This is a genomic window from Rhodococcus tukisamuensis NBRC 100609 (assembly GCF_001894985.1).
Classification (GTDB): domain Bacteria; phylum Actinomycetota; class Actinomycetes; order Mycobacteriales; family Mycobacteriaceae; genus Rhodococcus_G; species Rhodococcus_G tukisamuensis.
Genome location: NZ_BCXG01000025.1, coordinates 1 through 57671, shown reverse-complemented (window position 1 = coordinate 57671; position 57671 = coordinate 1). Strand labels below are relative to the sequence as shown.

The 57671-nt window shown below is 70.0% G+C and carries 46 protein-coding genes (1 of these 46 running past the window's edge); 27 read left to right on the top strand and 19 right to left on the bottom strand.

Annotated elements, in window-relative coordinates; translation table 11 throughout:
• Positions 1-32, top strand: partial view of an SHOCT domain-containing protein gene (locus RT2_RS20525; protein WP_072846656.1) — the final stretch only. Its footprint begins 319 nt before the window's first position; the window shows 32 of its 351 coding nt (coding positions 320-351); its start codon lies off the left edge, out of view; it ends in the stop codon at positions 30-32.
• Between the two features lie 54 nt (positions 33-86).
• The gene (locus RT2_RS20520; RefSeq protein WP_072846655.1) at positions 87-1994 is read left to right on the top strand and encodes an alkyl/aryl-sulfatase; all 1908 of its coding nucleotides are present in this window, start codon (positions 87-89) and stop codon (positions 1992-1994) included.
• Positions 1995-2043: 49 nt separating this feature from the next.
• Here the strand turns inward: RT2_RS20520 and RT2_RS20515 are convergent, their stop codons facing one another.
• Together RT2_RS20515 and leuA are read right to left on the bottom strand one after the other, a co-directional pair.
• Positions 2044-4170 carry an oxidoreductase gene (locus RT2_RS20515; RefSeq protein ID WP_072846654.1) on the bottom strand — a complete coding sequence of 709 codons (2127 nt, stop codon included), beginning with the start codon at positions 4168-4170 and terminating at the stop codon, positions 2044-2046.
• 120 nt (positions 4171-4290) lie between these two features.
• Complete coding sequence (gene leuA / locus RT2_RS20510; protein ID WP_072846653.1) at positions 4291-6099, bottom strand: 2-isopropylmalate synthase; 1809 nt, start codon at positions 6097-6099, stop codon at positions 4291-4293.
• A 214-nt stretch (positions 6100-6313) separates the two neighbouring features.
• Between leuA and RT2_RS20505 the strand changes: the two genes are divergently transcribed.
• Entirely contained in the window at positions 6314-8020 is a 1707-nt protein-coding gene (locus RT2_RS20505; RefSeq protein ID WP_072846652.1) for a SulP family inorganic anion transporter, read from the top strand.
• 121 nt (positions 8021-8141) lie between these two features.
• The gene (locus RT2_RS20500; RefSeq protein ID WP_169888470.1) at positions 8142-8888 is read left to right on the top strand and encodes a pentapeptide repeat-containing protein; all 747 of its coding nucleotides are present in this window, start codon (positions 8142-8144) and stop codon (positions 8886-8888) included.
• Between the two features lie 73 nt (positions 8889-8961).
• Here the strand turns inward: RT2_RS20500 and RT2_RS20495 are convergent, their stop codons facing one another.
• Complete coding sequence (locus RT2_RS20495; protein WP_072846650.1) at positions 8962-9186, bottom strand: DUF8691 family protein; 225 nt, start codon at positions 9184-9186, stop codon at positions 8962-8964.
• A 153-nt stretch (positions 9187-9339) separates the two neighbouring features.
• Positions 9340-11829: a winged helix-turn-helix domain-containing protein gene (locus RT2_RS20490; protein WP_072846649.1), complete on the bottom strand. Its 2490-nt coding sequence runs from the start codon at positions 11827-11829 to the stop codon at positions 9340-9342.
• A 520-nt stretch (positions 11830-12349) separates the two neighbouring features.
• On the opposite strand from RT2_RS20490, the gene RT2_RS20485 reads away from it, so the two are divergent.
• The 5 genes from RT2_RS20485 to RT2_RS20465 all read left to right on the top strand — a co-directional run bounded on the left by RT2_RS20485 (position 12350) and on the right by RT2_RS20465 (position 16855).
• A complete protein-coding gene (locus tag RT2_RS20485) occupies positions 12350-13861 on the top strand; it encodes an MFS transporter (RefSeq protein WP_072846648.1) in 1512 nt (503 codons plus the stop codon).
• An 82-nt stretch (positions 13862-13943) separates the two neighbouring features.
• Positions 13944-14543 carry a TetR/AcrR family transcriptional regulator gene (locus RT2_RS20480; RefSeq protein ID WP_072846647.1) on the top strand — a complete coding sequence of 200 codons (600 nt, stop codon included), beginning with the start codon at positions 13944-13946 and terminating at the stop codon, positions 14541-14543.
• Complete coding sequence (locus RT2_RS20475) at positions 14540-15073, top strand: GtrA family protein (RefSeq protein WP_083577520.1); 534 nt, start codon at positions 14540-14542, stop codon at positions 15071-15073. Before RT2_RS20480 ends, RT2_RS20475 begins: the two co-directional genes overlap by 4 nt.
• A gap of 76 nt (positions 15074-15149) precedes the next feature.
• Positions 15150-16241: an LLM class flavin-dependent oxidoreductase gene (locus RT2_RS20470; protein ID WP_072846646.1), complete on the top strand. Its 1092-nt coding sequence runs from the start codon at positions 15150-15152 to the stop codon at positions 16239-16241.
• Positions 16238-16855 (top strand): FMN reductase, encoded by a 618-nt coding sequence (locus RT2_RS20465; protein ID WP_072846645.1) that lies wholly within the window; start codon positions 16238-16240, stop codon positions 16853-16855. The genes RT2_RS20470 and RT2_RS20465 overlap by 4 nt, the downstream gene beginning before the upstream one ends.
• Before the next feature lie 52 nt (positions 16856-16907).
• On the opposite strand, the gene RT2_RS20460 is transcribed toward RT2_RS20465, so the two are convergent.
• Positions 16908-19253 carry an arylsulfatase gene (locus tag RT2_RS20460; RefSeq protein ID WP_072846644.1) on the bottom strand — a complete coding sequence of 782 codons (2346 nt, stop codon included), beginning with the start codon at positions 19251-19253 and terminating at the stop codon, positions 16908-16910.
• A gap of 117 nt (positions 19254-19370) precedes the next feature.
• Here RT2_RS20460 and RT2_RS20455 point away from each other — a divergent pair, with 117 nt between their 5' ends.
• Complete coding sequence (locus RT2_RS20455; RefSeq protein ID WP_245709103.1) at positions 19371-21056, top strand: SulP family inorganic anion transporter; 1686 nt, start codon at positions 19371-19373, stop codon at positions 21054-21056.
• Positions 21057-21160: 104 nt separating this feature from the next.
• Here RT2_RS20455 and RT2_RS20450 read toward each other — a convergent pair whose 3' ends face one another.
• From RT2_RS20450 to RT2_RS20440, 3 genes are read right to left on the bottom strand one after another with little or no spacing between them, the layout of a single operon-like run.
• On the bottom strand, positions 21161-21589 hold the full coding sequence (locus RT2_RS20450) for a nitroreductase/quinone reductase family protein (RefSeq protein ID WP_072846642.1): 429 nt from the start codon (positions 21587-21589) through the stop codon (positions 21161-21163).
• A 57-nt stretch (positions 21590-21646) separates the two neighbouring features.
• Positions 21647-22456: a trimeric intracellular cation channel family protein gene (locus RT2_RS20445; protein WP_217635567.1), complete on the bottom strand. Its 810-nt coding sequence runs from the start codon at positions 22454-22456 to the stop codon at positions 21647-21649.
• Positions 22453-23760: an ion channel protein gene (locus RT2_RS20440; RefSeq protein ID WP_072846641.1), complete on the bottom strand. Its 1308-nt coding sequence runs from the start codon at positions 23758-23760 to the stop codon at positions 22453-22455. The genes RT2_RS20445 and RT2_RS20440 overlap by 4 nt, the downstream gene beginning before the upstream one ends.
• A gap of 146 nt (positions 23761-23906) precedes the next feature.
• Between RT2_RS20440 and RT2_RS20435 the strand changes: the two genes are divergently transcribed.
• The 3 genes from RT2_RS20435 to RT2_RS20425 are packed head-to-tail and all read left to right on the top strand — an operon-like array spanning position 23907 to position 27351.
• Positions 23907-24812: an HAD family hydrolase gene (locus RT2_RS20435; protein WP_072846640.1), complete on the top strand. Its 906-nt coding sequence runs from the start codon at positions 23907-23909 to the stop codon at positions 24810-24812.
• Positions 24813-24823: 11 nt separating this feature from the next.
• Positions 24824-26479 carry a SulP family inorganic anion transporter gene (locus RT2_RS20430; RefSeq protein ID WP_072846639.1) on the top strand — a complete coding sequence of 552 codons (1656 nt, stop codon included), beginning with the start codon at positions 24824-24826 and terminating at the stop codon, positions 26477-26479.
• Positions 26480-26490: 11 nt separating this feature from the next.
• Positions 26491-27351, top strand: coding sequence for an LLM class F420-dependent oxidoreductase (locus tag RT2_RS20425; RefSeq protein ID WP_072846638.1), 861 nt, complete (start codon positions 26491-26493; stop codon positions 27349-27351).
• A gap of 62 nt (positions 27352-27413) precedes the next feature.
• On the opposite strand, the gene RT2_RS20420 is transcribed toward RT2_RS20425, so the two are convergent.
• Both RT2_RS20420 and RT2_RS20415 read right to left on the bottom strand, forming a co-directional pair.
• Positions 27414-29765 carry an arylsulfatase gene (locus RT2_RS20420; protein WP_072846637.1) on the bottom strand — a complete coding sequence of 784 codons (2352 nt, stop codon included), beginning with the start codon at positions 29763-29765 and terminating at the stop codon, positions 27414-27416.
• A 66-nt stretch (positions 29766-29831) separates the two neighbouring features.
• Entirely contained in the window at positions 29832-31508 is a 1677-nt protein-coding gene (locus RT2_RS20415) for an FUSC family protein (RefSeq protein ID WP_072846636.1), read from the bottom strand.
• 137 nt (positions 31509-31645) lie between these two features.
• Here RT2_RS20415 and RT2_RS20410 point away from each other — a divergent pair, with 137 nt between their 5' ends.
• Complete coding sequence (locus RT2_RS20410) at positions 31646-32980, top strand: DUF1254 domain-containing protein (RefSeq protein WP_083577517.1); 1335 nt, start codon at positions 31646-31648, stop codon at positions 32978-32980.
• Positions 32981-33010: 30 nt separating this feature from the next.
• Complete coding sequence (locus tag RT2_RS20405) at positions 33011-33664, top strand: GAP family protein (protein ID WP_072846634.1); 654 nt, start codon at positions 33011-33013, stop codon at positions 33662-33664.
• 15 nt (positions 33665-33679) lie between these two features.
• Here the strand turns inward: RT2_RS20405 and RT2_RS20400 are convergent, their stop codons facing one another.
• Together RT2_RS20400 and RT2_RS20395 are read right to left on the bottom strand one after the other, a co-directional pair.
• Positions 33680-35215 (bottom strand): bifunctional 3'-5' exonuclease/DNA polymerase, encoded by a 1536-nt coding sequence (locus tag RT2_RS20400; RefSeq protein WP_072846633.1) that lies wholly within the window; start codon positions 35213-35215, stop codon positions 33680-33682.
• Positions 35216-35263: 48 nt separating this feature from the next.
• Complete coding sequence (locus RT2_RS20395; protein ID WP_072846632.1) at positions 35264-36487, bottom strand: low temperature requirement protein A; 1224 nt, start codon at positions 36485-36487, stop codon at positions 35264-35266.
• A 97-nt stretch (positions 36488-36584) separates the two neighbouring features.
• On the opposite strand from RT2_RS20395, the gene RT2_RS20390 reads away from it, so the two are divergent.
• Together RT2_RS20390 and RT2_RS20385 are read left to right on the top strand one after the other, a co-directional pair.
• Positions 36585-37850 (top strand): aspartate kinase, encoded by a 1266-nt coding sequence (locus RT2_RS20390; protein ID WP_072846631.1) that lies wholly within the window; start codon positions 36585-36587, stop codon positions 37848-37850.
• Positions 37851-37852: 2 nt separating this feature from the next.
• On the top strand, positions 37853-38893 hold the full coding sequence (locus tag RT2_RS20385; RefSeq protein WP_072846630.1) for an aspartate-semialdehyde dehydrogenase: 1041 nt from the start codon (positions 37853-37855) through the stop codon (positions 38891-38893).
• Between the two features lie 102 nt (positions 38894-38995).
• On the opposite strand, the gene RT2_RS20380 is transcribed toward RT2_RS20385, so the two are convergent.
• Positions 38996-39970, bottom strand: a complete 975-nt coding sequence (locus RT2_RS20380) for a hypothetical protein (RefSeq protein WP_245709106.1) — start codon at positions 39968-39970, stop codon at positions 38996-38998.
• Positions 39971-40031: 61 nt separating this feature from the next.
• Complete coding sequence (locus tag RT2_RS20375) at positions 40032-40436, bottom strand: DUF7144 family membrane protein (RefSeq protein ID WP_072846629.1); 405 nt, start codon at positions 40434-40436, stop codon at positions 40032-40034.
• A 304-nt stretch (positions 40437-40740) separates the two neighbouring features.
• Between RT2_RS20375 and RT2_RS20370 the strand changes: the two genes are divergently transcribed.
• Both RT2_RS20370 and RT2_RS20365 read left to right on the top strand, forming a co-directional pair.
• Positions 40741-41964 carry a CaiB/BaiF CoA transferase family protein gene (locus tag RT2_RS20370; RefSeq protein WP_072846628.1) on the top strand — a complete coding sequence of 408 codons (1224 nt, stop codon included), beginning with the start codon at positions 40741-40743 and terminating at the stop codon, positions 41962-41964.
• A gap of 1 nt (position 41965) precedes the next feature.
• A complete protein-coding gene (locus tag RT2_RS20365) occupies positions 41966-42880 on the top strand; it encodes a hydroxymethylglutaryl-CoA lyase (RefSeq protein WP_072846627.1) in 915 nt (304 codons plus the stop codon).
• 18 nt (positions 42881-42898) lie between these two features.
• Here the strand turns inward: RT2_RS20365 and RT2_RS20360 are convergent, their stop codons facing one another.
• Positions 42899-43660 carry an IclR family transcriptional regulator gene (locus RT2_RS20360; protein WP_072846626.1) on the bottom strand — a complete coding sequence of 254 codons (762 nt, stop codon included), beginning with the start codon at positions 43658-43660 and terminating at the stop codon, positions 42899-42901.
• Positions 43661-43728: 68 nt separating this feature from the next.
• Between RT2_RS20360 and RT2_RS20355 the strand changes: the two genes are divergently transcribed.
• The 6 genes from RT2_RS20355 to RT2_RS20330 all read left to right on the top strand — a co-directional run bounded on the left by RT2_RS20355 (position 43729) and on the right by RT2_RS20330 (position 50643).
• A complete protein-coding gene (locus tag RT2_RS20355) occupies positions 43729-44547 on the top strand; it encodes a 2-keto-4-pentenoate hydratase (protein WP_072846677.1) in 819 nt (272 codons plus the stop codon).
• Positions 44544-45488, top strand: a complete 945-nt coding sequence (locus RT2_RS20350) for an acetaldehyde dehydrogenase (acetylating) (protein WP_072846625.1) — start codon at positions 44544-44546, stop codon at positions 45486-45488. The genes RT2_RS20355 and RT2_RS20350 overlap by 4 nt, the downstream gene beginning before the upstream one ends.
• Positions 45485-46513 carry a 4-hydroxy-2-oxovalerate aldolase gene (dmpG, locus tag RT2_RS20345; protein WP_072846624.1) on the top strand — a complete coding sequence of 343 codons (1029 nt, stop codon included), beginning with the start codon at positions 45485-45487 and terminating at the stop codon, positions 46511-46513. Before RT2_RS20350 ends, dmpG begins: the two co-directional genes overlap by 4 nt.
• A gap of 170 nt (positions 46514-46683) precedes the next feature.
• Complete coding sequence (locus RT2_RS20340; protein ID WP_072846623.1) at positions 46684-48024, top strand: hypothetical protein; 1341 nt, start codon at positions 46684-46686, stop codon at positions 48022-48024.
• A gap of 209 nt (positions 48025-48233) precedes the next feature.
• Complete coding sequence (locus tag RT2_RS20335) at positions 48234-50039, top strand: hypothetical protein (protein ID WP_072846622.1); 1806 nt, start codon at positions 48234-48236, stop codon at positions 50037-50039.
• A complete protein-coding gene (locus RT2_RS20330; RefSeq protein WP_083577522.1) occupies positions 50017-50643 on the top strand; it encodes a class F sortase in 627 nt (208 codons plus the stop codon). Before RT2_RS20335 ends, RT2_RS20330 begins: the two co-directional genes overlap by 23 nt.
• Before the next feature lie 12 nt (positions 50644-50655).
• Here the strand turns inward: RT2_RS20330 and RT2_RS20325 are convergent, their stop codons facing one another.
• Complete coding sequence (locus RT2_RS20325; protein ID WP_072846621.1) at positions 50656-51015, bottom strand: Rv2640c family ArsR-like transcriptional regulator; 360 nt, start codon at positions 51013-51015, stop codon at positions 50656-50658.
• A gap of 562 nt (positions 51016-51577) precedes the next feature.
• Between RT2_RS20325 and RT2_RS20320 the strand changes: the two genes are divergently transcribed.
• Both RT2_RS20320 and RT2_RS20315 read left to right on the top strand, forming a co-directional pair.
• Entirely contained in the window at positions 51578-53053 is a 1476-nt protein-coding gene (locus RT2_RS20320) for a catalase (RefSeq protein WP_072846620.1), read from the top strand.
• Positions 53054-53372: 319 nt separating this feature from the next.
• The gene (locus RT2_RS20315) at positions 53373-53837 is read left to right on the top strand and encodes a Fur family transcriptional regulator (protein ID WP_072846619.1); all 465 of its coding nucleotides are present in this window, start codon (positions 53373-53375) and stop codon (positions 53835-53837) included.
• A 166-nt stretch (positions 53838-54003) separates the two neighbouring features.
• On the opposite strand, the gene RT2_RS20310 is transcribed toward RT2_RS20315, so the two are convergent.
• From RT2_RS20310 to RT2_RS20300, 3 genes are all read right to left on the bottom strand, one after another.
• Complete coding sequence (locus tag RT2_RS20310; protein ID WP_072846618.1) at positions 54004-55470, bottom strand: pyridoxal phosphate-dependent decarboxylase family protein; 1467 nt, start codon at positions 55468-55470, stop codon at positions 54004-54006.
• On the bottom strand, positions 55470-56813 hold the full coding sequence (locus RT2_RS20305; protein WP_072846617.1) for an MFS transporter: 1344 nt from the start codon (positions 56811-56813) through the stop codon (positions 55470-55472). Before RT2_RS20305 ends, RT2_RS20310 begins: the two co-directional genes overlap by 1 nt.
• A 157-nt stretch (positions 56814-56970) precedes the next feature.
• Positions 56971-57671 (bottom strand): Ig-like domain-containing protein (locus RT2_RS20300; RefSeq protein ID WP_139280378.1); only part of this gene is annotated, 701 nt, incomplete at its 5' end.

Sequence of the window (57671 nt, the reverse complement as noted above, 5' to 3'; positions counted from 1 at the left end):
TCGCGGCCGCGAAGGCCAAGCTGCTCGGCTGACGCCGAAGCCGAGTTCGACCGGTTCGCATCGACACCTCACCGAGAGGCAACCGCATGTCAGAGCCCGACGGAGCAACGCCCGAGATCGCGACGGCCAACGCGGGTGTCGCGGAGGGCCTGCCGTTTTCCGATGATTCGGACTTCCTGGATGCGGAGCGCGGTTTCGTGGCCGCGCTGACTCCGGGTGTCGTGACGGGAGATGCCGGAACGGTGGTGTGGGACAACGACTCCTACGCGTTCCTCGAGGAGCCGTGCCCACCCACCGCGAACCCGAGCCTGTGGCGTCAGTCCAGGCTGGTGGCCAAGCAGGGCCTGTTCGAGGTGGCCGAACGGATCTACCAGGTCCGAGGCCTCGACCTGTCGAACATGACCCTGGTCGAGGGCGAGGCCGGCGTCATCGTCATCGACCCGCTGATCTCGGCCGAGACGGCGGCCGCCGCGCTCGCGCTCTACCGCGCGCACCGCGGCGACCGCCCCGTCACCGCGGTGATCTACACGCACTCGCACATCGACCACTTCGGCGGCGTCAAGGGCGTCACCACCGCAGAGGAGGTGGCCGCGGGCCGCTGCGCGATCCTCGCCCCGGTAGGGCTCGTCGAGCACGCGGTGGCGGAGAACGTCTACGCCGGCACCGCGATGGGCCGCCGGGCAGCGTACATGTACGGCGCCGCGCTGCCCCGCGGACCGCGGGGTGCGATCGGCGCCGGGCTGGGGCAGACCACCTCGACCGGTACCCCGACCCTCCTCGCCCCGACCGTCGACGTGTCCCGGACCGGCCAGGTCGAGACGGTCGACGGGGTTCGCATCGAGTTCCAGATGACGCCGGGCACCGAGGCGCCGTCGGAGATGAACTTCTACTTCCCGGACCTGCGCGCGCTCTGCATGGCGGAGAACGCGACCCACACCCTGCACAACCTGCTCACCCTGCGCGGCGCGCTGGTTCGGGACCCGCACGTGTGGTCCAAGTACCTGACCGAGTCGATCAACCGCTATGCCGCACGGTCCGACGTCCTGTTCGCCTCGCACCACTGGCCGACCTGGGGCACCGAACGGCTCACCGAGTTCCTGTCCCTGCAGCGCGACCTCTACGGATACCTGCACGACCAGACGTTGCGACGGATCAACCAGGGGCGCACCGGGATCGAGATCGCCGAGGAGTTCGAACTGCCGCCCGCCGTGGCGCGGGCCTGGCACACCCGCGGCTACTACGGGTCGGTCAGCCACAACGTCAAGGCCGTCTACCAGCGCTACATGGGCTGGTTCGACGGCAATCCCGCCCACCTGTGGGAACACCCGCCCACCGAGTCGGCGAAACGGCACGTCGAGTTCATGGGCGGTGCCGCCGAGGTGCTGCGCAAGGCCCGTGAGTCCTTCGCCGCCGGGGACTTCCGCTGGGTCGCACAGGTGGTGAACTACGTGATCTTCGCCGACCCGGACAACGCGGAGGCGAGGGCGTTGCAGGCCGACACGTACGAGCAGCTCGGCTTCGGCGCCGAGAACGGGACCTGGCGGAACTTCTATCTCACCGGGGCGTACGAGCTGCGACACGGCTCGGTCGGGACGCCGACCAGTCCGTCCGCGCCGGACATCGCGGCGGCGCTGTCGGTGGAGCAGGTGTTCGACGCACTATCCCTGCGGGTCGACGGTCCGCGGGCGTGGGCGGCGCAGGTGGTCGTCGACTGGCACGTCACCGACGAGAACCTCGTGCACCGGACCCAGCTGCGCAACGGCCTGCTGGTGCACTTCGACCTCGACGGAGACCTCGGCGCCGAGTTCCCGGCGGCCGACGCTACTTTCACGTTGGCGCGACCGCTGCTGCTCGGGGTACTGCTCGGCGGGGTGGACCTCGGAGCCGCGATCGCCGACGGCCGGATCGTGGCGGAGGGCGACCTCGGCAAGCTGGCCGAGCTCGCCGGCTACCTCGACGCGCCCGACCCGGACTTCTCGATCGTCACCCCTTAGCCGCGTAGTCGCGGTGAGATCCCTTGGCCGCGGCTGAGTTACGACGTGCTCAGATCTCGGTGGCCACCCTCCACGCCGAGTGCATCGCGCCTTCGATGTAGTCGACCTCGCCGGCGTCGCCGACGACGCGCACGTCGACGCCGTCGCGGGCCAGCGCGTCGGCCAGCGGTGCCGCCGCCGAGACACCCGACGCGACGACGACCATGTTCGCCGGCGCGGACAGGGTCTTGCCCCCGACCGTGAACTCGACGGACTTGCGGTTGATGCGCTCGACCGTCGCGTTGCGCTGGATGTCCACGCCCAGCTCGCCGGCGTGCCTGACCGCGGTCCAGCGGCGCGGCATCGCCATCGGCACACCGAGCTGCTGGCCCTCCTCGATCAGGGTCACCCGGCTGCCCCGCTCCGCCAGGAACTCCGCCAGTTCGAGGCCGACGAGCGATCCGCCGATGACGACGACGTTCTTGCTCATCGGCAGGAACTTGAGGAACTTGCGGCTCAGGACGCGGATCCTCTCGGGGCTCTTGGTGATGCCGACGAGCCCGCCGAGCTTGCCCATGGTCCGCAGGAACAGCGACTGGTCCGAGACGTCGCCGGCGCCGGTCATCAGGGCACGGAGGCTGTCTCCGGTGTGCACGTGGGGCAGGTTGCCGCCCGGCACGCTCGGCCGCGCCCGAACCGCACCGGTGGCGACCACGACGACGTCGGGCGCGAGGGCCTTGACCGTGGCGGCGGTGGCGTCGGTCTTCAGTCGGAATTCGACACCGAGACGCGTCGCCTCGTGGGTGAGCCAGTTCAGCAGTCGCTCGTTGTCGGGCGTGGTCAACGTGGAGAACCACAGGGTGCCGCCGAGGCGGTCGGTCTTGTCCAGCACGGTGACGCGGTGGCCGCGCTCGCTCGCGACGCGCGCGGTCTCGAGGCCGCCCGGGCCGGCGCCGACCACCACGATGTGCTTGCGGGCCGTCGTGGTCGGGAACGGGAGCAGCGTCTCGTTGCCCAGCGCCGGGTTGACCGCACACAGCGGGGTGTCGTCCCAGAAGTTCTCCTGCACGCACACGTAGCAGTTGATGCAGGGACGGACCTGCGCGGTGCGCCCCGTCTCGAGCTTGTTGACCAGTTCCGGGTCGGCCAGCAGCTGACGGCCCATCGCGACGAAGTCGGTGCGGCCTTCGGAGATCATCTTCTCGCCGACCTCGGGAAGCATGCGGCCGACGGTGATGACCGGGATCGACACCGCGCGCTTCACCGCAGTCGCATTGTCGGTGTAGTAGCCGACCTTGTCGGGCAGCGGGCCGTCGGTGAAGTTCGCGAACGCATTCAGCGCGGTGCCCGTGACGTGGATGGCATCCGCGCCGGCCGCCTCGAACATGGCGGCCGCGCCGGCGGCCTCCTCGGGGGTCAGGCCGTCGGACTCGCCGTACTCCTGCCCGGCCAGACGAACGATGACGGCGAGGCTGTCGCCGGCCTCGTTCTTGACCGCGCGGATCACCTCGCACGTCAGCCGGGCCCGGTTCTCCAGGGATCCGCCGTACTCGTCGGTGCGCTGGTTCGAGTAGCGGCTCAGGAAGCCGCCGAGCACGTAGTTGTGGGCGCAGTGGATCTCGACCGCGTCTCCGCCGGCGGCCTTCACCCGGCCGGCCGCCTCCGCGAACATCCGGACCAGCCATTCCAGATCGTCCTTGGTGGCCTCCCGGTAGGTGGCCTTCTTGCCCTCCTGGATGGCGGCCATCTTCCCGAGCTCCTCGGGGGTGCAGTCGGCCATCGCGCTCATGTCACCGGGCGGCTTCGGAATGGACGGCACCAGCTGCGGGCGGCCGTCGAGGGTGTCGATCCGGGCGACCTTGCCGTGGTGCGTCATCTGCACGCAGAGCTTGCTGCCGGTCTCGTGGACCGCGTCGGCGAGGGCCTTCAGTCCGGGAATGAACCGGTCCTCGGACAGGCCCGGCTCCTTGCGGCTGGTGCAGCCCGCCGGGTACGCGACGGCGCAGCAGCCCGTGATGATCATCCCGGTGCCGCCCTCGGCGCGGGCGGCGAAGTGGTCGATGTCGCCCTGATGGATCTCGCCGTCCTCGCAGAGGTTCATGTCCATGGCAGGGAGGACGACCCTGTTGCTCAGCGTCATCGGCCCGATGGCGCCGGGAGCGAGCAGGTGCGGGAACGTCTGGTGTCGGGTCGTCACGACCGGTAGTCAATGCGAAACGGGCGCCGGGGTGGTGCTCGTTTCCGATCAGCGGGACTGGGTCCACCGCGCAGAAAGGGGCCGCACCCCGACGGGTGCGGCCCCTTTGCGGAGTCTCGCTCAGTGCGCCCGGTTGACCGCCGAGACGACGGCCCGCAGCGAGGCGGTGGTGATCGAGGTGGCGACGCCGACGCCCCACACCACCTTGCTGGTGCCGTCCGGGGTGGTGACCGCGGCCTCCACGTACGCGGCGGCCTTGGCGTCGTCGCCCGCCGACATGGCGTGCTCGCTGTAGTCCAGGACCCGAACGTCGAAGCCGACCGTGGCGATCGCGTCGACGAACGCGGCCAGCGGGCCGTTGCCGCTGCCCGAGATCTCCTGTTCCTTGCCACCCACCTTCACCACGGCGGTGATGGAGTCGGTGCCGCCGTCGACCTCGGACGCGGTCACCTTCTGGCGCATCCGCTCGAGCGGGGTGATCGGGGCGAGGTACTCCTCGTTGAAGACGTCCCACATCTCCTTGGGCGAGACCTCGCCGCCCTCGCCGTCGGTCAGCTTCTGCACCGACTGCGAGAACTCCATCTGCAGTCGCCGCGGCAGCACCAGGCCGTGGTCGGCCTTCATGATGTACGCGACGCCGCCCTTGCCGGACTGGGAGTTCACGCGGATGACGGCCTCGTACGTGCGGCCGACGTCCTTCGGGTCGATGGGCAGGTAGGGGACCTGCCACAGGATGTCGGCCACGTCCGCGTCCTGCGAGTCGGCGGTGACCTTCATGTCGTCGAGGCCCTTGTTGATCGCGTCCTGGTGGCTGCCGGAGAACGCGGTGTAGACCAGGTCGCCGCCGTAGGGGTGGCGCTCGGCCACGGGCAGCTGGTTGCAGTACTCGACGGTGCGACGGATCTCGTCGATGTTGGAGAAGTCGATCTGGGGATCGACCCCGCGGGTGAACATGTTCAGGCCGAGCGTGACCAGGCAGACGTTGCCGGTGCGCTCGCCGTTGCCGAACAGGCAGCCCTCGATGCGGTCCGCGCCGGCCTGGTAGCCCAGTTCGGCGGCCGCGACGCCGGTGCCACGGTCGTTGTGCGGGTGCAGCGAGAGGATGACCGAGTCGCGACGCGCCAGGTTCCGGTGCATCCACTCGATCGAGTCGGCGTACACGTTCGGGGTGGCCATCTCGACCGTCGCGGGCAGGTTCAGGATCACCGGGTTGGCCGGGGTGGCGCCGAGGGTCTCGGTGACAGCGTCACAGACCTCCTTGGCGTAGGAGAGCTCGGTGCCGGTGTAGGACTCGGGGGAGTACTCCCAGCGCCAGTTGGTGTCCGGGTACTTCTTGGACTCCGTGAGCACCAGCTCGGCGGCGTCGGTGGCGATCTTCTTGATGACCACGCGGTCCGCGCGGAAGACCACCCGCCGCTGCAGGATCGAGGTGGAGTTGTAGAAGTGCACGATGACGTTCTCGGCGCCCTCGCACGCCTCGAAGGTGCGGGTGATCAGCTCGGGGCGCGACTGCGTCAGCACCTGGATGGTCACGTCGCTGGGGATCGCGCCGTCCTCGATGATCTCGCGGACGAAATCGAAGTCGGTCTGGCTCGCGGACGGGAAGCCGACCTCGATCTCCTTGTAGCCCATCCGCACCAGCAGGTCGAACATGCGGCGCTTGCGGGCCGGGCTCATCGGGTCGACGAGCGCCTGGTTGCCGTCACGCAGGTCCACCGCGCACCACATCGGGGCACGGTCGATGACCTTGTCCGGCCAGGTGCGGTCGGGGAGGGTGACCGGCTCGACCTCGTCGGCGAACGGCCGGTACCGGTAGGTCGGCATGGAGGAGTTCTTCTGCGGGTTCCAGGCGGGCTGGTCGGCAGGGGCGGGCTTGGACGGCGGCGTGATGGTGCGCGATCCAGAAGTAAAAGCGTCGGCGGGTGACATTGACGAATCTCCGAATTGAGGGGACGGGTAGTCCGATGGGTCGACCGGCGCGACTGAACCCCGCGACGGGAAGCCAGTCTGAATCAGACCCCGTCGCGGCGATTAAGAAGGAGCGCCCGCTGCATGTACGGCAGTCTACGCGCCGCCGCGTCGGGGCGGGTGTTCACCCGCCGGGAATGATGACCGGCCGACCGCCGTGCCCCACGCTCGGACGATGGTGTCGATTCCGTCGTGGGTGGGCCGGTGGTCCCGGGAACTGCTACCCGAACGCGGGTCCCTCAAGTCCGACCTCGTAGCCGGAATCCCCGGCGCGATCAGCAGCGTTCCCGACGGCATGGCCGCCGGTGTGCTCGCCGGCGTGAACCCGGTGCACGGTCTGTACGCGAGCTTTGCCGGGCCGGTGTTCGGCGGCCTGCAGACCAGCACCAAGCTGATGGTGATCACCACGACCAGCGCCGCCGCACTGGCCGCGGGGTCCGTGTTGGCCGAGGTTCCGGAGCCGGACCGGGCCGGGGCGGTGATGTTGTTGACCCTGGTCGCGGGTGCGGTGATGGTGGCGGCCGCTCTGCTCCGGCTCGGCCGGTACACCCGGTTCGTCTCGCACTCCGTGATGACCGGGTTCCTGACCGGGGTGGCGGTCAACATCGTGCTCGGCCAGATCGGTGACCTCGCCGGGGTGAGCGCCACCGGGTCGGTCGCGATCGCGAAGGCACTCGACGTGCTCACCCACCCGTCGGCCGTCGACCTGGCGTCGTTGCTGACGGGGCTGCTGGCCCTGCTCCTGCTGGTGGTCCTCTCCCGTACCCGCCTCGCCCTGTTCAGCGCCCTGATCGCGTTGGTGGTGCCCTGCCTGGTGGTGATCGTGCTCGGGCTGGACAGCGTCGCGCGGGTGGCCGACGTCGGGGCCATCCCGACCGGGATCCCGCTCCCGCAACTACCCGACTTCGGCCTGCTCTCGCCGTCGCTGGTCGGCGGCGGGTTCGCCGTCGCCGCGATCGTGCTGGTGCAGGGCGTGGGTGTGGCGGAAGCGTCGCCGAACCGGGACGGGTCCCGGTCGCGCCCCAACCGGGACTTCTCCGCGCAGGGAGTTGGCAACATCGCTTCCGGCCTGTTCGGCGGGATGCCGGTCGGCGGTTCGGTGGGGCAGACGGCGCTCAACGACTCGGCGGGCGCGAAGAGCCGCTGGGGCGCGATCTTCTCCGGCCTCTGGATGCTCGTCATCCTGGTCGCCTTCTCCGGGCTGGTCGGCAAGGTCCCGATGCCCACACTGGCCGCGGTGCTGGTCTTCGCGGCGGTCGGCTCGATCCGGCCCGCCCAGATCCTCTCCATCCTGCGTAGCGGGCCGAGTTCGATTCTCGCGCTTGTCATCACCTTCATGGCGACTCTGATCCTCCCGGTGACCGCGGCGGTGGGGATCGGCGTGGTCCTGTCGATCCTGTTGCAGCTGAACCAGGAGGCGGTGGACCTGCGGGTGGTCCGGCTGGTGCCGCAGCCGGACGGGACCCTGGTCGAACACGTCGCACCGAACACGCTGAAGGACCGGGAGGTGGTGGTCCTGGACGTGTACGGCAGCCTCTTCTACGCGGGCGCGCGGACGCTCCAGGTCCGGTTGCCGGACCCGGCGAACGCGGAGTCACCCGAGGTGGTCCTGCGCCTGCGCGGGCGCACCACGCTCGGGGCGACGTTCTTCAAGGTGGTCGCCGACTACGCGGCACGGCTGGATGGGCTCGGTGGCCGGTTGTATCTGAGCGGACTGACTCCGGAGGCCCTCGAGCAGTGGAACCCCGGGCGGCTGGCCACCCAGGGTGTGGTGCTCGAGACCTTCGCCGCGACCAGCACACTCGGCGAGTCCACCCTCGACGCGGTCGAGGCGGCCGAGCGCCGGTTGGTGCGCGCGGTGCGCGCCGAATACACCGTTTGAACGGACCTGGACGCTTGTTTCGTAAAACCGGGACCGTCGCTGACGCTGGTTGGCTACTGTATGGCCGTCGGATCAGGATTTACGCCTCGCTTGTAGCTGGTTTCTGGGAAGAGAGATGTGCATGTCGGCATTCGTGAACGGCCCCGCCCGGGCCGCAGTCGATCTTCGACGAGCTTCCGTCCGGGGCGGTCTGGTGCGCCGAGGTGCTGCAGTCCTCGCCGGTACCGGGATCGCGCTCGCGGGACTGGCCGTGCTGGCCCCCGTCGCGAGCGCGGACACCACGATCAACGGCTGTGTCATCGTCTCGAAGCCCACCGTCGACAAGTTCACCGACTGCGCGGCCGCGAATCTCGCCGGCGCGGCACTGGAGAAGATGGACCTGTCCTTCGCGAAGCTGGCCGGTGCGAACCTGACCGGGACGAACCTCGCGGATTCGAACCTCTCCGGGGCCGACCTCACCGCGGCCAACATGTCGCTCGCCCTGTTCACCAACGCAAATCTGGCCAAGGCGAACCTGACCAACGCCTATGCGCCCGACGCGAACTTCGACCACGCGGACCTGCGTGAGGCGAATCTCAAGGGCGCCCGGTTCTCCGGCGCCAGCCTGATCGGCGCGAACCTGGCGGGGGCACTCGATCAGAATCTGGCCGGCGCCGTGACCAAGGAGGGGGAGGCACCCGCCGACAACGGCAGCGCAGGCAGCGCCACGCTGCCGGCCGTCACCCCGGACACCCCCCTGTTCGGCTCGGCGTTCGCCGGCTCGACCAACATCAGTGGCGAAGGAACCGGCGGCGAGTACGTGCCGCCGCCCGCGCCCATGATCGGTTCGGCCGTCACCGGTTCCACCAACATCAGCGGTGTCGGCTAGGAACCACCAGATCCAGGACTGCGCGCGATCGACACCCAACTTCGGTGTCGTTCGCGCACAGTCGTTTTCGGGGTCAGTCCGGCAGTCGTCGCATCTCGACGACGGTGATGCCCAGCGCATCGAAGCGGGCGAGCATGCCGCGCAGCTGGGTGTCGTTGTCGATCGGGCCGTACAACGTCGTGTAGGCATGCGGTGTGGCGGACACCTCGAGCTCGGGGAAGGCGGCGAGGGCACGTTCGGACAGCTCGCCCCGCAGGAGGAACTCGTAGCGAACCCGGGAGTACGGGGGATGTGCCACCGACGCGACCTCCTCGGTGTGGTGTTCGGCGGGCCGACCGGGACGCGCTGGCCGACGCAATCCAGTGTTGCCGGGCCGGGCGTGATCCGCCTCACCCTCGGGTGGTGAGACCGCCCGATACGTGGCCGGAACCGCCCGCCTGCGACGCCGTGCTCACAGCAGGCCGCGGTTCCGGGCCGCGGTGATGGCGTCCCGGCGGGTCCGCACTCCCAGCTTGCGGTACACCCCCCGCAGGTGGGTCTTGACGGTGTTGACCGACACGAACAGGTCGGCCGCGATCTCCTCGGCCGTGCGCCAGGACGGCAGCTCTCGGAGCAGTTCCATCTCGCGGGGGGTCAGCAGGTCGGACCGGGAGCCGGCGGCCTTCGGGATGGCCGACCGGGCGGCCGCGGCGAACTCGTCGTAGACCCCGAAGCGCCCGTGGTGGCGGTCGAGCAGGTCCCGGATCTGGTCGCCGGAGTCGAAGAACGGTCGCAGGATCCCGCTCGGCTCCGCGAGCGTCAGGGCTTCGAGCAGCGCCGCGTGGGCCGCGATCGGGTCGTTGCGGTCGTCGGCGAGCGTCGCCTCCATCAGCCAGGCCCGGACCAGGGTGGTGTCGGCGGTGCACGGGACACTGCCGCTCAGTACCGGGGCGAGATCACGGCGGGCCGCGTCGCCGCGACGGTGGTGCACCGCCATCGACGCGGCCAGGACCGCCAGTTCGCCGCAGTCGCCGAGTTCGCGCGCGGCGAGGTCGGCGACCTGGCCGGCCCAGCCGATCTCGCCGACGTTCAGGAACGCGCGTTGCAGGGACGGCGCGAGCAGCGCGGTGACACCGGGCGGCAGCGGCCGGCCGGGTTCTGGAGCGGCGTTCTCGTGGATGACCCGGGCCAACGCGTGCGGGTTCTCGGAGTCCTCGAAGTCGAACAGCGCCGCCAGGCACGCGGCGGCGCGCGCGATCGCCGGGTCGCCGCAGCCCGCCAGGCCCAGCGCCGACTCGGCGCCGAGCCGACGCATCGGCTCGTCCTCCACTCGCAGGTAGTGGGCCCAGGCGGTCAGCAGTTGCGCCACGTGGAAGTACAGGGTTCCGGTCAGGCCGTTTGCCCGGCCGAAGTTCTCGGCCTGCCGGGCCAGCTCGGTCATCTCGGTGAGCCGGCACCGGTAGGCTGCCGCGGCGGCGCGGGCGGCGAGGGCCTGCAGGACGACGGCGGACAGGTCGGCGGCGCGGGCGTCGGCCAGTGCATCGGCGAGGTGTCGGTCGGCGGGACCGATCCGTCCGAGGTACAGCTCGGCCATTCCTTCCTGGACCCGGGAGAACGCATCGAGCTCGGGATTGCCGGTGGCACCGACCGGTGCCGCCTGCAGGGTCTCGAGGGCGTCCGCGATGCCCCCGCTCTGGACGGCCAACTGCACGCGCAGAGCGTCCTCGAGGACCGCGAGTTCGGAGGCGTCGTCGGTGTGGCGATCCGCCACCCCGAGGTGCGAGGTGGCGGCGGCGTCGTTGCCGCGGTCGAGTTCGGCTGCGGCGCGGAGCAATCGGATGGACGGGGCGGAGCGCACCGACCGCGGCGCGCGGTCGAGCACCCCGATCACCGCCTCGCCGCGTCCCGCGAGGACCAGGTGCAGGCCGCGTTCTTCGAGCAGCGCCAACAGCGCCTCGTCCTGGCCGGCATGCAACGCGTGCTCGAGCGCGGGCAGGTAGTCGCCGCTGCGGCCGAACCACGCCGCCGCGGTCTGTTCGAGGTCGGTGACCGCGCGGTGACCCTGTCGGCCCACCTCGGCGCGCAGGTATTCCCGCAGCAGCGGGTGGTACCGGTACCAGCCCGGGGACCCGGTGACCCGTTCGACGAGGAAGTTGCTGCGCTCGAGGTGGTCGAGAATGGTTCGGGCGTCGGTGTTTCCGGTCAGCGCCTCGGCCAGTTCGACGGTGAACAGTTCGGGGACCGACGTCTCCACCACGAAGTGGCGGCACGGGTCGGGAAGGCCGTCGAGGATTTCGTTGACCAGATAGTCGGCCACAATCCGGTTGTCCCCGTTGAAGTCTGCGATCATCGCCGCGGGATCGCGCTGGCAGGCAAGGGAAATCGCGGCCAGACGTAGGCCCGCTGCCCAACCCTCGGTGCGGTCGCGGATCATCGCGAGTTCGGGTTCGTCCAGGCTGACCCCGTGCTCGGCCAACATGGTGGTGGTCTCTTCTGCGGTGAATGCCAGTTCGTTGGACGAGAAGTCGTGGACCCGGCCGTCGAGTCGCATCCGGTGCACGGCCAGCGGCGGTGCGAACCGCCCAGCGACGACGGTGCAGAGCGATGGCGGGGCCCACTGAAGAATCTCGTTCATCGCATCGAGGGCCGCCGGTTCGTGCAACAGGTGCGCGTCGTCGAGGACCATCACGATCGGGTCGCCGAGCGTGCCGAGCGCGCGCGTCAGTTCACCGGGGTAGTCGCCGTCGGTGACGGGTGGCAGCGGCCGAACCGCGTCCGCCAATGTGGCGTCGCCCGAATTCTCCAGTGCGACATGCATAGACGTGCGCAGGGCAATCGGGTCGTTGTCCGATTCCTCCACGGTGAGCCAGGCGAGCGCCGGGCCTCCCGGGCGGTCGGCCACCTCGGCGGCCCAGTCGGAGAGCAGCATGGTCTTTCCGGAACCCACTGGGGCGCTGAGCATCACGACCGTGCCGGCAGATCGCTCTGTCGGAAGTGTCAGGTCGGAGAGTGTGTCGAGTAGTCGTTGTCGGCGAATCGCCGGATTGGTGTATGACGGTGGGCAAGTTCGTATTCGGCGCGTATCCCAGCTCGTAACGGACATCTGGCCTCTTCCCCCACGGACGACGACGCCGGTGCGCACGCACCAACGCACCCCCATGCGGCAAGCCGCATCGGGGCCAGTTGATAGGGAGCGTAACCCTGGTCACGGATTTTTGCGTGTCGTTCGAGTGCCTATGGGGTGTCGTCAGCGGCCGGTCCACTGCGGCGGACGGTGTTCGCCCCTCGCCGCGGGCCGCGGCGACGTGGCGGCGTTTGGCCTCGGGGATCGGCGAACGAGGCGTCGCGCGCTGCGATCGCGAGGTCGGTTCCGGACGCCGGGCCGTCGCGTGCGGAATAAAATACGATACCGTTCCGTATCTATATTGCGGGTCGGACGGCAGGACGCCGGCGACCGTCATCACAACTTCGGAAGGCCAGCCATGACCACCACCTCGTCGGCACGCGCGTCCGCCGCGCCCGGCACCGGCGCGCCCAGGCACCTGGGCCTCGCCCTCGTCGTCATCGCCACCGCGCAGCTGATGGTGATCCTCGACAGCACCATCACCAACATCGCACTGCCCAGTATCCAGGCCGATCTCGGCATCTCCGCGTCCGGACTGGCCTGGGTGGTGAACTCCTACGTGCTGGCCTTCGGCGGCCTGCTGCTGCTGGGCGGCCGGTCGGGTGACCTGTTCGGCCGACGCCGGATGTTCCGGATCGGCATCGCCGTGTTCACCCTCGCGTCGCTGCTCGGCGGCCTGGCGCCCAATGTCGAACTGCTGATCGCGGCCCGTGTGTTGCAGGGCGTCGGGGCGGCGATCGCCGCGCCCACCGCGCTGTCGTTGATCGCGACGACCTTCCCCGAGGGCGGGCCCCGCAACAAGGCGATGGGTGTCTACGCGGCCATGTCGGGCATCGGCTCGACCCTCGGCCTGCTGCTTGGCGGCGTACTCACCGACTACCTGGACTGGCGGTGGATCTTCTTCGTCAACGTCCCGATCGGCGTCGCGCTGCTCGCCGGCACCCGCATACTGCCCGTCGGTGACCGCATGACCGGTCGCCTCGACGTGCCCGGTGCGATCACCGGCACCCTGGGCCTGGTGAGTCTCGTCTACGCGATCACCCGCGGTGGCGAGTCCGGCTGGACGGACTCCGTCACCCTGGCGCTGTTCGCCGCCGCCGCCGTCCTGTTGGTGGGATTCCTGGTGATCCAGACCCGCTCAGACCACCCGATGATGCCGTTGCGACTGTTGAAGGACCGCAACCGGTCCGGCTCCTACGCCACCATGCTGGTGGTCGGCGCCGCGATGTTCGCGATGTTCTACTTCCTCTCGCTCTACATGCAGCAGGTGCTCGGCTTCTCGCCGATGCAGACCGGGCTGGCCTACCTGCCCTTCAGTCTCGGCATGGGCTTCGGCGCGGCGATGGGCTCGAAGCTCGCCGGCAGGGTGCCGGCCCGGCTGCTCGCCGGTCCCGGCCTGGTGCTCGCGGCGGTGGGCCTGGCCTGGTTCGCCTTCCTCGAACCGGACTCGTCGTACTGGACGCACCTGCTGCCGGCGATGTTCGTCACCGCGCTCGGCCTCGGCGTCACCTTCCTGCCGATGACCCTCGGCGCGGTGTCCGGGGTGACCGACGGCGACGCCGGCATCGCGTCCGCCCTGCTGAGCACCGCCCAGCAGATCGGCGGCGCGATGGGGCTCGCCCTGCTCTCGACGGTGGCCACCACCGCCGCGAACGGCACGCTCGCCGACGCGGACAAGGCGTACTTCCGGGCGCTGGGCACCGGCGACGAGTCACTGCTCGCGCAGGCGTCGAACGCCCTGACCGAGGGATTCACCGCCGCGTTTGCCGTGGCGGCGGTGCTGCTGGTGGTCGGGCTGGTGGTCACCGTGACCGCCGTCAACGCGAAGGCCGCCACCGGCGAGTCGGCCCCACCGGTACACGCGGGCTGACTGCCGGGATCGGACAATTCCGCAGCTGACAGGATCGGGGGCGGCGGCCGCAGGGCCGTCGCCCCTGGATTGGAGGACACCAGTGTCATCGCCGTCGAAGGCCGGCCGTCCGCGTAGCGCGGACCTCGACCGCGCACTTCTCGTCGCCACTCAGGACCTGCTCGCCGAGGTCGGGTACGACCGTCTGTCCATCGAAACCGTCGCCGCCCGGTGCGGCGCCGGCAAGGCCACCGTCTACCGCCGCTGGGCGGGCAAGAGCGAACTGGTCGCCGACGCGGTCGCGCAACTGCACGGCGAGTACCCGGAACCGGACACCGGCACGCTGCGCGGCGACCTGCTGCTGATGTCGTCGATCTGGCTCGACCCGGACTCCCGTCGCGACGCCGTGGTCGCCGGCCTGCTCACTGCGATGGCTCACGATGCCGGACTGCGCGAGGCGGTACGGGTGGCGGTCTCGGAGCCGCACCAGGCGATCTTCGCCGCGATCGTCGGCCGGGCGGTCGCGCGCGGCGAGGTTCCCGCCGGCCGCGACCTCGAGATGATCGGCTCCGTGTTCCCCGCCGTCACCTTCCACCACCTGACCGTGCTCGCCGCCCCGGTGGGCAAGGAGCTGGTGGAACGGATCATCGACGGCGTGCTGATGCCGGCGTTGACCTGGCACGAGCCCACCACACGCGGATGAGCGAGGTGATCGGGCGCGGCGGCGACCTCGTGCCCGAGGTCGGCGACGGGGCAGTCCCGGCGCCGGTGCCCGTCGAGGCCGACGACGCGACCTATCACTGGCTGCGGGGACGGCCGCGGCGGTGCCGCCTGCGTGGCGACGGCACGGCCGCGCAGTTCGCCCGGTTCGTCCTGGTCGGCGGCTCGAGCAACATCGTCTACGCGATGGTGTTCCTGTTGCTGCGCGGTCAGGGATCCCTGCTCGCCAACGTCGCCGGCGTCGCGCTCAGCACGGTGCTGGCCAACGAACTCCACCGGCGGCTCACCTTCAATGCGGCCGAGCGGGTGGACTGGCTGTCCGCGCAGTGGGAGGCGGGCGGCCTCGCGCTGGTCGGCCTCGCCCTCAGCACGTCCGCGCTGGCCCTGGTCGGGGTGTGGTTCCCGTCGGCGCCCGGCGTCGTACAGGCGATCCTCGTCGTCGCGGTCAGCGCGCTCGTCGGCGTGTTCCGGTTCCTGGCGCTGCGCGGCTGGGTCTTCTCCGTCGCACGCTGAGCCGGGTCGCGGGAATACGCCGGAGTACCACCTGGTTCTGCCGTATAATTGAATCGTCAACTAAATTGGAGTGAGCATGCAGTTCGGGATCTTCACGGTCGGCGACGTCACGACGGACCCCACCACGGGGCACACGCCGACCGAGGCGGAGCGGATCAAGGCGATGGTCGCCATCGCGCAGAAGGCCGAGGAGGTGGGTCTGGACGTGTTCGCCAGCGGCGAGCATCACAACCCGCCGTTCGTGCCGTCCTCACCCACCACGATGCTCGGCTACATCGCCGCCAACACCGAGCGGATCATCCTGTCCACGTCGACGACCCTGATCACCACCAACGACCCGGTCAAGATCGCCGAGGACTTCGCGATGCTGCAGCACCTCGCGGACGGTCGAGTCGACCTGATGCTCGGCCGCGGCAACACCGGCCCGGTCTACCCCTGGTTCGGTCAGGACATCCGTCAGGGCATCCCGCTGGCCATCGAGAACTACGGACTGCTGCACCGGCTCTGGCGTGAGGACGTAGTCGACTGGGAGGGCAACTTCCGCACCCCGCTGCAGTCCTTCACCTCGACGCCGCGCCCGTTGGACGGGGTGGCGCCCTTCGTCTGGCACGGGTCGATCCGCAGCCCGGAGATCGCCGAGCAGGCCGCCTACTACGGCGACGGGTTCTTCGCCAACCACATCTTCTGGCCGAAGGAACACTTCAAGCGCCTGATCGACCTGTACCGCCGCCGGTACGAGCACTACGGTCACGGCTCGGCAGACCAGGCGGTCGTCGGGCTCGGCGGGCAGGTGTTCATGGCCAAGAACTCGCAGGACGCGGTGCGGCAGTTCCGTCCGTACTTCGACAATGCGCCGGTGTACGGCCACGGGCCGTCGCTGGAGGAGTTCACCGAGCAGACCCCGCTGACCGTGGGCAGCCCGCAGGAGGTCATCGACAAGACGCTGACCTTCCGCGAGACCTTCGGCGACTACCAGCGGCAGCTGTTCCTGGTCGACCACGCGGGCCTGCCGCTCAAGACGGTGCTCGAGCAGCTCGACCTGCTCGGCGAGGAGGTCGTCCCGGTGCTGCGCAAGGAACTCGACGCGCTGCGCCCGGCGCACGTGCCGGACGGTCCGACGCACCGGGCGCGGGTCGAGGCGGCCCGGGCCGGGCAGGCGCTCCGATGACCCGCCGGCTTGCCGTGGTCGCCGCCGGCCTGGGGCAACCCTCGTCGACGCGGCTGCTTGCCGACCAGCTCGCCGCCGCCACCACCCGGGCCCTCGCCGAACTCGGCGAGGGCGCCGAGGTGGAGGTCGTCGAGCTGCGCGACCACGCCCACGACCTGATGAACAACATGCTCACGGGATTCCCGAGCGGGGACCTGAAGCGGGCGATCGACGCCGTCGTCGGCGCCGACGGGTTGATCGTGGTCACGCCGATCTTCAACGCGTCGTACAGCGGGCTGTTCAAGTCGTTCTTCGACGTGCTCGAGCCCGGCGCGCTGGACCGCAAGCCGGTGCTGATCGGCGCGACTGCCGGCACCGCCCGGCACTCGCTCGCGATCGAGCACGCCGTCCGCCCGATGTTCGCGTACCTGCGTGCGGTGGCGGTGCCCACCGGCGTGCTCGCCGCGTCCGAGGACTGGGGCTCGGGCGGAACGGGGAGCGGGCTCGCCGGTCGGATCGATCGCGCGGCCGGCGAACTCGCCGACGCGATCGCCGGGCGCGCGAACCACGCGCCGGCGGACCCGTTCGACGATCCGGTGCCGTTCGAGCAACTGCTGGCGCAGCAGGTCCGGTAGAACACAGCGGCGGCGGGCATTCCAACCGGAATGCCCGCCGCCGCAGTCGATGTCAGTCGCGGGACATGGCCGCTGCCAGGTGACTCTCGACGTCGATGTAGGCGTCGTCGGCGATGTCGAAGACCACCTTCACGATCTCGCCGCCCCGGAACTCGAACCGCGGCTCCGGGTACGCGCTCGACACCGGGTCGGCGCTGTCGTACCCGATGCAGAGCCCCTCACCGCACAGCGAGAAGTGGCCGAGCACCGTGCGGATCTTCTGCTCGCCGACCTGCTGGTCGTCGATGAAGAGCTTCAGCGGCCCGATGCCCTCTCGGTTGGGCCCCATGCCATCCTTGGTGAATTCGACGCCGATGATGTGCTTGCCGGACGTCGGCACCGGGGCCGAGATGCGGTCCTCCGGCGGAATGCCGAGGAAGTTGTACGCGTAGGTGACGACGCCGCCGGAGATGAACAGCGAATGGCCGCCGAACCGCGAACCGTGCGCGAAGATCACGCCCTGGGAGTCCGGCGTCAGGTCCACCTCGGCGAGGATCTTGTACGAGACGCCGTGCACGTTGGCGGCGGAGCGCTCCGGGACCTCGGACGTGCCGGGGTAGTACACGTACTGACCGCTCGGCGGCACCGGCTGATGGAACTCCATGCCCACGAAGGTCTCGAAGTCCTTCGGGTTGCCGATGATCTGGAGGTCGTTGAGCGGCAGGACGTTGTTCGCCTCGGCCTCCGCCATCCACAGGGCCTTGAGCTCCTCGAGCTTGTCCGGGTGCTCGGCCGCGAGGTCGTGTGCCTCGGCGCGGTCGACCTCGGAGTGGAAGAGTTCCCACTCGTCCTTGTCGAAGTTGCTCACACCGGAGACCGGACCGTGTATCGAGACGGCCTTCCAGCCCTTGTGCCAGAGTCCCCGCTGGCCGAACATCTCGTAGTACTGGGTCTCCTTCGCCGTCTGTCCGTCGGCGGGCGCGTCGAACGAGTACCTCATCGAGACGCCCGACAGCGGGGTCTGCTCGACGCCGTTGTAGGTGTCGGGGAACTCGACGCCGCAGGCCTCGAGGATGGTCGGCACGATGTCGGTGGAGTGGTGGTACTGGTGGCGCACCTCGCCGCGCGCCTTCATCCCCGCCGGCCAGTGGATCACCAGCGGGTCGCAGACGCCGCCCTGGTAGGTGTAGCGCTTGAACATCTTGTACGGCGTCGAGAACGCGGCCGCCCAGCCGGTGGGGTAGTGGTTGTAGGTGTCGGGGCTGCCGAGCTTGTCGACCATGGTGAGGTTCTGTTCCTCGTCGTCGGGGTAGCCGCCGAAGATCTTGCCCTCGTTCACCGAGCCGTTCGGGCTGCCCTCGCCGGAGGCGCCGTTGTCGGCGCAGTAGATGATCAGCGTGTTGTCGAGCTGGCCCGACTCCTCGAGATAGTCGACGATCCGGCCGACCTGGGCGTCGGTGTACTCGGAGAAGCCGGCGAAGACCTCGGCCATCCGGGAGAACATCCGCTTCTCCTCGTCGTTCAGCTCGTCCCACGGGCGCACCTCGTCGGTGGGGGAGAACGTGCCCTGAGGCATCGGGTTCAACGGGGTGAGGTCGGTGTCCGCCGGGAGAATCCCCTTCTCGACCATGCGGCCGAGAACCCATTCGCGGTAGGCCTCGTAGCCGTCGTCGAACATGCCCTTGTACTTGTCGATGTACTCCTGCGGCGCGTGGTGCGGTGCGTGGTTCGCGCCCGGGCAGAACCACAGGTACCACGGCTTCTCCGGCTCGGTCTGCTTGACGTCGCGGATCATCTTGAGTGCCTGGTCCGCGAGGTCCTTGGAGAGGTGGTAGCCCTCCTCGGGAGAGTAGGGCTGGTCGATGTAGCGGTTGTCCTCGGCGAGCGACGGGTACCAGTTGTTGGTCTCGCCGCCGATGAAGCCGTAGAAGCGGTCGTAGCCCTGCGCGAGCGGCCAGTTCTTCTTCGACGCGCCCGCGGTCCACTCGTCGATCGGCACGTTGTGGTTCTTGCCCACCCAGAACGTCGACCAGCCGGCGTCGCGGAGGACGTTGGCCATCGTGGCGTTCGACGGGGGGATGTGCGAGTTGTAGCCGGGGAATCCGGTGGAGGACTCGGAGATCGACGCGAAACCGTTGAGGTGGTGGTTGCGCCCGGTGAGGAAGGTCGACCGGGTCGGTGAACACAGCGCGGTGGTGTGCCACTGCGAGTAGGTCAGCCCGTTCTGCGCGAGCCGGTCCATGGTCGGCATGTTGATGCGCCCGCCGTACGGCGACCAACTCGCCTGCCCGGTGTCGTCGTAGAGGACGACCAGCACGTTCGGTGCGCCCTTCGGTGCCTTGTCGGGGAGGAATGCATCCCAGTCGGACACAGAGTCCCGGACGTCGAGGTTGATGCTGCCCTTGAATTCCTTGGTCACGATGACTCCTTGCTCGTCAGAACTCCGGTCGTTGCCGATCTTCGGTGGCCGTAGAGACGACCGCATCATCCGTGTGAGGTGAAGCGACGACAGCTGTGAACACCCACGATGGGAGCCGTGGAAAGTGTGCGAAATCGGTGGTTCCTGTTCTCCTCCCTGCAGGGCTACGACAGGCGGTGGCTGCGGCCGGACGTGGTCGCCGGGCTCACCGTGTGGGCAGTACTGGTGCCGGAGTCGCTCGCCTACGCCACCATCGCCGGGGTTGCCCCCGTGGTCGGTCTCTACGCAGCGGTCCCGGCGCTCGTGCTGTACGCGGCGGCGGGCAGTTCCCGGCACCTGGTGGTCGGACCCATGTCGGCGACGGCGGCGCTGTCCGCGGCGATCGTCGCGCCGGTGGCCGGTGCCGACGGCGGCCACTACCTGACATTGACCGCGGTGTTGGCCATCATGACGGGCGTGATGGGCCTGGTCGCGGGGCTTTGCCGGCTCGGTTTTGCGGCGTCGTTCATCTCCGAACCGGTGCTCAAGGGCTTCATCGTCGGCCTGGCGCTGACCATCATCGTCGGGCAGGTGCCGAAGCTGTTCGGGGTCGAGAAGTCCGACGGGGACTTCTTCGAGCAGGCCTGGGGTGTGATCCGGCACCTCGGCGACACTCAATGGCCCACGCTGGCGGTGGGGGCACTGAGCCTGGCGCTGGTTCTGCTGCTCAAACGGTGGCTTCCCCTGCTCCCGGGCTCCCTCGTGGTGGTGTTGCTCTCCATCGCGGCGGTGAGTGTGTTCTCGCTCGACCAGCACGGCGTCGAGATCGTGGGGCACATCGAGTCCGGACTGCCGTCTCTCGGTCTCCCGCACGGCCGCAGCTGGCACGACTACTACGACCTGGCGGGTCCTGCGGTGGGCGTGCTGCTGATCGGATTCGCCGAAGGACTCGGCGCCGCAAAGACGTATGCCGCCAAGGCCGGATACGAGGTGGACCCCAACCGCGAACTGCTCGGGCTGGGCGCCGCGAACCTCGGTTCCGGTCTGAGCTCCGGCATGGTTGTCAACGGGAGCCTGTCCAAGACAGCGGTCAACGGGTCGGCTGGAGCGAAGTCTCAGCTCAGCGGCCTCGTGGTGGCGGTCTTGACGATCGTGACGCTGTTGTTCCTGACCGGCCTGTTCGAGCAGTTGCCCGAGGCGACGCTCGCAGCCGTCGTCATCGCGGCGGTGATCGAGTTGGTCGACTTCGCGGCGCTGCGCAGGCTCTACCGGGTGTGGTCGCATCGCCTGGGCACCATCTACGGATTCGCCGCACGGGCCGACTTCGCCGCCGCGATCGCCGCGATGCTCGGCGTGCTGCTGTTCGACACGCTTCCCGGTCTGGTCATCGGTATCGGGATGTCCATGCTCCTGCTGCTCTACCGCTCGTCCCGACCGCACGTCGCTTCGCTCGGACAGCAGGGCGGGGCGTGGGTCGACACCGATCGCCACCCGGATGCGGGCGTGCTCGCCGATTCCGTCGTGGTGCGGGTGGAATCGGGACTCTTCTTCGCCAACGCCGACCACGTCAAGGAGCGCATCGAGGAGCTGTGCACCGACGCCACCCGAGTGGTCGTGCTCGACGCAGAAACGTCACCGTTTGTCGACGTCAGCGCCGCCGAGATGCTGATGCAACTCCAGACGACGTTGCAGCGCAATGGAATCGAGCTGCGAATCGCGCACGACATCGGGCAGGTGCGGGACGTCCTCGCCGATACGGCGCGAACTGGCGAGCGTCTCAACGTTTTCGGGACAGTCGACGAGGCTCTGGCGGATCGGGTCTAGGGGCCGTCGCCGACCCAGTGGGCTGTGGCCGCGCCGTCCACCAGCTTGAACATGGCAGAAGGAGCACGAGTGTTGCGATGACCGCTGGAATCCGCCGATGTGGTTCAGGCGCGGCGCAGCGCCAGAACCGGAATGGTCCGGATGCCTGCGGTCTTCTCCGCGTACTCGGCGAAGCCGGGATACCGGCGCGCCTGCTCGTCGAAGATTCGATCCCGTTCGTCGCCAGTCACCTCGGTGACAGCCACCGGGTGCTGTTCGGTGCCACGCTCGATCTCCGCGTTCCCTGTGGTGACGACGTTGTAGTACCAGTCCGGATTGGACGGTGCGCCGGCCTTGGAGGCGAAGACGTAGATGGTGTCCGGATCGTGCTCGTCCTGCAGGTACATCAGCGGGCTCACCAGATCGCGGCCTGTCTTGCGACCCCGGTGATGTACCAGCACCAGCGGGGCGCCCTCGAAAGGGCCACCCACTCGGCCCTGGTTGGCCCGGAATTCGTTGATGATGTTCGTGTTCCAGTCGCTGGGGCTGCTCATACCGTGAATTCTCCTCCCCGAGTCCGGGGCGGTCAGCTTTCCCGTCGCCGGGTTTGCTCAGGGCCCGTCGGGCCGGTCGCCGGGGACGAGTCCGAGGAGCTTGAGCTCCCGCTCGGACTTCTTGTGCAACTTGCGCCCCAGCAGCGGCCGGCCGTCGTCGTGGATGTAGGCGCCGCTCGGCTCCTTGGCGAGAGGTTCTTCCCACGCGCGGTACAACGCGGCCATCCGGAAGGCGAAGCCGATCAGGACCGCGACCGGCGCGGCAATCCAGTTGTTCAGCCCGACGGCATTGAACACCAACCAGACCGCACCGGTGAGGAACGCGGTGAACACGAACCACTCGCCGCGAACCAGTTGCTTGGGAGTGACCCCGCAGCTGACGTCGATGATGTAGCGGCCCGCGGTCGGGCCGACGATCGCGATGGCGAGCGCGCCGAGCACCGGAACCCCGTGCTCGGTCGCCTTCATCGCGCCGACCACGGCGTACCAGGGCAGGGACAGTGAGGTCATGAACTGGAACAGGCCCTCCCGGAACAGCTGTCCGGATGCGAACGCCACGGAGTAGCCGACCAGGCCGGCCGCCAGGCACAGGGTGATGTAGGCCGGGTTGAGCAGGGCCGCGGGGATGTCGGCGAGCATCACGTCTCGGCTGATGCCGCCGCCGATGCCGCCGATCAGTGCCATCAGCAGGATGCCGACCACCGTGAAGTTGCGGTAGTGGTCGGGGCGGCGGGCGAGCAGGGCACCGTTGAGTGCATTCGTGGTGGCCGCAATCAGGTCGAAGAAGGTGTGCTGCCCGGTGATCTTGAAGCTGCCGAAGCCCACGGGTGAGGTGGTGGTGCCTGCGGCCATGATTTCGGCGATCACGAGGTGACCTCCTGATTCCGGTCGCTTTGCGGGCTCTGGAGCGGCGGGCCCGACGGAATCAGCATCTCCGGTCGGTTCGCGACCAGTAGCCACAGCGGGAGGATGACGATGCACAGCACGGGCAGGATGCGTACGTCGGAGACCACCACGGCACCCATGAACAGCGCGATCCAGCCGTCCCGTGCGACGACGATCGTCGCGCCGAGAACACCGGTCGCGATCGCGACGACCAGCGGTATGCCCGGTACCGCGCTGTGTGCCACCAGGCCGACTGCGACACCGATGAACACCGCCGGGAAGATCCGGCCGCCGCGGAAACCGCAGGTGGCGGCGACCAGCAGGGCGAGCAGCTTGACCACCGTGATGACGACGAGCTGAGCGGTGGACTTGTCGTCGGCGACCGCCGTCAGCTCCTTCATCTCGTCCAGCCCCTTGAACAGGGTGAGCGGACCGCCGATCGCGCCGAGGACGCCGAGCAGCACGCCGCCGGCGGTGATCGAGATCAGCGGGTTGGGGAGCCGGTGGAAGAAGCTGTGGAGGACGGGGAACGCGTATACGGCGGCCAGGCACAGCAGCGCGGCAGCGACGGCGATGACGGTGCCGCTGACGAGGTCGACCAGTGCCGGATTGTCGTATCCGGGTACTTCGACCGCCAGCATCGGCCGGGCCAGGACGATCATGGTCAGCGCCCCTGCGCCGGCCGCGACGAGTGGTGCGAACAGCTTGTTCCAGAGTTGCCCGCCGGTGTGCATGGCCGCCATCTCGGTGAAGACCAACGCCGCCGCGACCGGGGTGCCGAACAGCGCGCCGATCGTGGCGGCGGCCGCCAGCATCACCGCCACCTCGGTGGGTACCTGCTTCCACAGCCGACCGACGATCCAGACGGTCAGGGCTGTGTTGATCGCGATGATCGGGTTCTCGGGTCCGAGGCTCACTCCGCCGGCCAGGCCGACCACCACGACGAGGGCGAGGCTCGGGAGCACTGACGGGGCAAGGGGTTTCGCGACCAGGCCGGTGGTCGCCGGATCCGGTCCGGCGTGGCCGGGCATCTTCCAGACGACGAGGCCGACCACGAGGCCGACGACGGTCAGCATCCCGAAGGTCCACCAGCGGGAGTCCGCGGTGACTCCCGCCCAGTCCGGCAGGCTGGTCCAGAGCAGTTTCTGCAGCTTGCCCGCCAGCACGCTCAGGCCCGTCAACATCAACGCACACCCGACGCCCACCGCGACCGCGGGCACGGCGAGCATTGCAAGTTGCCGGGTGGTCGGCGTGCGCTCGGATTCCGCGGTCGCACTGTTCAACACGAAGTCTCCCGTCGGTGTCGGTCCTTCGAGGATGGGGGACGGCCGCCGCCGGGGGTTCACCCCGAGCGGGTGAATACGCGAGCCGGGGATGACTGCACCATCACCGGTGGGGTGCGACGACATCGCGCCGGAACGAGGGAGGCCTTGTGTCTGAACTGGAACTGTGGCGCGACACCGATACACGAGCGGCGATCACCGACTTCGTTGCCCGCGTCGAGGCGCAGGGCATCCCGGCTGCCGAGCGGGTCGCCGTGTTCGACAACGACGGCACCCTCTGGACCGAGAAGCCGATGCCGATCCAGCTGCAATTCATCTTCGGGCTGTGGGCGAAGTTGGCGGCGGCCGATCCGGCGCTGGCATCACAGCAGCCGTACAAGGCGGTGGTGGACAAGGACTTCGGCTGGTTGTCCGCGGCCGTCGACAAGCACTACGCCGGCGACGACTCCGACCTGAAGACGCTGCTGGCCGGCGTGGTGCGGGCGTCGGCGGGGCAGGAAGTGGAGGCCTACACCGAGTCGGCCCGGGCGTTTCTCGACGCCGGCACGCATCCCTCGCTGGGGCTGCCGTTCACCCGGTGCGTGTTCGCGCCGATGGTGGAGTTGCTGCGGTACCTGGAGGCGCACGGGTTCGCGACCTACATCGCGTCCGGCGGGGACCGGGACTTCATGCGGCCCGCGGGCGATCAGCTGTACGGCATTCCGCGGGAACGGGTGATCGGCAGCAGTCTCGGGCTCAGCTACGCCGACGGTGCGGTCACCTACGCCTCGGCGATGGGCTTCCTGGACGACGGTCCGGAGAAGCCGGTCCGGATCTGGAGCCGGATCGGCCGCAAACCGCTTCTGGTCGGCGGGAATTCGAACGGTGATGTCCCGATGTTCGAGTTCGCGCGAGAGGACGCGCTGCGCCTGCTGGTTCACCATGACGATGCAGAGCGTGAGTTCGCGTACGACGCCGGCGCCGAGGACGCGCTGAAGGCGGCCGCCGCCAAGGGATGGACGACGGTGAGCGTCCGGGACGACTGGGACACCGTGTTCCCGGCCACGGAATCGTAGGAGAGATACGGGTGGCCGTGCTCGCACCGACCCTCGTCGGGTACCAGAAGCGTTGGCTCCGTGCCGATGTCGTGGCGGGGCTGAGCGCCGGGGCGGTGGTGATCCCGCAGGCGATGGCCTACGCGACGATCGCGGATCTGCCGGTGCAGATCGGCTTGTACACCTGCATGGTGCCGATGGTCGTGTATGCGATGCTCGGCGGGGCCAGGGCCGTCAGCGTCAGCACCACGTCGACGATCGCACTGTTGACGGCGTCGACGATGATCGGGGCCGGGATCGCGGCAGGCTCGGACGACGCGCAGACCTCGCTCATGACGCTGACACTCCTGGTCGGCGTCATCCTGCTGTTGGCGCGCGTGCTCAAGCTCGGGTCGATCATCGAGAACATCAACGAGGCGACGCTGATCGGGATCAAGGTGGGCGTCGGGTTGACGGTGGCCGCGAGTCAGCTGCCGAAGCTGCTCGGCGTGCCCTCAGATCCGGACGCGACGGGCTTCTTCCGGGTGGTGTGGTCGGCGGTGCGTCAGATCGGTGACGCGAACGGCGCCACGGTGCTCCTGGCCGCCGGGTCCATCGGTGGGCTGTACGCGATGTCGCGGCTGGCACCCCGGATCCCCGGACCGTTGGTGGTCGTCGCGGTCGGGATCGCGCTGGTCGCGTTCGCGGGCCTCGACGGCCGCGGCGTGGAGCTGATTGCGGAAGTGCCACAAGGTATTCCGCTCCCCGGAATCCCGAGCCTCGACGACATCGGCGCGCTGATTCCAGGCGCGCTCGCGATCGCGGCGATGGCCTTCCTCGAGACGGTGTCCGTGGCGCGCGGGGTGCGCAGGCCGGGTGAGCCGCAGATCGACAGCAACCAGGAGATGCTGGCGAACGGTGTCGCGTCGGTGGCGGGCGCGTTCTTCCATACCCTGCCGCCGGCCGGCGGGTTCTCGCAGACGGCGGTGGCGTTGCGCGCGGGGGCGCGCACCCAGGCCAGCGGGCTGGTGACGGCCGCCCTCGCGGTGCTGGTGGCCCTGTTCCTGGCCCCGGTGCTCAGTGACCTGCCGCAGGCCACGCTCGGTGCGATGGTGGTGGTCGCGACCCTCGGGCTGGTGGACGTCGGCGCGTTCGGACAGTTCTGGCGGATCAACAAGCTGGAGTTCTGGATTGCGCTGGCGACGGCGGTGATCGGGCTGACGGCGGGCCTGCTGCCCGCGGTCGCCGTCGGGGTCCTGTTCACCCTGTACCTGGTGCTGCGCGAGCTCAACCGGCCGCACGTGGTGCAGCTGCGCCGCGGCGCGGACGGCCGGTGGGTCGGCGGTGACGAGGACGCACCGACGGATCCGGCCGATCCGGCTGTGCTGCGGATCAATTCGGCTCTGTACACGGCCAACGTGCTGGCCAACGTCACGGCGATCCGGGAACGCATCGACGCCGCAGGGGCGAAGACCGTCGTGCTGGACTGCTCCCGGGCGTGGAAGGTCACCACCACCGTCATGCACCACATCCGCGACCTCGAGCAGGAGTTGTCCGACCACGGCGTCACGATCTACTTCGCGGACGTCCCGCAGCGCGACCTGGAGACCGCCCGCAAGACGGAAGTGGGTCGGCACTTCGCGGAGTCGGGCCGGGTCTTCGCGTCCGTCGAGGAGGCGGTGCGGCACTGCACGGCAGACGAGACCTGAGGCGGCACCTGATGAGGTTGGGACTGCACGCACTGGGGATCGGCACCGGCGCCCGCCGAGAGGTGATCGACGCGGTCGCGGTCGCCGCCGAGGAATCCGGGTTCGTCACCCTGTGGTCGGGGGAGCACGTGGTGATGGTGGACCGGTCGGACTCGCGCTATCCGTATGCCGACGACGGGCGGATAGCGGTGCCCGCGGCCGCGGACTGGCTCGACCCGATGGTCGGGCTCAGCTTCGCCGCAGCGGCCACCCGCACAATCGGTATCGCAACGGGCGTGCTGCTGCTGCCCGAGCACAACCCGCTCCTCGTCGCCAAGCAGGCGGCCACCCTCGACCGGCTCAGTGGGGGCCGGCTCACGCTGGGCATCGGAGTCGGGTGGTCGCGCGAAGAGTTTGCGGCACTGGGGGTTCCGTTCGAGCGTCGGGGCCGGCGCACCGCGGAGTACGTCGCCGCCATGCGGGCGGTGTGGCGCGAGGACGTCGCGTCGTTCGACGGCGAGTTCGTCGGCTTCGACGCGGTCCGGGTCAATCCCAAGCCGGCTCGTGACCGCCGCATTCCCGTGGTCCTCGGTGGCAACAGCGACGCCGCGCTGCGCCGCGTCGCGGACTGGGGTGACGGCTGGTACGGGTTCAACCTCCACGGCGTCGACGAGGCCGCCGAGCGGATCGGCGTCCTGCGCGGGCTCTGCCGGGAGGCGGGCCGGGACCCGAGCGGGCTGCGGCTGGCCGTCGCGCTGCGGGAACCCGATCCCGGCGACCTTGCTGGGCTTGCCCGGCTCGGCGTCGACGAGCTGGTACTCGTCGAGTCGCCGCCGGAAGACCCGGACGCGGCGCCGGGCTGGGTCGCTGCCATCGCGCGTCGGTGGCGCTGACGCGCCCGTGAGTCCTTCTGGCCCCTGGTGGGACCAGAAGGATTCACGGGCGGCGGAGCCGCCTACTGGTGCTTGAGCACCGCGGCGAGGGCGTCCTCGGGGTCGATCAGGTGGCTGTGGTCGTCGTCCCCGAGCACGATGTCGGCCCAGTCGATCCTGCCGTTGAACCTGCCCCGCTCGGTCTTGTAGCCCTCGTACACCGGCATGCCGGTATCGATGCCGACGTCCAGGCCCTCGTCGAACGAGAAGTACAGCGGGTGGGTGCGCTCGACCTTCCCGCTGCCCGCGTCGTCGCCGTCGATGTACAGCGTCGCGGTGCCGCCGCGGCCGATTCCGCCTCCGTCGTAGGCGAATTCGACGCGCACCTGGTGCTCGCCGGGTGCGAGATCGTCCTCCGAGAGCACCGTCGTCCGGCGCAGGCCGCAGTAGTTGTAGTGGTATCCGAGCTTGCCGCCCTCGGTGAACAGGCACCAGCCGCCGGTGCGGCCGCCCTGCGTGACCACCACGCCCTCGGCGCCGGCGTCGGGGACCTGGATCTGCGCGGTCACCGAGTAGCTGCGGTTCTTGATGTTGATCGCGACGTTCTCGTTCAGCCTCGTCATGCCCTCGAACAGCCGTAGCTTGTCGCCCTGCACCAGGGTCGGCCGGCCGGCGATGGCCGGGTTCATCCGCTCCGCGGCCCGGTCGTCGAGCGGCAGCACGTTGTAGCGGGCCGCCTCGATGATGAACAGCTGCTGCAGCTGCGCCAACCTCTCGGGGTGCTGCGCCGAGACGTCGTGTGCCTGGGTCCAGTCCGTGGTGGTGTCGTAGAGCTCCCACACGTCCAGCGAGAAGTCCGGGGCCTTCGCCACCACGTCCCACGGGGTGCGGTGCTTGGTGACCGCGGTCCAGCCGTCGTGGTAGATCCCACGGTTGCCCATCAGCTCGAAGTACTGCGTCCTGTGCCGCTCGTCGGCGCCGGAGTCGTTGAACGAGTACGCGAACGACGTGCCGTGCATCGGGACCTGGGTGACGCCGTTGACGGTGTGCGGCTGCGCGAGGCCCGCCAACTCGAGGATGGTCGGGGCCACGTCGATCACGTGATGCCACTGGGTGCGGATCTCGCCCTTGGCCTCGATGCCGCCCGGCCAGTGCATGATCGTGCCGTTGCGGGTGCCGCCGTAGTGCGAGGCCACCTGCTTGGTCCACTGGTACGGCGTGCACATTGCGTGCGCCCAGCCGACCGCGTAGTGGTTGTAGGCCTCGGGTCCGCCGATCTTGTCGAGGTGCTCGTTCCAGAACTCGACGGTCTCGTACTCGCCGCCGCCGTTGGAAGCGGTGGTGATCATGTAGGTGCCCTCGAGGCCGCCTTCGGCGGAGGCGCCGTTGTCGCCGATGATGTACAGGATCAGCGTGTTGTCGAGCTCGCCGATCTCCTCGACGGCGTCGACGACGCGCCCGACGTGGAAGTCCGCGTACTCCAGGAACGCCGCGTACACCTCCATCTGGTGCGCCAGGATCGGCTTGCGCTCGGCGGGGACGTCGTCCCACGCCATGATGCCGTCGGGGCGCGCGGTGAGGTCCGAGTCGGCGCCGATCACGCCGAGCTGCAGCTGCTTGCGGAAGGTCTCGTCGCGGACCGCGTCCCAGCCCTGGTCGAACTTGCCCTTGTACTTGGCGATCCAGTCCTTCGGCACGTGGTGCGGGGTGTGCGTGGCGCCCGGCGCGAAGTAGGTGAAGAACGGCTTGTCGGGGGTGAGCGCCTGCTGCTGCTTGATGTAGTCGATGGCCTTGTCGGCCAGGTCCGGCATCAGGTGGTAGTCCGGGTCGTCCGGCGGCAGGATCGCGGAGACGCCGTCCACCAGGGCCGGCTGCCACTGGTTGGTCTCGCCGCCGATGAAGCCGTAGAAGCGCTCGAAGCCGCTGAACGCCGGCCAGTGGTCGAACGGGCCGGTGGGGCCGGACTCCCACACCGGCACCTCGTGGCACTTGCCGAACTGCGCTGTGTTGTAGCCGTTCTGACGCAGGATCTCCGCCAACGGGGTGCACGAGTTGGGGCGGGTGGAGCGGTAACCCGGTGCGGGCGTCGCGGTCTCGGTGATGTGCCCCATGCCGACCGCGTGGTGGTTGCGCCCGGTGAGCATGGCGGCGCGGGTCGGGGAGCACAGCGAGGTGGTGTGGAACCGGGAGTACTTGAGGCCGCCGGCGGCGAGTCGTTCGGCGGTCGGGGTGTGCACGGGCCCGCCGAACGCGCTCGACGCACCGAAACCGACGTCGTCGAGCAGGATCAGCAGGACGTTCGGCGCGCCCTTCGGCGGTCGCTGCATCTCGATGGGCGGCAGCTTCGCTTCGGGGTGCTTGGCGTCGAAGAACAACGGCCCCTGGTACTGCTGGTCCGGGATGGGGAGCACGGATCCGGGGAGTTCCTCGGCCATGGGGGGAGTTCCTTCCAGTCGACAACGAGTCCCTGTCGACGGTAGGCACGGCCACGGCGCCGCGGCTCACCCGTTTCGTGCGAAAGCCGCCAGCCGCCGTTCCCACCCGGTGATCTCGTCGTCGGGGGGCCGCCGCCCCGCCGCGGCGGACCAGCAGCCGGCCAGCACGTCGAATCCGAGGTGGTGCAGGTCGCTGTGAGCGGGCCAGCGGGCCGCCGCCCATGCCGGTTCGTTGTGGGCGGCGTCGATGCCCGCCAGCGACGAACTGTGCAACTCGAAGGTCAGGTCGCGGCGCAGCGGCAGCAACGCGTCTCCGCCGGCAGGGGCACGCAGCGCCTGCAGGGTCAGTCCGGTGAACAGCGCCACCCGTCGGTCGGTCCAACGTAGGACTCGACGGTGCGCGTGGCGGTCCACCGTCCACAGCACGACCAGCGCGACCGCCACGCCGACCGCGGTCTCCACCAACCGCTCCCACACGACCGGTGCGACGGCGGCGTGCGGTTGGCCGGTGTTGCCGATCAGGATGGCGAGGGGGGTGATGAAGACGACCGCGACGCCGTAGTTGCGGGTGACGAACAGCTCGAAGAGCAGCTGCAGTGCCATCACCGTCAGCACCAGCCACACCCCGCTGAGGTGCAGGGAGAAGAGGACCGCGAAGACCACCACCCCCACCACCGTCCCGGCGACCCGGTGGATGCCCCGGTAGGTGCCCAGGATCCGGTCCGGACCCTGATGCAGCACCAGCACGGCGGTGATCACCGCCCAGTCCGGTCGGTCGGTCCCGATCGCGACGGTGACGCCCCCGGCCACCAGGCAGGCGACCAGCACCCGGGTGGCCGAGGTCCAGGCGTGAGAGTCCGGGTGCAGGGCCCGCAGGAACCGGTAGCGCACTCCTGGCCGGGGCATCGGCGGCTGCGGCCGGACGTCGTCGAGATCCGAGTCCGGGTCCAGGCTGGGGTCCCGGCGGATGGCGCCGGACAGCCGCACCTGGGCGGCCGAGAGGACCTCGACGAGCGGGTGCCCGCGGGCGACCAGTCCGCCGTCGTAGAGGCTCTGCCAGGCCACCTGCAGCATCTGCGCCGCCCGATGTCGCAGCTCGGGCGAGCCCCGGCCCGCGGCCTGCCTGGCCACGTAGTCGTCGATCGCGGTGGTGGCGGCCGCGGACGCCACCACTTCCGGCCCGTGTGGCGTTCGCAGCGCGCCGACCATCGAGACGGCCACCGCGCTGGCACCGCCGAGGGCACACCACAGCGCGATCTCGGTCGGGCTCATGCCGGACTGCACGTTCAGCGCGCCGATCTGGGTGGTGAGGACGAAGAACCAGACGCCGGGTGGGCCGAGGCGCAGGGAGTCGACGGTGTACGTCCCGACCACCGCGACCGCCGACATGACCAGCACCACCCACATCAACAGGGCCGGCGATCCGCCGTCGGCGATGGCGTGGCGCACCGGTTCGCCGACGAGGGCGCCGACCCAGGACGCGGCCACCAGCGCCAGCGCCGCCAGTGCGACCACCTTCCACCGCGCGCGGTACGGCCTGCCCTCGCCGTAGATCACCGCGAAGGCGCCGATGGTGACGGTCAGCGCCTGCTGCGGGTAGCCGAGGGCGACCGCGGCCAGCGCCGGGATCCCCATCGCGAACGCCGCGCGGGTGGCGCCGGGCCAGCGTCGCCCCGCGGGCGGCAGCCCGAACAGGACCTCTCGTGCGGGTGCCGGGGACGGCGGGCCGTGCGACTCAGGCACGGGGCGCGGCCGAGCGGGGCGGTGGAGCTGACACGGAACTGATCGTAGTGACCGTCGAGGCTCATGCTCGGCGGGTGATGTGGGGACGGCCCAGGGCTGATGCGATCGAGTCTGTCGTCGTCGAACAGGAGCGCGTTGTGAGTGTGGATCTCGAGAAGCTGGCCGCGAAGGCCTACGTGTACGGATTTCCGTTGGTGTTCAACCTCGACCAGGTACGGCGCTACGTCACCACCGGCATCGGCTCCAACCCGGCCGCGCCGTTCAACCAGTTCAGCCACGCCGCCACGCTGGCCGGGCCGCAGGACACCTTCGTCTCCATCAACAACGACACCGTGTACTCGATGTGTCAGCTGGACCTGACGAACGGTCCGCTGCTGCTGGAGGTCCCGGACACCGACGGCAGGTACTACGTGCTCCAGTTCGTGGACGCGTGGACCGACAACTTCGCGTACGTGGGCGAGCGTGCCACCGGGACGGCCGCGGGGCGGTACCTGCTGACCCCTCCGGGCTGGACGGGACAGACGCCGGCCGGCGTGACCCGTATCGCCTTCCCCACTGCGGTCGGGTCGATCGTGGGGCGGTGGGCGTGTAACGGCGAGGCGGACCTGCCCCACGTCCGCACCCTGCAGGAGCGGCTCACATTGACGGAAGTCGGCGAGCAGGACCGGCCGCTGGGGCTGCCCACCCCCGACCCCGATGTGCCGGAGGCGCTGGCGTTCTGGGAGAAACTGCGGGCGTACCTGCCGGCGTACCCGCCCGCCGCGCGGGACCTGCCGCTGCAGCGGGCCTTCGCGCCGCTCGGCCTGCTCGAGGCCGGGGGCAGCCCGTATCCGGCGGCCGACCCGGACCTGGTGGCCGCGCTCGAGGCCGGGGCGAAGGCCGGACACGACGAGCTCGTCGCCGCGCTGAGGTCCGGTGCCGGGGACACGATCGTCAACGGCTGGCACCAGCCGTTCCACATCTTCGACTACAACGACGACTACTTCGAGGTCGGCACGATCGACTCGCCGGAGTGGCGGATCGCGGACCGCGCGAAGGCAATCGGGCTGCGCGCGGCCGCGGCGATGGGCGGACTGTGGGGCAACCACGGCTACGAGGCGGCGTACTCCCCGGTCTACCTGGACGGCGACGGCGACGAGTTGACGGGTGAGCGCAGCTACACCCTGACCTTTGCCCAGGCGCCACCGGTGGACGCGTTCTGGTCGATCACGATGTACGACGTGCCCGACTACTACCTGGTGGCCAACGAGATCGACCGGTACTCGATCGGTGACCGTACTCCCGGACTGGTGTACGCCGAAGACGGCTCGCTGACCCTCGCGCTCAGCGCGACCGCGCCCACCGACCCGACCGCGCGGGCGAACTGGCTGCCCACCCCGGCGGGTGGGTTCCGGCCGCTGCTGCGGATGTACAGCCCGCGTCCTGAGGTGTTCGACGGCACCTATGAGATCCCGCCGATTCTCAAGGCCTGAAACACTTTCACCGCGAACTGAGGGAGCACGATGGGCGAGCTGCTGCTGTTGTTGCCGGAGATGATCGGCCTTATTGTCACGCCCGCCGCGGTCGCGGGGTGTGTGCTGCTGTTGCAGTCGGACAAGCCGATCCCCAACGCGTTGAGCTTCGGTGGCGCTTTCCTGTTGGTGTACACGGTGATCGGCGCGGCGTCCCTGTTGGGCGGGGCCGGCGATGCGTCGGCGACCTCGCAGACCGTCTCGCACTGGGTCGGCCTCACCGTCGGCGTGCTGTTCCTGGTCGTGGGTCTGGTGCAGTTCGTGAAGCGGACGAAACTCTCGGCGGAGAAGCCGAAGTGGATTCTCGAGCTGGAGGAGGCGACGCCGCGGCGGGCGTTCGCGATCGGGTTGGTCCTGGCGAACCTCAACCCGAACCTGTTCATCATGCTCTCGGGGATGACCATCATCTCCAGCTCGGACTCGACGTGGCCGCAGGCCATCTTCGGCACGGCGTTGCTGTTGCTGGCGGCGAGCCTGGACTTCCTGGTGCCCATCGGCGCTTTCGTCCTGCTCGGGGACCGGGCGCGGCGCGGGCTGGACACCGCGAAGACCTGGATGGTCCGGCGCAACAAGGAACTCGGCGTGGCGGTGTTCCTCGGGTTCGGCGCGCTGTTCACGATCCGGGGCGTGCTGGCGTTGACCTGACGGTGAGCCGAGGCACTAAGGCGCGTCCTCCGGGTCGGCGTAACACGGTCGCACCCCGACATCCATCGGGAACCGGACCGCGGTGTCGCCGAACAGAAGTCGGGTCGCCGCGGCCGTTGCGTCGAGCACATGCCGGGTCGCGGCGGCGGCGTCGCGGCAGTGCACCACCACCTCGTCGTGCTGGAAGAACACCAGCTCGGCGTCGGGGTCGTCGGCGAGGCGACGGCGAAGCTCGGCCAGCAGGCACAGCGCCCACTCGGCGGCGGTAGCCTGCACGACGAAGTTGCGGGTGAACCGGCCGCGGGCGTGTGCGTCGCCGCCGGACCACCAGGCCTGGTCCGGCGGCGGGCAGGCGCGGCCCAGCCAGGAGTGCACCACCTCGCCGCGCTCACCGGCCCGGGCCGCCTCCTCGACGTACTGCACCGCGGCCGGGAACCGCTTGCGCAGCATGGCGAGCAGTGCCCGGGCCTCGCCCGCGGTCGCGCCGTACAGCACCCCGAGGATCGCGACCTTGGCCTTGGCCCGGTCGCCGCCGAACACCTCCGCTGCCACCGGCGCGTAGAGGTCGTCGGCGCCCGCCGCCTCCACCATCAGCCGGTCGCCGGACATCGCGGCCAGGATGCGGGGCTCGAGCTGGCCGGCGTCCGCCACCACGAAGGTGTGGCCGGGATCGGCAATGACGCTCGAGCGCAGCGTCTTCGGGATCTGCAGTGCCCCGCCGCCGCGGCTCGCCCAGCGGCCGGAGACCACGCCGCCGGGCACGTACACCGGCCGGAACCGGTCGCCTCGCACCCAGGAGTCCAGCCACCCCCACCCGTTGGTGGTGTGCAGCTTGGCGAGGTCCCGGTAGCGCAGCAGCGGTTCCACGGCTGGATGGTCGACCTCGCGCAGAAGGTACGCGCGGGTGGAGGGCAACTCGACACCGGCCCGGGCGAAGGCGTCCACCAGTTCGGGGTGCGAGGCGGGATTGACGCGGCGGCCGAAGGCGGCCCCGATCTCCTCCGTGACCTCCAGAATCCGTTGTGGCACCGCATCGCCCGACGTCCGTGGTCCCAGTGCGCGGGTGAGCAGCTCGTGGTGGGCGGCGGCCGAGAACGGCAGTCCGGTGTGGCTCATCTCCGCCGCGGCCAGCGCGCCGGCCGACTCGGCGGCGACCAGCAGCCGCAGTCGTGGGTCCGCGCCGATCCGGTCGAGCTGGTCGGCGTGCTCCGAGAGCACCTCCGCGGGGTCGCGGGAGGGCGTGGCGTCGAACAGCCCGGGCCGGTCGTCGACCGGGGCGGCCGCGGCGACGGGCGGCCGCCCGGCCCGAGTGCGCAGCAGCGCGCCGGTCAACGCCAGGTCGTGGCAGCGCCGCACCGTCAGCCCGGCGCGCAACACCGCGGGGTAGACGGCCGCGGTGTCCGGCCACACCCAGCGCGGGTGTTCGGGCTCGAGGGCGCGGACCGCGGCGGCCGGGTCGGGGAAGGCCAGCGGTGCGCCGACCGGGCGGCCGGCGTCGTCGGTGCGGGTCACGTGGGTGTGCTCGGGCCCGGGCACCGTCACGATCCTCACCCCGGCCAGTGTGCCGTGCCGCGGCCAGGAGGTGGCGCGGCGGTCCGGCTAGGCCGGGTGCGCGCCGTGCCGGATCTCCTCCCGGTGGTCGGCGAACCCGAGCGTCTCGTAGGTCACCAGCGCCAGCAGCACCGCGGCGAGCAGGCCGAGTGCGGCCAGGGCCGGGAGCTGCCCGGCGAGCGGGATCAGCAACAGCAGCACCGCCGCCGTCGCGACCCGCAGCGCGTTGACCGGGCCCATCGTCGCGGTGACGTACGCCTTGAAGGCGGCCAGCCCGAGCAGGTACACGGCGGGGCCCGCGAACAGGGCCACCAGGGGCGTCCCGTGCAGCGGTTCGGTGAGCGAGTGACTGCTGCCGTCGCCGGCGTAGTTCAGGACCTTCTTCAGGCCCACGGACAGCAGCACGATGCCGATCACCAGCGGCAGGTGCAGGAAGCTGTAGCCGCCGCGGGCCAGCCGGATCTGCCGTTCGCCGGTTGCCGCGGCCAGGGCCCGCTCCGCGGCGAGGGTGGTGGTGTCGAAGTAGGCCCACCAGAGCAGGCCGGAGACGGCCAGGCCCAGCATCGAGCCGAGAATGATCGGCCAGGACACCGGGAGGTTTGCGACCCCGACGCCGATCGAGACGATCGACTCGCCGAGCGCGATGATCACGATCAGTCCGTGACGCTCGGCGAAGTGGCTCGGCGAGTTCAGCCGCCAGCCCTCGCCCCCGAACAGGGTGCCGAGGTAGTCGCCGACCAGCGCGGCCACCCACATCGCGGTCTGCGCGGCGCCGGTGAGCTGCGAGGCGACCAGCAGCAGCGTGGTGCCGGTTGCCATCGACGGGACGAAACGGAGCAGCTGCCTGCGTAGTTGGGGGTCGTCGGCGCTGACCAGCCAGAACGTGACCAGGTGCATCAGCCGCACGAAGAAGTAGCCGACCGCGAAGACCACCGGCCCGGACAGTCCGCCGGCGATGTCCTCGAACGCCTCGGGGATGGTGATCGCGACGACGAACATCGCCCCCATCGCGAAGAACAGGGACACCCGGGCGAAACCCTCGTCGGCCCGGATCACGTTGCCCAGCCAGGCGTAACCGATCCAGCACCACCACAGCACCGCCATCGCCAGCAGCCCGCGCACCAGGTTCCGCGCCGAGCCGCCGTCGCCGGCCATCAGCTCGGTGACCCCGGTCAGCGCGAAGACGAAGACGAGGTCGAAGAAGAGCTCCAGCGGAGAGACCGACGAGCGCTCCTCGGTAGCCTGCAGGCGCACGTGTCGCGAGGTGTTCACCGGCCAATGGTGCCACCGACTGAGGTGGTGTCGGGTGCCGTCGGTAAGCTAGAAAATTGGACTTGTTACCAGTTCCCAGATCCGGAGGTTGATTGGCGTGGCGCTCGTCGTGCAGAAGTACGGCGGATCCTCGGTGGCATCTGCCGAGCGCATCCGACGCGTCGCTGAACGGATCGTGGAGACCAAACGGGCGGGCAACGACGTCGTCGTCGTTGTCTCGGCCATGGGCGACACCACCGACGAGCTGCTTGACCTGGCACAACAGGTCTGCCCGTCGCCGCCGGCGCGTGAGATGGACATGCTGCTGACCTCCGGGGAGCGCATCTCGAACTCGCTGGTCGCGATGGCGATCCACGCGTTCGGCGAGGAGGCTCGCTCGTTCACCGGCTCGCAGGCCGGGGTCATCACCACGGGCGCTCACGGCAACGCGAAGATCATCGACGTCACACCGGGCCGCGTCCGGGACGCACTGGACGAGGGCTCGATCGTGCTGGTCGCCGGGTTCCAGGGCGTCAGCCAGGACAGCAAGGACGTCACCACCCTCGGCCGGGGCGGCTCGGACACCACCGCCGTCGCCCTCGCCGCCGCGCTGAACGCCGACGTCTGCGAGATCTACACCGACGTCGACGGCATCTTCAGCGCGGACCCGCGGATCGTCTCCGACGCGCAGAAGCTGGACACCGTCTCCTTCGAGGAGATGCTCGAGATGGCGGCGTGCGGGGCGAAGGTGCTCATGCTGCGCTGCGTCGAGTACGCCCGTCGTTACAACGTGCCCGTGCACGTCCGTTCCTCGTACACCACCAAGCCCGGCACCATGGTGTCCGGATCGATGGAGGACATTCCCGTGGAAGAAGCCATCCTCACCGGCGTCGCGCACGACCGCAGCGAGGCGAAGGTCACCGTCGTCGGTCTGCCCGACGTGCCGGGCTACGCCGCCAAGGTCTTCCGTGCGGTTGCCGACGCCGAGATCAACATCGACATGGTGCTGCAGAACATCTCGAAGGTGGAGACCGGCAAGACCGACATCACCTTCACGCTGCCCAAGACGGACCTGGCCGCCGCGGTCGAGAAGCTGACCGCGCTGCAGGCCGAGATCGGCTTCTCGGAGATGCTCTTCAACGAGGAGATCGGCAAGGTCTCGCTCGTCGGGGCCGGCATGAAGAGCCACCCCGGCGTCACCGCCACCTTCTGCGAGACGCTCGCCGAGGCCGGCATCAACATCGACCTCATCTCCACCTCCGAGATCCGTATCTCGGTGCTGGTCAAGGACTCGGATCTCGACGACGCGGTGCGCGCGATCCACAAGGCATTCGATCTGGGCGGCGCCGAAGAGGCTGTCGTCCACGCGGGAACGGGACGCTAGACATGGGTCTGACAATTGCAGTGGTCGGCGCCACCGGACAGGTCGGCGCCGTCATGCGCGGCCTGCTCGAGCAGCGGGACTTCCCCGCGGACAAGGTGCGCTTCTTCGCGTCCGCGCGCTCGGCCGGCAGCACGCTGACCTTCCGCGGCGAGGAGATCGTCGTCGAGGACACCGCGGCCACCTCCGACGAGGACCTCGCGGGCATCGACATCGCGCTGTTCTCGGCGGGTGCGACCCTCTCGCGCGCGCAGGCCCCGCGATTCGTCGCCGCCGGCGCCACCGTCATCGACAACTCGTCCGCGTGGCGCAAGGACCCCGAGGTCCCGCTGGTGGTCAGCGAGGTGAACCCGGAGGAGGCGAAGAACCCGACGAAGGGCATCATCGCCAACCCGAACTGCACCACCATGGCCGCGATGCCGGTGCTCAAGGTGCTGCACGACGAGGCAGGCCTGCAGCGGCTGATCGTCAGCAGCTACCAGGCGGTGTCCGGCAGCGGACTCGCCGGCGTCGAGGAACTGGCCTCCCAGGCGCGCGCCGTCATCGACGACGCCGAGAAGCTGGTGCACGACGGCGGCGCCGTCGCGTTCCCCGAGCCCAACGTGTACGTCGCGCCGATCGCGTTCGACGTGATCCCGCTGGCCGGTGCGCTGGTCGAGGACGGCAGCGGCGAGACCGACGAGGACCAGAAGCTGCGCAACGAGAGCCGCAAGATTCTCGGCCTGCCCGACCTGCTGGTCAGCGGCACGTGCGTGCGCGTTCCGGTGTTCACCGGGCACTCCCTGGCGATCAATGCCGAGTTCGGCAACCCGCTGTCCGTCGAGCGCGCCAAGGAACTGCTGGCGGACGCGCCGGGCGTCGAGCTCGTCGACGTCCCGACCCCGCTGAAGGCGGCCGGTTCCGACCCGTCGCTGGTCGGCCGGATCCGTCAGGACCCGGGCGTCCCGGGCGGTCGCGGACTGGCGCTGTTCGTCTGCGGCGACAACCTGCGCAAGGGTGCCGCGCTCAACACCATCCAGATCGCCGAGCTGCTCGTCGCGCAGTAGCCGACACCAGTTCAGGTCGTACACCCGCCGCGGCTGTACGCCCCACCAGCACTGACCGAATGCGACATTCGTTCACTTCAAGTGAACGAATGTCGCATTCGGTCATTCAGCGGGGGATGTCGGCGTGGGGGAGGCCGGCGTACCAGCGGGCGCGGGCATGAGGGCGGGGCCGCGGAGCAGTCGTCCGAGCGGGCCCTCGTCCAGGGCCAGGGCCTTGACGATCGCGGCGGACGCGACGATCACCCCGGACAGGACGAACATCCAGCTGATGGTGGTGAACACCAGGCCGAGCGAACCGAACTTGTGCTGCGCCGATTCGGCCGCCAACGGCAGGTAGACATGGCCCGCTATCCGGACCAGCGCCAGCCCGACGGCGGTCAGCGCGGCGGTCGCCCACAGCAACCGACCGGCCAGCCGACCCTCGGTGAGCAGATACGGCACCGCCGTCCACAGCGCGAACCAGATGGCGAGTTCCAGGCCGAAGGCCAGCGGGACGTCGAACCAGCGCATGCCGGTCAGGTTCCGGGTGCCGCTGATCAGACCGACGGAGATCGCCACGGCGAACAGCACGGCCACCCAGCGCCAGCCGCGGCGGATGGACAGGGTCGGGATGTCCCAGACCCGGCCGTAGAGCCGGCCCAGCGCCCGGGCGAAGGACGTGCCGGACAGGATCACCATGAGCAGGCCGAACACGCCGAAGGTCGCGAACGTGGGGGCGTCGGCGGTCACGGTGTCGACGGTCGCGGTGGTCAGCCCCATCGAATAGGGGTTGATGCCGAGCTGTTCGGACATGGAGTCCGCGACCGGGTCGAGGTTCCCGATGGTGCCGACCGCGATGATCACCGGCAGTACCGAGATGAACTCCTGAGCGGCGAGCGTCATGGCACGGTCGGCCAGCTCGATGTCGACGATCGCCTTGATCACCCGCGCGACCGTCCGGCCGACCGCGGTCCGCTTCAGCCAGCCCCGGGCCGTCTGCTTCTGGACCTCGAGGGCCTCCTTGGCCACGGCCATCGAGAGCTTCGAGGACTTCCGCGCCGGGCTCGGGGGCTTCAGGGGGTTCGAGGACTTCGCCACGGGGACAGTCAACTCGATCTTCGGGATGTACGGCCCATCGCGGTCGGGCGGGGCGTCCAGGTCAGGCGGCGGCATTCGACGTTCGGGCCCGGTCCGCCGGCCACCCCACGGTCAGGCCCCAGATGACGCCGACGTTCAAGGCGATCAGGATGACGGAGAGCCAGGGCTGGGTACCGATCCAGGTGAGCTGACCGATCGCGTTGAGCAGGGCGAGCGACACGCCGAAGACCCGCGCCCAGGTGGCGCCCGCCAGCAGACCGATTCCGGCGATCAGGAGCAGGATGCCCCAGATGATCAGCACCCAGCCGGCGCGGTCGTAGTCGAGGATGATCAGTTTCTCCTCGCCGGCGAAGATCCGGCTGGGCGCCGCGAGTGCGACGATGCCCTCGATGGCGTTGAAAGTGCCGATCATGACGAGCAACAGGCCGGCGAATACGCCCCAGCCTCCGGGGGTCTTGTCGTCCATTGGGTTCCTTCGTTCTGGGAATGCGTGACGGCGTCGGTCGGATCAGGCGTCGGTCGGATCAGAGGAAGAGCGCGATGATGACCGGCGCGGTGGTGAGGATGAGGGCGACCAGCGCGACGATGGCCACAGCCTTCATGCTGCTCTCGGACGACGTGCGATGTTCGTTCGACATGGCGTCGACGCTATGGGCCTGCCGGCGGTTGGGCGTCACCCGGAACGGGTGAGGACGTCTTGGGCCCGCGCCGAGTGTGCATCTGCGGGGGCATCGCCCGAGTGGGGCGGGGAACAGGTGCACACTCGACGCATGAACGGTGGACAGGATGCATCGACGACGGGGGCGCTGGACGGGATCCGGGTGCTCGAACTGGGGTCGCTGATCGCCGGGCCCTATGCCGGCCGGCTGCTCGGGGACCTGGGCGCGGACGTCATCAAGATCGAGGCGCCGGACCGGCCGGACCCGCTGCGCACGTGGGGCCAGGCCGAGCAGGACGGCCACCACTTCTTCTGGACGGTGCACGCCCGGAACAAGCGGTGCATCACCCTGGACCTGCGGGTGCCGGACGGTCAGCAGGTGTTCCTGGACCTGGTGGCGCAGTCGGACGTGGTGATCGAGAACTTCCGGCCGGGCACCCTCGAGCGGTGGGGCCTGGGATACGACATACTCGCGCGGCGCAATCCGGGCATCGTGCTGGCGAGGGTCTCGGGGTACGGCCAGACCGGACCGCTGGCCGGGCGCGCGGGGTACGCCTCGGTGGCCGAGGCGGTCAGCGGGTTCCGGCACCTCAACGGCTACCCGGACCAGCCGCCGCCGCGGATCGCGTTGTCCCTCGGGGACACCCTCGGCGGCATGTTCGCGGTGCAGGGGGTGCTGGCGGCCCTGGTCGCGCGCCACGCCACCGGACGCGGCCAGGTGGTGGACGTCGCGCTCAACGAGGCCTGCCTCGCGGTGCAGGAGTCCACCATCCCCGACTACGACCGCGGCGGAATCGTGCGCGGGCCGTCCGGGACCCGGCTCGAGGGCATCGCGCCGTCCAACCTCTACGCCACCCGCGACGGCAGCTGGGTGGTGATCGCCGCCAACCAGGACACCGTCTTCGCGCGGCTGTGTGCGGTGATGGGGCAGCCGGAGCTGGCCGCCAACCCGCGGTTCGCCGACCACGTGGCCCGCGGCCGGAACCAGGACGAGCTGGACGACCTGATCGCGCAGTGGGTGGCGGTGCAGGACAGTTCGACCCTGGTGGACCGGCTCACCGACGCGGGGGTGGTGGCCGGGCCGGTGAACACCGTCGCCGACGTCGTCGAGGACCCGCAGCTGCTGGCGCGGGAGATGATCGTCGACCACTACGACGAACGGATCGGCGCGGCGGTGCGGGGCCCGGGGGTGGTGCCCAAGCTCAGCGCGACCCCCGGCTCGGTTCGGTCCGCCGGCGCGCCGACCCCCGGCACCCACAACGCCGAGGTGTACCGCGAACTGCTCGGCCGCGATGCCGAGGACCAGGCCCGGCTGCGCGCTGCGGGGGTGATCTGAGATGGCCGGATCGGCAGCGGAACCCCCTGTGCGCGTGGAGATTCGGGAGGTCGGCCTGCGTGACGGGCTGCAGAACGAGGCGCCGGTGAGCCTGGAGGCCAAGGCGCTGCTGCTCGACGCCGTCGTCGCGACCGGGGTGCGACGCGTCGAGGCCACCGCCTTCGTCTCGCCGCGGGCGGTGCCGAGCATGGCCGACGCCGAGCAGGTCGCGGCGCTGCTGCATCGGTGGCCGGGCGTGCGGTTCTCCGCGCTGGTCGCCAGCCTGGGCGGCGCGCGGCGGGCCGTCGCGGCCGGGATCACCGACCTCGAGTACGTGGTGTCCGCGGGTGACGGGCACAGCCGCGCGAACGTCCGGATCGGCACCGAGGAGGCTACCGAGCAGGTCGCGGAGGTCGCCGCAGTGGTGCACGACGCCGGCGGCAGTGTCGAGGTCATCGTAGCCACGGCCTGGGACTGCCCGTTCGACGGGCCGACACCGCCGGAGCGGGTGCTCCGAATCGTGGAGCGGGCATGCGAACTCGGCGCCGACGAGCTCGCGATCGCGGACACCATCGGCACCGCCACCCCGGTGCGGGTGCAGCGACTGATCGGCGCGGTGCGCGATCGCGTCGGCCCGGTGACGTTGGGTGCGCACTTCCACAACACCCGCGGCGCGGGCCTCGCGTGCGCCGTCGCGGCGGTCGGCGAGGGCGTGCTCCGGCTCGACGCGTCGGCCGGGGGACTGGGCGGCTGCCCTTTCGCTCCGGGGGCCAGCGGCAACATCGCGACCGAGGAACTGGTCTACCTGTTGCAGGACATGGGCATCGAGACCGGCGTCGACCTGCAGCGCTCGATCGACGCTGCCCGGCTGGCGCAGGACGTGGTGGGACACCTGGTGCCCAGCAACCTGCTGCGCGCCGGGGACCGGAAGCGGTAGGCGGCCGCCGGGTCGTCGCTAGCGGAGCTGGTCGCGGCGGACGTAGGTGCTGCCCAGGCTCGCGGCCGCCGCGCGCACCGCGGAAACGTGCATCTCGGGTCGAAACCGGCTCGTCGGGCCGGTGACGCTGATCGCCGCGACCGGCTCGTCGTCGCGCCCGAGGACCGGAGCGGCCACACACGTGATACCCAGCGCCGATTCCTCGCGCTCGAACGCGACCCCGGTCTCGACCACCTTGGTCAGCTGTTTGCGCAGGATGCCGGGCGCCACCACGGTGTGTGGGGTGCGCCGGGCCATCGGTGCCGAGAGCACCTCGCGCTGCAACTCCGGATCCGAGTAGGCGAGCAGGGCCTTGCCGATCGCGGAGCAGTGCAACGGAATCCGGCCCCCGGTGCGGGACGGGGCGTTCGCCTGGCGATGGCCGCCGATCTTCGCGACGTACACGACGTCGTGGCCGTCCCGGATGCCGAGGTGCACAGTTTCGTGGGTCCGCTCGTACAGGTCCTGCAGGAACGGCATCGCCATCTCGAGAAGGCTGCGCTCGAGCGAGGCGAGCATGCCGAGTTCGAACAGGCCGCCGCTGAGCCGGTAGCCGCTGTCGACGCGGTCGAGGAGCCTGTTCGCGACCAGTTCGCCGGCGAGGCGGTGCACCGTCGCCTTGTGCAGTTCGGTCCGCCGGACGAGTTCGGCGAGGGGCAGGGCTTGGTCCTCCGGGCGGAAGGAGCGCAGGATCGTCACCGCCTTGCCGAGGACGGTGTCGAGGTTCGCGGGACCGGGCATCGTCCGAGCGTATCGCTGAGTGAGACGAATGGCTGGTTTGCTCGACCGAGTGCAGTAACAGTGTGTTCATGAGTACGAATTCCATCGCGGCGAGCGAGTCCGACCTCGCCGCCGCCGCGGACCGCCTCGCGTCCGCCGCCGCGTCCGGCGTGCCCTGCGCGCCGGTGCGGGACCTGATCGGCGCCGACGACCTCGCCGCCGCCTACGCCGTGCAGCAGCGGGTCAACGATGGCCGGCTGGCCGCGGGCGCCGTCGTGGTGGGCCGCAAGATCGGCCTGACCTCGGTGGCAGTCCAGCAGCAGCTCGGCGTCGACCAGCCCGACCTCGGTGTCCTGTTCGACGACATGGACTTCGCCAACGGCGCCGACATCCCGATGAGCCGGCTGATCCAGCCCAAGATCGAGGGCGAGGTCGGGTTCGTGCTCGGCGCCGACCTCGTCGACGGCCCGCTGGACGCGGCCCAGGTCCGCGGCGCGATCGAGTACGCCGTCGCCGCCCTGGAGATCTGCGACAGCCGCGTCGAGAACTGGGACATCCGCTTCGGCGACACCGTCGCCGACAACGCGTCGTCCGGGGTGTACGTCCTCGGCACCGAGCGTCGCACCCTCGACGAGGTCGAGCCTGTGGACGTCACCATGTCCATGGAGGTCGACGGCCGCGAGGTGTCCACCGGCAACGGCGCCGCCTGCCTCGGCGACCCCATCGAGGCCGTGGTGTGGCTCGCCCGCACCGCCCGCGACCTCGGCCAGCCGCTGCTCGCCGGCCAGGTCATCCTCTCCGGCGCCCTCGGCCCGATGGCGCCCGTCGCAGCCGGCAACACCGTCACCGTCACCGTGTCCGGACTCGGAACCGTCACCGCCCGATTCGTGGAAGAGAAGGAAGCATGAGCAAAGTCAAGGTCGCGATCATCGGATCAGGCAACATCGGCACCGATCTGATGATCAAGGTGCTCAACCATTCGGACCACCTGGAGATGGGCGCGATGGTCGGTATCGACCCCGCCTCCGACGGTCTGGCACGGGCGGCGAAGCTCGGCGTGCCGATCACCGCTGAGGGCGTCGAGGGCCTCGTCGCGCTGCCGAACTTCGACGAGATCGAGATCGTTTTCGACGCGACCTCGGCGAAGGCGCACGTCGCGAACAACGCGCGTCTCGCCCCGCTCGGCAAGCGGATGATCGACCTCACCCCGGCCGCCATCGGGCCGTACGTGATCCCCGCGGTCAACGGTGACGACCACCTCGACGCCCCGAACGTGAACATGGTGACGTGTGGTGGCCAGGCCACCATCCCGATGGTCGCGGCAGTCTCCCGGGTCGTCCCGGTGGCCTACGCCGAGATCGTCGCGTCGATCGCGTCGAAGTCGGCGGGCCCCGGTACCCGCGCCAACATCGACGAGTTCACCGAGACCACGTCTGCAGCGATCGTGTCGGTCGGCGGCGCCAAGCGCGGCAAGGCCATCATCATCCTCAACCCCGCCGAGCCGCCGCTGATCATGCGCGACACGGTCTTCTGCCTCGTCGACGCGCCGGACCCGGCCACCCACGACGAGATCCGCCAGTCCATCGAGAAGATGGTCGGAGACGTCTCGGCCTACGTCCCGGGATACCGCCTCAAGCAGCAGGTCCAGATCACCGAGATCCCCGCCGACCAGCCGGTCGAGACGCTGGTCGTCGACGGCAACCGCCCGACCCACCAGGTGTCGATCTTCCTCGAGGTCGAGGGCGCAGGACACTACCTGCCCGCCTACGCAGGCAACCTCGACATCATGACCTCCGCCGGACAGCAGATCGCCGAGCGGATCGCACAGAAGAAGGAAGCCACCCGATGAGCAACCCCACCATCTTCGTCCAGGACGTCACCCTCCGGGACGGCATGCACGCGGTGCGCCACCGGATCTCGCCGGAGGACGTCAAGCGCATCGTGACCGCCCTCGACGCCGCCGGCGTCGACGCCATCGAGGTCGCCCACGGTGACGGTCTCGCCGGCGGGTCCGTGAACTACGGTCCCGGCTCGAACACCGACTGGGAGTGGATCGAGGCGGCGGCGGAGTCCATCCAGAACGCCCGGCTGACCACGCTGCTGCTGCCCGGTGTCGGCACCATCGAGGAGCTCAAGCACGCCTACAAGCTGGGCGTGCGGTCGGTGCGCATCGCGACGCACTGCACCGAGGCCGACGTCTCCGCGCAGCACATCGAGACCGCCCGCGAGATCGGCATGGACGTCTCCGGCTTCCTGATGATGAGCCACATGGCGCCCGCCGAGGAGCTCGCCAAGCAGGCCAAGCTGATGGAATCGTATGGCGCGCACTGCGTCTATGTCACTGACTCGGGCGGACGCCTGACCATGGGTGGGGTCCGCGAGCGGGTCCGCGCCTACAAGGACGTCCTCAACGAGGGCACCGAGATCGGCATCCACGCCCACGAGAACCTCTCGCTGTCGGTGGCCAACAGCGTCGTCGCCGTCGAGGAGGGCGTCTTCCGCGTCGACGCCTCGCTCGCCGGGCACGGCGCCGGTGCGGGCAACTGCCCGATCGAGCCGTTCATCGCGGTCGCGGACCTGTACGAGTGGAAGCACGGCTGCGACGTCTTCGCCCTGCAGGACGCCGCCGACGACATCGTCCGTCCGCTGCAGGACCGGCCGGTCCGCGTCGACCGCGAGACCCTGACCCTCGGCTACGCAGGCGTGTACTCGAGCTTCCTGCGGCACGCGGAGACGGCGTCGCAGCGCTACGGCATCGACGTGCGAACCCTGCTGCTCGAGGCCGGCAAGCGCAAGCTGGTCGGTGGTCAGGAGGACATGCTCGTCGACATCGCGCTGAACCTCGTCGCGGAGCGCGAGGCCGCCGGCGCCTGAGTGGGCTGTCTGAACCGTCAGGCCCGGGTCGCCTGGTCACGATCATGACCGGCGCGACCCGGGCCTGACGGCTGCAGCACGTGAATGCGTCGCCGGCACCCTCATCCGCAGGGGGTGAAATCGGCATCTGGGCCTGCCCGCGGTCTCCGCCGCCGGGGATCATCCCTGGTATGGCGTCGACTGAGGGATCTCAACCGCTGGACGCGTCGGAGAGAGCGGAGCTGCTGCGACTGCGGGCGCAGGTGGCCGAGAGCGCGGGGGTGCGGCGTCGGGGGCTGCACAATGCGCTCCGGTGGACCCTGTCCGGGTTCCTGATCCTGCTGGTCGCGCTGCTGATGGTCGGGTCGCTGGTCGCGCGCTTCACCAGCAGCGAGATCATGGACACCGACCGGTACGTGCAGACGGTGGCCCCGCTCGCGAGTCAGCCCGAGGTGCAGGCCGAGATCGCGGACCAGGTCACCGACCAGCTGTTCGCCCGGCTGGACATCGAGAAGATCACCGCGGACGCGCTGACCGCGCTGACCGAGACCGCGCCACGGGTGCCGCAGCAGGTCGTGGGCCTGGCCCCGGTGATTGCGGGCCAGGCAAAGAGTTTCATCCACGAGACCGTGCTCTCGGTCGTGCAGACCGACCAGTTCGAGCGTGCCTGGGTGGAGGCGAACCGGATCGCCCACCAGAAGCTCGTCGCGGTGGCGACGGGCGACACCAGCGTGGTGGAGATCGACGAGAAGGGCACGGTCAGTGTCCCGCTCGGCCCGATCCTGACGAACGTCGGAGACCAGCTGGTCCAGCGGGGTTTCGCCTTCGCGGACAAGATCCCGGACATCGACGTCGAATTCGTCCTCTTCCAGTCGTCCGACCTGGTCAAGGCGCAGAAGGCGGTGCGGGCCCTGAACAGCGCCGCGACCTGGCTGCCCTGGTTGGCCGTCGTCGCCGCCATCGGCGCGGTGTTTGCGGCGCCGCGCGGCCAGCGACTGCGGGCGCTGGCCCTCGTCGGCCTCGGGGTCGCCGTGGCGACGGCGTTGCTCGGGCTGGCGCTGAACGTCGCGCGGTCGGTCTACATCGACGACATCCCCAGCGACGTGCTCTCACCCGCCGCTGCCTCGGCCATCGTGGACACGCTCAGCGTGCCGCTGAAGACGACCGTGCGGGCCTTCTTCGCGCTCGGAGTGGTGGTCGCACTGGTCGGCTACCTCACCGGCGGGTCCCGCTCGGCGTTGGCGGTCCGCAGCGGATTCCGCCGCGGGGTCGACGCGCTCCGCCGGCTCGGCGCCGACCGGCCGCCCCGTCCCTACGAGGTGTGGGCGGCCAGGTTGCGGGTGCCGCTGCGGGTGGCGATCGCCGCCGTGGCGGTGGCGATCCTGCTGTTCTGGCGCTACCCGACGGGGCTCGTGGTCGGATTGATCGCGTTGTTCGCGGTGGTCGCGCTGGTGGCGCTCGAGGCGGTCGCCCGGCCCGGCGTGGTCGCCGCGGAGGCCTCGGCGGACTCGCCGGCCGACCTCCCCGGATAACGCGCCCGCGTTCGCAGCCCGTCGGCGTGCCGCCGCCCGGCCCGGTCGCGCCGTCTCAACCCTTCGGACTACATCGGTAACGCTCCGGCTGTCAACGCCGAAGTAAAGGCAAGCCCATGTCGGAACTGCCCACAGCAGAACCGTTTTCGGGTGCCACGATCGTTGTCGAATCACCGTCTTCGTAATGAAGACCGAAAGAGGTTGAGACCATGTCGGAGCAGTCCATTGTCAGTACTCGGAGGGTCCGGTCCGCGGCGGCCGGGGCGGTGCTGGCGCTCGGAATCGCGGTGAGCGCCACCGGCATCGCGTCGGCTGACCCGGAGGTCAAGTGCATCCCGGGCGCGGACCCGGCCGTCACCTGCAGCGAGGAAGCGGTCGCCGGAGAGACGGTTGCGGAAGGCACCGACAAGGCCGCCACCGAACCGGTGAAGCAGGAGGCGGGGGCCGACAGCACAGACACCGGAGCGGGAACCGCGACGGAGGAGCAGGAGACCGGAACCGCGACGGAGAAGCAGGAGACCGGGACCGGGAGCCTGGGAACCGGGAGCCTGGGAACCGGGAGTTCGGGAGCCGGGAGCACCGGGTCCTCCGAGCAGGACAAGGCCGCGATTGCCGACGCCGAGGCGAAGGCCAAGGCCGCGGCCGACGAGGCCAAGAAGGCTGCCGACGCGGCGGCCAAGGCGGGCACGGATTCGGCTGCGGCGACCGAACTTTCCGCGAGCGCGACCGAGGCGATGACCAAGGCTAGCGTCGAGGCGACGAAGGCCGCCGTGGAGTCGAACCAGGCCAAGGAGCAGGCCGCGACCGCCGAGCAGACGGCGAAGCAGGCCGAGGACGAGGCCAAGGTTGCCGACGCCGCTGCGGTCGAGGCGAAGCAGGTCGCCGAGACCGCCCAGGCCGCGGCGGATGCGGCCGCCGCGCGCGCGGCCGAGCTGGAGGCGGCCGCGAAGGCCGCCGGATCCGGCGCCAAGACGGCGGAGGCCGAGCGGGCCCGCGCCGAGGCCGATGCGCTGCAGGCCAAGGCGGACGAGGCCAAGACCGCCGCCGAGGCCAAGGCGCAGCAGGTCGCGGACAAGGAGAAGGAGGCCGAGGAGGCCTGGAAGGAGCGGGATTTCGCGAAGGCGGCGGCCGCGAAGCTCGAGGCGCTGGCGGCATCCTGGGAGGCCAAGCGCCTCGCCGTCGCGGCGAGGGACACGCAGCAGAGGGCGAGCGCCGCCGAGACCGATGCGAAGAAGGCCGAGGCCGCGGCGAGCGCCGAGACCGAGGCCGCCGCCGCCGCGACGAAGGCGGCAGCGGACGCGGCCAAGGCCGCCGAAGCGGCCAGGCGCGAGGCCGCTGAAGCCGCAGAAGCGGCCGAGAAGGCCCGCGCCGCAGCGGTCGCCGCCGGGGAGTCGGCGACCGACAAGCGGGCAGAGGCCGACGCAAAGGCGGCGGAGGCGACGAAGAAGGCGGCCGCGGCCGACGAGGCGAGCGCGAAGGCACAGGACCTCTACCTCGCCGCCGAGAACGCCAAGGTCGCGGCCGACGCGGCGGCGGCCAAGGCCAAGGAGGCCACGGCGAAGTCCGAGGCCGCGCAGGCCGAGGCGAAGAAGGCGACGAAGGCTCTCGAGGAGCTCAAGGCCAACGCCGCCAAGGACATTGCGGACGGCGTCGGCGTCGGCGGTGACGTCGTCATCGGCGACCACACCTCCGACGGGGAGGGCGTCACCAAGATCGACGACACCACCGCGGTGGTCGACGGGACCGGTGTGAAGCTGGTCGGCTACTACACCAGCAAGGGCGCATTCGACGTGGTCGACTACTACGTCACCGACGCCGACGGCGACGAGGCACTGGCCGGCGGACTGCCCCCGGTCGACCTCGCGCTGGGGGATTCGTCGACCGGTACCCAGTCGATCGGGGTGAGCGTCCCGGCCGTGTTGGTCGGTGTCGGTGTCCTCGGCGCGGCCGCCGCCGCGGGGACGGTCCTCGTGCGTCGCCGGCGCGCCGCCGATGCGTCGAACACCGCCTCGTAGCGCCGGCCGCCTGCTGGTCGCGGCGGCCGTGCTGGCTCTGGCGCCCGCATGCTCGGGTGCCGAGGCCGGGCCGCCGCCCGACCGGTCGCCGGTGGAGTCGCACATCGCTGCGGCTCCACCGGCGGACGCGGTTGTCGCGCCGGCCGAGCCGACGCAGATCGAGCTGCGGACACCCGCCGGGACCACCTACCTGAGCAGTCCACTCCATCCCGAGGAGTTGATGCGGGGAGGGCCCGGCGGGCAACGGCTGGACCCGGTCGACGAGCGTCCGGTCTGGTGGGGCGAGAGCGGCCTCCCCGGTACCGGGACCCGGCAGACCGTCGTGGTCGTGGGGCACAACTACGCCAGGCGGGACGCGCCGTTCCGGGCGCTGCGGGTCGTCGAACCCGGGGACCGCGTGGTGCTCCGCACGACCGCGGGCGTCCTGGAGTACGCGGTCGAGACCGCGGGCCCGCTGCCGAAGGGATCCCTGCTCGGTGCCCACGAGCTGCGCGAGTCGGTGGCCGGGCGCCTGCTCCTCGCCAATTGCGATGTCCGGGAAGGGGAGTCCACCGACGACAACTACGTCGTGGTGGCCCAGCTGGTTCGGCCGGTCGGCACCTGACGGCCGCGGCCCTCAGGTGCAGCAGTGCGGGTCGAGGACCAGCCGCAGCGCCTCGAGGGCATCCCGGTGTGCGCTGTAGTAGACATTCATGCCGCGTCGCGTCGGGCGGACCATGCCGGCCTTCCTGAGCTGGCCGAGGTGGTGGCTGACCGTCGACTCGGCCAGACCGACGGCGGTGGCGAGGTCGCACGTGCACACCTCGCCCTCCTTCGCGGTCAGCAGGATCGACATCAGCTTGATCCGGACCGGGTCGGCGAGCGCCTTCAGTCGCAGCGCGACGTGCAGCGCGGCCTCGTCGGTCAGAGGGGCGGCGGAGACGGGCGCACAGCAGACCGGAGCGGTCACGTCGAGGGTCGGCAACGTCTTCGGCATGCACCCGATCCTGCCACCCTCTTGACATATGTCAATTAAGAATCGGCGCGCTGCGCGGCTCCGGCCGCGTGTGGGGTCGGTTGTTGCTTCGTCGACCTACTTCGGCGGCATGTTCATCATCGGGGGCATGTTCATCATCGGTGGCGTCACGCCCATCTGCTGCAGCCACATCATGAACATATGCATCATGTCCACGGCCCTCGCCTCCTCTCGTGAGTTGGGCCCGCAATCACCACTCTCCTCCGGAATTCGCCTCGGCGGCAGGGGTGACGTGTCGAGTTCGGGCCTCGAATTCGTTTCCGGGAGAACAATGTGTGAACGCCCCACGGCGGACGCCGCGATGGGCGAGCATGGGCGGGAGTCGGCCGCGCGACAGGCCGGGCCTAATCTTGACTAATTCCAGAAAAGGTGTTGCAGTGTTGGTGTGACCGAGAAGCAGCCCCACGCCGCGAGCCACGGTTCGCGGCGGGTCACGCCCACCTTCGGATGTAGCTCCGACCGAGGTTCGCAGTCCAACGTGGCCGACGCCCCCGGGCTCGGCCAGTAAGGAAGGGATCCACAGATGACTCAAGGCACTGATCCTCAGAACACCTCGGCGACCGACTCGAAGCTGACCACCGCGGTCGGCGCGCCGGTGCCGGACAACCAGAACGTGCAGACGGCCGGTCCGCGGGGACCGCAGCTGCTGCAGGACGTCTGGTTCCTCGAGAAGCTCGCGCACTTCGACCGTGAGGTCATCCCGGAGCGCCGCATGCACGCCAAGGGTTCCGGTGCCTACGGCACGTTCACCGTCACCAACGACATCACCAAGTACACCAGCGCGAAGATCTTCTCCGAGGTCGGCAAGAAGACCGAGCTCTTCGCTCGGTTCTCCACCGTCGCGGGTGAGCGCGGCGCGGCCGACGCCGAGCGTGACATCCGGGGATTTGCCGTCAAGTTCTACACGGAAGAGGGCAACTGGGACCTCGTCGGCAACAACACCCCGGTCTTCTTCTTCCGTGATCCGCTGAAGTTCCCGGACCTCAACCACGCCGTCAAGCGGGACCCGCGCACCAACCTCCGCAGCGCCAACAACAACTGGGACTTCTGGACGAACCTGCCCGAGTCGCTGCACCAGGTCACCATCGTGATGAGCGACCGCGGCATCCCGTCGTCGTACCGGCACATGCACGGCTTCGGCTCGCACACCTTCAGTTTCATCAACGACGCGGGCGAGCGGTTCTGGGTCAAGTTCCACCATCGTGTGCAGCAGGGCATCGAGAACCTGACCGACGCCGAGGCGGGCGAGCTGGTCGGCAACGACCGCGAGAGCCACCAGCGCGACCTCTTCGACGCGATCGAGGCCGGCGACTTCCCGAAGTGGAAGCTGTGCGTGCAGATCATGCCGGAGGCCGACGCGGCGAAGGTGCCCTACCATCCGTTCGACCTGACCAAGGTGTGGCCGAAGGGCGACTACCCGCTGATCGAGGTCGGCGAGTGGGAGCTCAACCGGAACCCGGACAACTACTTCGCCGAGGTGGAGCAGGCCGCGTTCAACCCGGCGCACGTGGTGCCCGGCATCAGCTTCTCGCCGGACCGGATGCTGCAGGGCCGGCTGTTCTCCTACGGCGACGCGCAGCGCTACCGGCTGGGCGTGAACAACTACCAGATCCCGGTGAACTCGCCGCGCTGCCCGGTGAGCAACTTCCACCGGGACGGGGCGATGCGGGTTGACGGCAACAACGGCGGCTCCCTCCACTACGAGCCGAACAGCTACGGGCGGTGGCAGGAGCAGCCGCAGTACCGCGATCCCGCGCAGGCCGTCGGCGCGGTCGCGGACCACTTCGACTACCGCGCGGACGACGACGACTACTTCTCACAGCCGCGGGTGCTCTTCAACAACATGAGCGCCGAGCAGAAGCAGGTGCTCTTCGACAACACCGCCCGCGCCATCAACGGGGCCTCCGAGCAGGTGGTGCAGCGCCACATCGACAACTGCACCGCATGTGACCCGGCCTACGGTGAGGGCGTCGCCAAGGCGATCAAGGCGCTGGCCTGAGCCTGGCGTCCGCTGATCCGGACCGGAAGTAGGTGAAGGGCCGCCCACGCAAGTGTGGGCGGCCCTTCGCGTTGACGTCCCACAGGCGCCTCTCGGCGAGTGGTCGCACGTAGCGACTAAAGGGGTGAGGCCCGGGGCATGTCCGGACGCCAACGGTTCGTTCAACGGCGACGGTCGGGAGTTTGTTCCCAGTGCCCGACTGTCTCCGACAGCTCCCCAAATGTCACATTGGGTTCCCCATGGTTCCCCGATGTGACATTGGGGAGACGTGGGGGCCGCGTTTTCTTGACTTGTTCCAGAGAAGGGGGATACTTGGCTCATGCAGCACGGCGACGATCACCTCGACCCCCAGGCGCAGTTGCGCTCGGTGGGCCTGCGGGTGACCGCTCCGCGGGTCGCAGTGTTGAATGCGGTTGCCGCGCAGCCGCATTCCGATGCCGACGGGGTTGCCGCCGCGGTTCGGCGGGAGCTCGGGTCGGTGTCCACGCAGGCGGTGTACGACGTGCTCAGGGCCTGCGTGAACGCCGGGATCCTCCGCCGCATCGAGCCGGCCGGCTCCCCGGCGCGGTTCGAGACCCGGACCGGGGACAACCATCACCATCTGGTGTGCCGCGGGTGCGGCCTCGTCGTCGACGTCGACTGTGTCGTTGGGCACGCGCCCTGCCTGCAACCCTCGGACCCGCACGGATTCGCGATCGACGAGGCCGAGGTCGTGTTCTGGGGCCTGTGTGAGCGGTGCCGGGCAGCCGGCGACCCGCGCCCGGAGCCGACCGCGCCGCGCTGACCGAGGACGTCAGGTCAGAGCAGGGCCCACCAGTAGACCGCGCACGCCAGCAGGAACAGGACCACGGTGTCCATTTGGTGCCTCCCCTCGTTGTCCGTCCTGCCTCCATCATCCCCCACCGGTGTCCGCGGCGCCCGTGGGTGGGGGACGAGCCGGGTGCGGTCGACTACTCCATGAAGCGGGCCAGGAACTCGACCAGCAACCGCTCCGCGACGTGCTCGGGCAGCGCCTCGATCAGCGCCAGCAGCTCGGCCATCGGGCCGTCCAGCCCACCCTCCGGGTCCAGGCCTGCCAGGCCCAGCACCGCGGCACAGTTCTCGCTGGTGAGGTCCTCCGGGCGGATCTGTCCGGCCGCCGCCACGAACTCCGCGGGGGCGGTGGCCCCGGGAACGCCGCGGACCGAATCCGCGGCTGCGGAAAGCGCATCGCCCAGTTCGGCGCAGACCGATTCGGTGACGGGAGTGATCGTCAGGTGGGTCGTGCGCGGCAACGTGGTGCCGTCGGACTGGACGCGTCCCGGCTGCGGTTGCAGCACCCAGCCCAGATCCTTTGCGGCGTCCGCCCAACGGTGCGGGTCCACCCGCCTCGTCTCGTCGACGTCGGGGTCGGTGGCCACCGCGAGCAGCGGGCCCACCGGGTCGCCGACCACTCGCAGGCCCTCGACGGCGTCCACCACCTTGCGGAGCTGCTCGACGGCCCCGGCGATCTGGCCGGTGAGTTCCGCGAACCCGCCGCGCCCCAAGGCCTGTGACACCGCCCAGCCGGCGGCGATGGGCATCACCGTCCGAGAGCCCAGCATGGTGGGGTTGACGACGGCGTACCCCGGCCAGGCGCTGGTGGCGAACCACTGCCGACGGTGCCGGTCCCGGTCGCGGTAGAGCAGCACCGAGACGCCCTTCGGCGCGTAGCCGTACTTGTGCAGGTCCACCGACAGGCTTGCCACCCCCGGCACCCGGAGGTCCCAGGCGGGACGGTCCTGCGCACCCGGCCACCAGGGCAGCACCCACGCGCCGATGCATCCGTCCACGTGCACCGGAACAGACTGTGCGGCGCAGATTTCCGCGATCTCCGCGACCGGGTCGAGGGCCCCGTGCGGGTAGGACGGCGTCGACACCACCACCAGCGCGACGTCCTCGTCCAGCGCCGCCCTCACGTCCGCGGGCCGGAGCCGGCAGGTGTCCGGGTCGACCGGCAGCACCCGAAGTCGCAGGTCCAGGTAGTGCGCGGCCTTGATGAACGCGGCGTGCGCGGTGGACCCGATCACGAGTGTCGGCCGGTCGTCCCGGCCGGTCGCCGCTCGCCAGCTGTCGCGGGCGGACTTCACCGCGAGCATGCAGCTCTCGGTGCCCCCGCTGGTGACGGAGCCGACGACGCCGTCCACCCCGTCGGCGAGCACGTCGCGGGCCAGCCCGACGAGGTCCCGCTCGAGCGCCGCGACGGAGGGGAACGTGGTCGGGTCGAGTCCGTTGAGCGACTGCGCCTTCCGCGCCGCGGCACCGGCCAGGTCGTGCAGCTCGGCGACGCCGGGGTCGTAGACGTAGGACAGCAGGCGCCCGCCCTCGGTGGGGGCGTCGGCCGCGCGTAGCTCGTCGAGCCGGGCGAGGATCTCGGTGGGGGTGTGTTCGAACTGCATCAGTGGTTCCTGTTCCGTTCCTCGGCGGCGAGACGATAGCCGCGCAGTGCCCACATGCTGGCGGCCACCAGCAGGGCGGGCACCAGCGCGAAGGCGAGCACGATCCCGGTGATCGCGGTGTCGGACTGGGGGGCCGGGTCTGCGCCCGCGGACGAGACGAATCCGGTGGCGGCGAGGACGAGCAGCACCACCGCCGGTCCCAGCGCCATGCTCACCGTCTCGGCGGCCGTCCACACCCCGCTGAAGGCGCCGGCTCGGACGGCTCCGGCGGACCGAGTCTCGTGGTCGCTGATCACGTCCGGCAGCATCGACATCGGCAGCATCTGCATTCCGGCGTAGCCGATCCCGGCGAGCGCCACCACCGCGTACACCCAGCCGCCGGGGCCGGAGAGCAGCCCCAGCAGGGCCAGCGCGGCGACCAGGAACAGCCCGGAGGCGAGGAAGAAGGCGCGCTGCTTGCCCCACTGGCGGACCAGCCGCGTCCACAGCGGCATCACCGCGACGGCGGGGCCCACCAGGGCGACGAACAGAAACGAGACCGCGTCCTCGGCGTCGAGCACGTAGGTGGCCACGTACTGGGCGCCGCCCAGCATGCAGCCGGTTGCCAGGGCCTGCAGCACGAAGGTGCCGAGCAGGAACCGGAAGGCCGAACTCGACCGCACCGCAGCGAGGCTCTCGGAGATACCGTGCGAGGCAGTCGAATCGACGTTGGTGGCGGGACCGCGCGGTGCGATCCGCCAGCTGGCCAGCATGCCGAGTCCGAGGATCAGCCCGGCGACGACACCCATCACCAGGTAGCCGGGGCGGCCGCCGCCGCCGAGTTCGCGCAAGGCCGGGCCGCCGGCCCCGAACAGCAGGATCGCCACCCCCAGCAGGGCGACGCGCCAGGACATCAGCCGGGACCGCTCGTGGTAGTCGTCGGTCAGTTCCGCGGGCAGCGCGATGTACGGCACCTGGAAGAGGCTGAATGCGACGGCGGCGGCGATGAAGGCCGTACCCACCCAGAGGCATCCGGCCAACGCGGACAGGCCCGTCGGGACCGCGAAGGTGAGCGCGAAGAAGACGGGCAGGGTGAGCGCACCGAGCAGGAGGAACCGCCGCCGGGTGCCGGTGCGGGCGGCCTCGGCGTCGCTACGGGACCCGATCAGCGGGTTCACCAGGAGGTCGAGCGCCTTCGGCGCGAACACCACCACGCTGGCCGCGGCGGCCGCCACCCCGAGGGTGTCGGTCAGGTAGTAGGCGAGGACCAGCCCGGGGAGGGTGGCGAAGCCGCCGGTGCCCACCGAGCCGAGGGAGTACCCGGCGACGGTGGACCGGCTGAGCCGGGGGACGGCGATGGTCATCCGGTCAACATAGGGCAATTGCCGACCCTCCGCGGGTGGTTGACATGGAAGCAGGCGCGGCGTCGATTCGCGTGAAATCTACGCCGCCGCACGGCGAACGCCCCTCACCGTTTCGGCGAGGGGCGTTCGTCATGGTGTTGTCAGGTTGCTCGTGGAACTAGGAACCGAAGATGCTCCCGAGCGATCCCAGCGAGCCACCGCCGGGGTTGGTGCCGCCGGCGGAGACGACGACCGTGGAGGCGGCCGAGGTCGACTCCTTCAGGCCCGACGCGCCGCTGTAGACGGCGGTGATGTGCCGGTCGCCGGTGAGGGCGAAGGCGTGCGACAGGGTCGCCTGGCCGTTGACCACGTCGACGGCGGTGCCGATCGCGGTGGCGCCGTCCATGAAGGTGACGGTGCCGGCGGTGACCGGGGCGCCGGCCTGGGTCTTGACGGCCGCGGACAGGTTCACCGCGTCACCCTTGGTGGCGGTCGCCGGCGCGGTCAGCGTGGTGACCGTGTCGAGCTCGACCGGCGCCGGATCGGTGACGTTGACGGACGCAGCCGTCGCGGTCGAGCCGTTGAACGTCGCGGAGCCGCTGTAGACGGCGCCGACGGTGTACGCGCCGCTGGCGGCGAAGGTGTGGTCGAGCTTCGCGCCGCCGTCGACGAGGGCGATCGCGCCGCCGACGTTGGTGCCGTTGATCGTGAACTGGACGGTGCCGCCGACGGCGGGGTTGTTGTCGCCATCCTTGACCAGGGCGAAGAGCTCGACCTGGTCGCCCGTGGTGGCCTCACCCGGCACGTTCATCGTGGTGGTGGTGTCGGCAACCACGACATCCGTGGAGACCTCGACGTTCGAGGCCGTGGAGGTCGAGG

Coding starts and splice junctions, on each gene's coding strand:
- dmpG (WP_072846624.1), top strand. CDS start 45,485: ATGAGCAACCCCACCATCTTCGTCCAGGACGTCACCCTCCGGGACGGC.
- RT2_RS20520 (WP_072846655.1), top strand. CDS start 87: ATGTCAGAGCCCGACGGAGCAACGCCCGAGATCGCGACGGCCAACGCG.
- RT2_RS20365 (WP_072846627.1), top strand. CDS start 41,966: ATGGCCGGATCGGCAGCGGAACCCCCTGTGCGCGTGGAGATTCGGGAG.
- RT2_RS20360 (WP_072846626.1), bottom strand. CDS start 43,660: ATGCCCGGTCCCGCGAACCTCGACACCGTCCTCGGCAAGGCGGTGACG.
- RT2_RS20505 (WP_072846652.1), top strand. CDS start 6,314: ATGGTGTCGATTCCGTCGTGGGTGGGCCGGTGGTCCCGGGAACTGCTA.
- RT2_RS20470 (WP_072846646.1), top strand. CDS start 15,150: ATGCAGTTCGGGATCTTCACGGTCGGCGACGTCACGACGGACCCCACC.
- RT2_RS20490 (WP_072846649.1), bottom strand. CDS start 11,829: ATGCTCAGCGCCCCAGTGGGTTCCGGAAAGACCATGCTGCTCTCCGAC.
- leuA (WP_072846653.1), bottom strand. CDS start 6,099: ATGTCACCCGCCGACGCTTTTACTTCTGGATCGCGCACCATCACGCCG.
- RT2_RS20425 (WP_072846638.1), top strand. CDS start 26,491: ATGAGGTTGGGACTGCACGCACTGGGGATCGGCACCGGCGCCCGCCGA.
- RT2_RS20420 (WP_072846637.1), bottom strand. CDS start 29,765: ATGGCCGAGGAACTCCCCGGATCCGTGCTCCCCATCCCGGACCAGCAG.
- RT2_RS20500 (WP_169888470.1), top strand. CDS start 8,142: ATGTCGGCATTCGTGAACGGCCCCGCCCGGGCCGCAGTCGATCTTCGA.
- RT2_RS20330 (WP_083577522.1), top strand. CDS start 50,017: ATGCGTCGAACACCGCCTCGTAGCGCCGGCCGCCTGCTGGTCGCGGCG.
- RT2_RS20325 (WP_072846621.1), bottom strand. CDS start 51,015: ATGCCGAAGACGTTGCCGACCCTCGACGTGACCGCTCCGGTCTGCTGT.
- RT2_RS20305 (WP_072846617.1), bottom strand. CDS start 56,813: ATGACCATCGCCGTCCCCCGGCTCAGCCGGTCCACCGTCGCCGGGTAC.
- RT2_RS20340 (WP_072846623.1), top strand. CDS start 46,684: ATGGCGTCGACTGAGGGATCTCAACCGCTGGACGCGTCGGAGAGAGCG.
- RT2_RS20485 (WP_072846648.1), top strand. CDS start 12,350: ATGACCACCACCTCGTCGGCACGCGCGTCCGCCGCGCCCGGCACCGGC.
- RT2_RS20315 (WP_072846619.1), top strand. CDS start 53,373: ATGCAGCACGGCGACGATCACCTCGACCCCCAGGCGCAGTTGCGCTCG.
- RT2_RS20385 (WP_072846630.1), top strand. CDS start 37,853: ATGGGTCTGACAATTGCAGTGGTCGGCGCCACCGGACAGGTCGGCGCC.
- RT2_RS20335 (WP_072846622.1), top strand. CDS start 48,234: ATGTCGGAGCAGTCCATTGTCAGTACTCGGAGGGTCCGGTCCGCGGCG.
- RT2_RS20465 (WP_072846645.1), top strand. CDS start 16,238: ATGACCCGCCGGCTTGCCGTGGTCGCCGCCGGCCTGGGGCAACCCTCG.
- RT2_RS20405 (WP_072846634.1), top strand. CDS start 33,011: ATGGGCGAGCTGCTGCTGTTGTTGCCGGAGATGATCGGCCTTATTGTC.
- RT2_RS20320 (WP_072846620.1), top strand. CDS start 51,578: ATGACTCAAGGCACTGATCCTCAGAACACCTCGGCGACCGACTCGAAG.
- RT2_RS20310 (WP_072846618.1), bottom strand. CDS start 55,470: ATGCAGTTCGAACACACCCCCACCGAGATCCTCGCCCGGCTCGACGAG.
- RT2_RS20375 (WP_072846629.1), bottom strand. CDS start 40,436: ATGGACGACAAGACCCCCGGAGGCTGGGGCGTATTCGCCGGCCTGTTG.
- RT2_RS20370 (WP_072846628.1), top strand. CDS start 40,741: ATGAACGGTGGACAGGATGCATCGACGACGGGGGCGCTGGACGGGATC.
- RT2_RS20450 (WP_072846642.1), bottom strand. CDS start 21,589: ATGAGCAGCCCCAGCGACTGGAACACGAACATCATCAACGAATTCCGG.
- RT2_RS20475 (WP_083577520.1), top strand. CDS start 14,540: ATGAGCGAGGTGATCGGGCGCGGCGGCGACCTCGTGCCCGAGGTCGGC.
- RT2_RS20350 (WP_072846625.1), top strand. CDS start 44,544: ATGAGCAAAGTCAAGGTCGCGATCATCGGATCAGGCAACATCGGCACC.
- RT2_RS20355 (WP_072846677.1), top strand. CDS start 43,729: ATGAGTACGAATTCCATCGCGGCGAGCGAGTCCGACCTCGCCGCCGCC.